The 54,309-nt window shown below is 66.4% G+C and carries 54 protein-coding genes, 1 tRNA gene and 2 pseudogenes; 30 read left to right on the forward strand and 27 right to left on the reverse strand.

The genetic code is table 11. The features are described from left to right. Window positions 1-53: 53 nt before the first annotated feature. Entirely contained in the window at window positions 54-1,262 is a 1,209-nt protein-coding gene (locus OXR60_RS16805; RefSeq protein WP_267397107.1) for an LL-diaminopimelate aminotransferase, read from the reverse strand. 286 nt (window positions 1,263-1,548) lie between these two features. On the opposite strand from OXR60_RS16805, the gene OXR60_RS16810 reads away from it, so the two are divergent. The 3 genes from OXR60_RS16810 to clpS all read left to right on the forward strand — a co-directional run bounded on the left by OXR60_RS16810 (window position 1,549) and on the right by clpS (window position 6,290). Next, window positions 1,549-4,029 (forward strand): TonB-dependent receptor, encoded by a 2,481-nt coding sequence (locus OXR60_RS16810; protein ID WP_267397108.1) that lies wholly within the window; start codon window positions 1,549-1,551, stop codon window positions 4,027-4,029. 69 nt (window positions 4,030-4,098) lie between these two features. Then, window positions 4,099-5,829 carry an alpha/beta fold hydrolase gene (locus tag OXR60_RS16815; RefSeq protein ID WP_267397109.1) on the forward strand — a complete coding sequence of 577 codons (1,731 nt, stop codon included), beginning with the start codon at window positions 4,099-4,101 and terminating at the stop codon, window positions 5,827-5,829. A gap of 116 nt (window positions 5,830-5,945) precedes the next feature. Next, window positions 5,946-6,290: an ATP-dependent Clp protease adapter ClpS gene (gene clpS, locus OXR60_RS16820; RefSeq protein WP_267397160.1), complete on the forward strand. Its 345-nt coding sequence runs from the start codon at window positions 5,946-5,948 to the stop codon at window positions 6,288-6,290. A 37-nt stretch (window positions 6,291-6,327) separates the two neighbouring features. On the opposite strand, the gene OXR60_RS16825 is transcribed toward clpS, so the two are convergent. Beyond that, window positions 6,328-7,059, reverse strand: a complete 732-nt coding sequence (locus OXR60_RS16825; RefSeq protein ID WP_267397110.1) for a Crp/Fnr family transcriptional regulator — start codon at window positions 7,057-7,059, stop codon at window positions 6,328-6,330. 149 nt (window positions 7,060-7,208) lie between these two features. Here OXR60_RS16825 and murA point away from each other — a divergent pair, with 149 nt between their 5' ends. Continuing rightward, a complete protein-coding gene (gene murA / locus OXR60_RS16830) occupies window positions 7,209-8,492 on the forward strand; it encodes a UDP-N-acetylglucosamine 1-carboxyvinyltransferase (RefSeq protein WP_267397111.1) in 1,284 nt (427 codons plus the stop codon). A gap of 56 nt (window positions 8,493-8,548) precedes the next feature. On the opposite strand, the gene OXR60_RS16835 is transcribed toward murA, so the two are convergent. The 6 genes from OXR60_RS16835 to lgt form a co-directional block, all read right to left on the reverse strand. Continuing rightward, complete coding sequence (locus tag OXR60_RS16835; RefSeq protein WP_267397112.1) at window positions 8,549-9,064, reverse strand: phosphoribosyltransferase family protein; 516 nt, start codon at window positions 9,062-9,064, stop codon at window positions 8,549-8,551. Between the two features lie 57 nt (window positions 9,065-9,121). After that, window positions 9,122-10,447, reverse strand: a complete 1,326-nt coding sequence (locus OXR60_RS16840) for a cystathionine gamma-synthase family protein (RefSeq protein ID WP_267397113.1) — start codon at window positions 10,445-10,447, stop codon at window positions 9,122-9,124. 105 nt (window positions 10,448-10,552) lie between these two features. Then, window positions 10,553-11,314, reverse strand: a complete 762-nt coding sequence (gene pgeF / locus OXR60_RS16845) for a peptidoglycan editing factor PgeF (RefSeq protein WP_267397114.1) — start codon at window positions 11,312-11,314, stop codon at window positions 10,553-10,555. Further along, window positions 11,311-11,820, reverse strand: a complete 510-nt coding sequence (locus OXR60_RS16850; RefSeq protein ID WP_267397115.1) for a GNAT family N-acetyltransferase — start codon at window positions 11,818-11,820, stop codon at window positions 11,311-11,313. Before OXR60_RS16850 ends, pgeF begins: the two co-directional genes overlap by 4 nt. Further along, the gene (locus OXR60_RS16855; RefSeq protein WP_267397116.1) at window positions 11,817-12,890 is read right to left on the reverse strand and encodes an SAM-dependent methyltransferase; all 1,074 of its coding nucleotides are present in this window, start codon (window positions 12,888-12,890) and stop codon (window positions 11,817-11,819) included. Before OXR60_RS16855 ends, OXR60_RS16850 begins: the two co-directional genes overlap by 4 nt. Window positions 12,891-12,958: 68 nt before the next feature. Then, window positions 12,959-13,855, reverse strand: coding sequence for a prolipoprotein diacylglyceryl transferase (lgt, locus tag OXR60_RS16860; protein WP_267397117.1), 897 nt, complete (start codon window positions 13,853-13,855; stop codon window positions 12,959-12,961). Between the two features lie 65 nt (window positions 13,856-13,920). On the opposite strand from lgt, the gene OXR60_RS16865 reads away from it, so the two are divergent. Next, a complete protein-coding gene (locus OXR60_RS16865) occupies window positions 13,921-15,630 on the forward strand; it encodes a class I adenylate-forming enzyme family protein (protein WP_267397118.1) in 1,710 nt (569 codons plus the stop codon). A gap of 47 nt (window positions 15,631-15,677) precedes the next feature. Here OXR60_RS16865 and OXR60_RS16870 read toward each other — a convergent pair whose 3' ends face one another. Further along, a complete protein-coding gene (locus OXR60_RS16870) occupies window positions 15,678-17,330 on the reverse strand; it encodes an inorganic phosphate transporter (protein WP_267397119.1) in 1,653 nt (550 codons plus the stop codon). A gap of 220 nt (window positions 17,331-17,550) precedes the next feature. Between OXR60_RS16870 and OXR60_RS16875 the strand changes: the two genes are divergently transcribed. The 4 genes from OXR60_RS16875 to OXR60_RS16890 all read left to right on the forward strand — a co-directional run bounded on the left by OXR60_RS16875 (window position 17,551) and on the right by OXR60_RS16890 (window position 22,105). Further along, window positions 17,551-19,758, forward strand: a complete 2,208-nt coding sequence (locus OXR60_RS16875) for a molybdopterin cofactor-binding domain-containing protein (RefSeq protein ID WP_267397120.1) — start codon at window positions 17,551-17,553, stop codon at window positions 19,756-19,758. Window positions 19,759-19,760: 2 nt separating this feature from the next. Beyond that, window positions 19,761-20,768 carry a ferrochelatase gene (hemH, locus tag OXR60_RS16880; protein ID WP_267397121.1) on the forward strand — a complete coding sequence of 336 codons (1,008 nt, stop codon included), beginning with the start codon at window positions 19,761-19,763 and terminating at the stop codon, window positions 20,766-20,768. 48 nt (window positions 20,769-20,816) lie between these two features. Continuing rightward, window positions 20,817-21,539, forward strand: coding sequence for an acetoacetyl-CoA reductase (gene phbB / locus OXR60_RS16885; RefSeq protein WP_267397122.1), 723 nt, complete (start codon window positions 20,817-20,819; stop codon window positions 21,537-21,539). A gap of 143 nt (window positions 21,540-21,682) precedes the next feature. Then, on the forward strand, window positions 21,683-22,105 hold the full coding sequence (locus OXR60_RS16890; RefSeq protein WP_267397123.1) for a hypothetical protein: 423 nt from the start codon (window positions 21,683-21,685) through the stop codon (window positions 22,103-22,105). 88 nt (window positions 22,106-22,193) lie between these two features. Here OXR60_RS16890 and OXR60_RS16895 read toward each other — a convergent pair whose 3' ends face one another. Continuing rightward, window positions 22,194-22,544 carry an antibiotic biosynthesis monooxygenase gene (locus OXR60_RS16895; RefSeq protein ID WP_267397124.1) on the reverse strand — a complete coding sequence of 117 codons (351 nt, stop codon included), beginning with the start codon at window positions 22,542-22,544 and terminating at the stop codon, window positions 22,194-22,196. Window positions 22,545-22,682: 138 nt separating this feature from the next. Here OXR60_RS16895 and OXR60_RS16900 point away from each other — a divergent pair, with 138 nt between their 5' ends. The 5 genes from OXR60_RS16900 to OXR60_RS16920 all read left to right on the forward strand — a co-directional run bounded on the left by OXR60_RS16900 (window position 22,683) and on the right by OXR60_RS16920 (window position 28,999). Continuing rightward, window positions 22,683-23,294 (forward strand): methyltransferase domain-containing protein, encoded by a 612-nt coding sequence (locus tag OXR60_RS16900; RefSeq protein ID WP_267397125.1) that lies wholly within the window; start codon window positions 22,683-22,685, stop codon window positions 23,292-23,294. A gap of 140 nt (window positions 23,295-23,434) precedes the next feature. Further along, a complete protein-coding gene (locus OXR60_RS16905) occupies window positions 23,435-25,009 on the forward strand; it encodes an aldehyde dehydrogenase (NADP(+)) (RefSeq protein WP_267397127.1) in 1,575 nt (524 codons plus the stop codon). Window positions 25,010-25,058: 49 nt separating this feature from the next. Continuing rightward, window positions 25,059-26,045 carry an AraD1 family protein gene (araD1, locus tag OXR60_RS16910; protein ID WP_346015444.1) on the forward strand — a complete coding sequence of 329 codons (987 nt, stop codon included), beginning with the start codon at window positions 25,059-25,061 and terminating at the stop codon, window positions 26,043-26,045. Window positions 26,046-26,048: 3 nt separating this feature from the next. Continuing rightward, window positions 26,049-26,969 (forward strand): Gfo/Idh/MocA family oxidoreductase, encoded by a 921-nt coding sequence (locus OXR60_RS16915; protein WP_267397128.1) that lies wholly within the window; start codon window positions 26,049-26,051, stop codon window positions 26,967-26,969. Next, on the forward strand, window positions 26,966-28,999 hold the full coding sequence (locus OXR60_RS16920; RefSeq protein ID WP_267397129.1) for an amylo-alpha-1,6-glucosidase: 2,034 nt from the start codon (window positions 26,966-26,968) through the stop codon (window positions 28,997-28,999). The genes OXR60_RS16915 and OXR60_RS16920 overlap by 4 nt, the downstream gene beginning before the upstream one ends. A gap of 48 nt (window positions 29,000-29,047) precedes the next feature. Here OXR60_RS16920 and OXR60_RS16925 read toward each other — a convergent pair whose 3' ends face one another. Both OXR60_RS16925 and OXR60_RS16930 read right to left on the reverse strand, forming a co-directional pair. Further along, window positions 29,048-32,017, reverse strand: coding sequence for a TonB-dependent receptor (locus tag OXR60_RS16925; protein ID WP_267397130.1), 2,970 nt, complete (start codon window positions 32,015-32,017; stop codon window positions 29,048-29,050). A 475-nt stretch (window positions 32,018-32,492) separates the two neighbouring features. Continuing rightward, window positions 32,493-33,659: a phosphatidylserine/phosphatidylglycerophosphate/cardiolipin synthase family protein gene (locus OXR60_RS16930; protein WP_267397131.1), complete on the reverse strand. Its 1,167-nt coding sequence runs from the start codon at window positions 33,657-33,659 to the stop codon at window positions 32,493-32,495. 132 nt (window positions 33,660-33,791) lie between these two features. On the opposite strand from OXR60_RS16930, the gene rpoZ reads away from it, so the two are divergent. Further along, window positions 33,792-34,136: a DNA-directed RNA polymerase subunit omega gene (rpoZ, locus tag OXR60_RS16935; RefSeq protein WP_267397132.1), complete on the forward strand. Its 345-nt coding sequence runs from the start codon at window positions 33,792-33,794 to the stop codon at window positions 34,134-34,136. An 86-nt stretch (window positions 34,137-34,222) separates the two neighbouring features. Here rpoZ and OXR60_RS16940 read toward each other — a convergent pair whose 3' ends face one another. Beyond that, the gene (locus OXR60_RS16940; RefSeq protein WP_267397133.1) at window positions 34,223-34,900 is read right to left on the reverse strand and encodes an RlmE family RNA methyltransferase; all 678 of its coding nucleotides are present in this window, start codon (window positions 34,898-34,900) and stop codon (window positions 34,223-34,225) included. Between the two features lie 13 nt (window positions 34,901-34,913). Continuing rightward, window positions 34,914-35,957, reverse strand: coding sequence for a Ppx/GppA phosphatase family protein (locus tag OXR60_RS16945; protein ID WP_267397134.1), 1,044 nt, complete (start codon window positions 35,955-35,957; stop codon window positions 34,914-34,916). A gap of 150 nt (window positions 35,958-36,107) precedes the next feature. Here OXR60_RS16945 and OXR60_RS16950 point away from each other — a divergent pair. Continuing rightward, window positions 36,108-36,181, forward strand: a tRNA-Gln gene (locus OXR60_RS16950). A gap of 10 nt (window positions 36,182-36,191) precedes the next feature. Here the strand turns inward: OXR60_RS16950 and OXR60_RS16955 are convergent. From OXR60_RS16955 to OXR60_RS16970, 4 genes are read right to left on the reverse strand one after another with little or no spacing between them, the layout of a single operon-like run. Then, complete coding sequence (locus OXR60_RS16955; RefSeq protein WP_267397135.1) at window positions 36,192-37,268, reverse strand: tyrosine-type recombinase/integrase; 1,077 nt, start codon at window positions 37,266-37,268, stop codon at window positions 36,192-36,194. Beyond that, window positions 37,265-37,459 carry a hypothetical protein gene (locus tag OXR60_RS16960; protein ID WP_267397136.1) on the reverse strand — a complete coding sequence of 65 codons (195 nt, stop codon included), beginning with the start codon at window positions 37,457-37,459 and terminating at the stop codon, window positions 37,265-37,267. Before OXR60_RS16960 ends, OXR60_RS16955 begins: the two co-directional genes overlap by 4 nt. 4 nt (window positions 37,460-37,463) lie before the next feature. Next, window positions 37,464-38,243, reverse strand: coding sequence for a hypothetical protein (locus OXR60_RS16965; protein WP_267397137.1), 780 nt, complete (start codon window positions 38,241-38,243; stop codon window positions 37,464-37,466). After that, on the reverse strand, window positions 38,240-39,007 hold the full coding sequence (locus tag OXR60_RS16970) for a hypothetical protein (protein WP_267397138.1): 768 nt from the start codon (window positions 39,005-39,007) through the stop codon (window positions 38,240-38,242). The genes OXR60_RS16965 and OXR60_RS16970 overlap by 4 nt, the downstream gene beginning before the upstream one ends. A gap of 713 nt (window positions 39,008-39,720) precedes the next feature. On the opposite strand from OXR60_RS16970, the gene OXR60_RS16975 reads away from it, so the two are divergent. The 5 genes from OXR60_RS16975 to OXR60_RS16995 all read left to right on the forward strand — a co-directional run bounded on the left by OXR60_RS16975 (window position 39,721) and on the right by OXR60_RS16995 (window position 43,175). After that, on the forward strand, window positions 39,721-39,981 hold the full coding sequence (locus OXR60_RS16975) for a hypothetical protein (protein ID WP_267397139.1): 261 nt from the start codon (window positions 39,721-39,723) through the stop codon (window positions 39,979-39,981). A gap of 181 nt (window positions 39,982-40,162) precedes the next feature. Continuing rightward, window positions 40,163-41,131: a hypothetical protein gene (locus OXR60_RS16980; protein WP_267397140.1), complete on the forward strand. Its 969-nt coding sequence runs from the start codon at window positions 40,163-40,165 to the stop codon at window positions 41,129-41,131. 30 nt (window positions 41,132-41,161) lie between these two features. Continuing rightward, window positions 41,162-41,782 (forward strand): hypothetical protein, encoded by a 621-nt coding sequence (locus OXR60_RS16985; protein ID WP_267397141.1) that lies wholly within the window; start codon window positions 41,162-41,164, stop codon window positions 41,780-41,782. A 314-nt stretch (window positions 41,783-42,096) separates the two neighbouring features. Further along, complete coding sequence (locus OXR60_RS16990) at window positions 42,097-42,783, forward strand: DUF433 domain-containing protein (protein ID WP_267397142.1); 687 nt, start codon at window positions 42,097-42,099, stop codon at window positions 42,781-42,783. Further along, window positions 42,780-43,175, forward strand: coding sequence for a hypothetical protein (locus OXR60_RS16995; protein ID WP_267397143.1), 396 nt, complete (start codon window positions 42,780-42,782; stop codon window positions 43,173-43,175). Before OXR60_RS16990 ends, OXR60_RS16995 begins: the two co-directional genes overlap by 4 nt. A gap of 297 nt (window positions 43,176-43,472) precedes the next feature. Here OXR60_RS16995 and OXR60_RS17000 read toward each other — a convergent pair. Beyond that, a pseudogene (locus OXR60_RS17000) lies at window positions 43,473-43,943 on the reverse strand (IS630 family transposase); the annotation flags it as partial. Between the two features lie 906 nt (window positions 43,944-44,849). Between OXR60_RS17000 and OXR60_RS17005 the strand changes: the two are divergent. Then, entirely contained in the window at window positions 44,850-45,227 is a 378-nt protein-coding gene (locus OXR60_RS17005) for a hypothetical protein (protein ID WP_267397144.1), read from the forward strand. Window positions 45,228-45,246: 19 nt separating this feature from the next. Here OXR60_RS17005 and OXR60_RS17010 read toward each other — a convergent pair whose 3' ends face one another. Together OXR60_RS17010 and OXR60_RS17015 are read right to left on the reverse strand one after the other, a co-directional pair. Continuing rightward, window positions 45,247-45,657, reverse strand: a complete 411-nt coding sequence (locus OXR60_RS17010) for a hypothetical protein (protein WP_267397146.1) — start codon at window positions 45,655-45,657, stop codon at window positions 45,247-45,249. An 81-nt stretch (window positions 45,658-45,738) separates the two neighbouring features. Then, window positions 45,739-46,104 (reverse strand): DUF4440 domain-containing protein, encoded by a 366-nt coding sequence (locus OXR60_RS17015; RefSeq protein ID WP_267397147.1) that lies wholly within the window; start codon window positions 46,102-46,104, stop codon window positions 45,739-45,741. A gap of 46 nt (window positions 46,105-46,150) precedes the next feature. Here OXR60_RS17015 and OXR60_RS17020 point away from each other — a divergent pair, with 46 nt between their 5' ends. Continuing rightward, on the forward strand, window positions 46,151-46,732 hold the full coding sequence (locus tag OXR60_RS17020; RefSeq protein WP_267397162.1) for a hypothetical protein: 582 nt from the start codon (window positions 46,151-46,153) through the stop codon (window positions 46,730-46,732). 650 nt (window positions 46,733-47,382) lie between these two features. On the opposite strand, the gene OXR60_RS17025 is transcribed toward OXR60_RS17020, so the two are convergent. Beyond that, window positions 47,383-47,643, reverse strand: a complete 261-nt coding sequence (locus OXR60_RS17025; RefSeq protein WP_267397148.1) for a hypothetical protein — start codon at window positions 47,641-47,643, stop codon at window positions 47,383-47,385. Window positions 47,644-47,703: 60 nt separating this feature from the next. Here OXR60_RS17025 and OXR60_RS17030 point away from each other — a divergent pair. From OXR60_RS17030 to OXR60_RS17050, 5 genes and pseudogenes are all read left to right on the forward strand, one after another. Beyond that, window positions 47,704-48,605 (forward strand): annotated as a pseudogene (locus OXR60_RS17030) (IS3 family transposase). 232 nt (window positions 48,606-48,837) lie between these two features. Beyond that, entirely contained in the window at window positions 48,838-49,035 is a 198-nt protein-coding gene (locus tag OXR60_RS17035) for a hypothetical protein (protein WP_267397149.1), read from the forward strand. Window positions 49,036-49,060: 25 nt separating this feature from the next. Next, the gene (locus OXR60_RS17040; protein WP_267397150.1) at window positions 49,061-49,267 is read left to right on the forward strand and encodes a hypothetical protein; all 207 of its coding nucleotides are present in this window, start codon (window positions 49,061-49,063) and stop codon (window positions 49,265-49,267) included. A gap of 499 nt (window positions 49,268-49,766) precedes the next feature. Next, window positions 49,767-50,036 carry a hypothetical protein gene (locus OXR60_RS17045; RefSeq protein WP_267397151.1) on the forward strand — a complete coding sequence of 90 codons (270 nt, stop codon included), beginning with the start codon at window positions 49,767-49,769 and terminating at the stop codon, window positions 50,034-50,036. Between the two features lie 109 nt (window positions 50,037-50,145). Beyond that, a complete protein-coding gene (locus OXR60_RS17050) occupies window positions 50,146-50,340 on the forward strand; it encodes a hypothetical protein (RefSeq protein WP_267397152.1) in 195 nt (64 codons plus the stop codon). A 750-nt stretch (window positions 50,341-51,090) separates the two neighbouring features. Here the strand turns inward: OXR60_RS17050 and OXR60_RS17055 are convergent. From OXR60_RS17055 to OXR60_RS17065, 3 genes are all read right to left on the reverse strand, one after another. Then, window positions 51,091-51,345: a hypothetical protein gene (locus tag OXR60_RS17055; RefSeq protein WP_267397153.1), complete on the reverse strand. Its 255-nt coding sequence runs from the start codon at window positions 51,343-51,345 to the stop codon at window positions 51,091-51,093. Window positions 51,346-51,721: 376 nt separating this feature from the next. Then, window positions 51,722-51,997: a hypothetical protein gene (locus tag OXR60_RS17060; RefSeq protein WP_267397154.1), complete on the reverse strand. Its 276-nt coding sequence runs from the start codon at window positions 51,995-51,997 to the stop codon at window positions 51,722-51,724. A gap of 96 nt (window positions 51,998-52,093) precedes the next feature. After that, window positions 52,094-52,255 (reverse strand): hypothetical protein, encoded by a 162-nt coding sequence (locus OXR60_RS17065; RefSeq protein ID WP_267397155.1) that lies wholly within the window; start codon window positions 52,253-52,255, stop codon window positions 52,094-52,096. Between OXR60_RS17065 and OXR60_RS17070 the strand changes: the two genes are divergently transcribed. Beyond that, the gene (locus OXR60_RS17070; protein WP_267397156.1) at window positions 52,254-52,424 is read left to right on the forward strand and encodes a hypothetical protein; all 171 of its coding nucleotides are present in this window, start codon (window positions 52,254-52,256) and stop codon (window positions 52,422-52,424) included. The two genes, OXR60_RS17065 and OXR60_RS17070, sit on opposite strands and share 2 nt — an antisense overlap. A gap of 120 nt (window positions 52,425-52,544) precedes the next feature. Next, window positions 52,545-52,925 (forward strand): STAS/SEC14 domain-containing protein, encoded by a 381-nt coding sequence (locus OXR60_RS17075; RefSeq protein WP_267397157.1) that lies wholly within the window; start codon window positions 52,545-52,547, stop codon window positions 52,923-52,925. 310 nt (window positions 52,926-53,235) lie between these two features. Here the strand turns inward: OXR60_RS17075 and OXR60_RS17080 are convergent, their stop codons facing one another. Further along, window positions 53,236-53,928, reverse strand: coding sequence for an AI-2E family transporter (locus tag OXR60_RS17080; protein ID WP_267397158.1), 693 nt, complete (start codon window positions 53,926-53,928; stop codon window positions 53,236-53,238). 184 nt (window positions 53,929-54,112) lie between these two features. Beyond that, window positions 54,113-54,309 (reverse strand): hypothetical protein (locus tag OXR60_RS17085; protein ID WP_267397159.1); only part of this gene is annotated, 197 nt, incomplete at its 5' end.

The raw sequence follows: 54,309 nt of genomic DNA on the forward strand, positions 1-54,309 counted from the left end.
CGTCACCCGCCATCGGCAGAGACCCCAGCTTTCGCTGGGGTGACGAGGATATCTTACCCCGCGTTGCGCGACGGGGTGTTGACCCCCATCGATTGCAGATACTTCTTCACGTTGCGCGCCGCCTGGCGCAGCCGCTGCTCGTTCTCGACCATCGCGATGCGCACGAAGCCCTCGCCGTTCTCGCCATAGCCGACGCCCGGTGCCACGGCGACCTTGGCGTGGGTGAGCAGCTGCTTGGAGAATTCAAGGCTGCCGAGATGCGCCACCGCCGGCGGCAGCGGCGCCCAGGCGAACATCGACGCGCGCGGGGAGGGGATGTCCCAGCCGGCGCGGCCGAAGCTCTCGACCAGCACGTCGCGGCGGTGCTGGTAGAGCTGGCGGTTCTTCTCGACGATGTCTTGCGGGCCGTTGAGTGCGGCGCAGGCGGCGGCCTGGATCGGCGTGAACGCGCCATAGTCGAGGTAGCTCTTCACCCGGGTGAGCGCCGCGATCAGCTGCTTGTTGCCGACCGCAAAGCCGATCCGCCAGCCTGCCATCGAATAGGTCTTGCTGAGCGAGGTGAACTCGATCGCGACGTCCTTGGCGCCCTTGACCTGGAGGATCGAGGGCGTCGGGTTGCCGTCATAATAGAGCTCGGAATAAGCGAGGTCGGAAATGATCCAGACCTTGTTCTCCTTCGCCCAGGCGACCAGCCGCTCGTAGAAGGCGAGGTCCACCGCTTCGGCGGTGGGGTTGGACGGATAGTTGACCACCAGGATGCTCGGCCTCGGCACGGTGAAGTTCATCGCCCGCTCGAGGCTCTCGAAATAATGCTCGTCGGGCGTGGTCGGCACCGCGCGGATGGTCGCGCCGGCGATGATGAAGCCGAAGGTGTGGATCGGGTAGGAGGGATTGGGCGCGAGCACCACGTCGCCCGGCGCGGTGATCGCGGTGGCGAGGCTGGCGAGCCCCTCCTTGGAGCCCATCGTCACCACAACCTCGGTCTCGGGATCGAGATCGACCCCGAAGCGGCGGCCATAATAGTTCGCCTGGGCGCGGCGCAGCCCGGGAATGCCCTTCGACTGCGAATAGCCATGCGCGTCGGGCTTCATCGCCACCTCGCACAATTTGTCGAGCACGTGGCTCGGCGGCGGCAGATCGGGGTTACCCATGCCGAGATCGATGATGTCCTCGCCGGCCGCGCGCGCCGCCGCTCGCATGCCGTTGACCTCGGCGATGACATAGGGGGGGAGACGGCGGATGCGGTAGAAATCGTCGGACATGGGGCACCTTTCTGCGTCCACCCTATCCTTTAGCGCCCGGCGAAACCATCCTTTCGCGCCCGTTTAGTCTGCGGCGCTTCGCATCTGCCACCAGGGCGTCACCCCTGCGCAAGCTGGGGTCTTTCACGAGGGCAGGCGGCAGGAGCCGCTTGGGGCCGCAGCCTTCGCTGGGGCGACGGAGCGGATATCGAGGCTTCCCCACCGCCGCGGTGCCTGTATATGGCCAAATATATCAGGGAATGGCGCGGCAACGTCCGCGTGTAACAGGTCAGTACGGGGGCAACGAATGACCAAGCGGCTCGGCGGCATGATTTCGGCGGCGGCACTGGGTTGCGCGCTCGCGACACCGGCATGGGCGCAGGGTGCCGGCGCCGCGATCCCCGAGCAGAACGCCGTCGCCGCGACCGGCGAGAATTCCACCGCTGCGACCCGCCCGACGCGAGTCGCCGCCGACGATGGCTCCGCCGCCCTGCCCGAGATCCTCGTCACCGCACGGCGTCGCTCGGAGGATGCTCAAGCCGTGCCGAGCGGGCTATCGGTGGTCGGCGGCGACCTGCTCGATCGCTCCTATACGGTGAACACCCAGCAGCTGTCGCAACTGGTGCCGGCGCTCAACTACAGCTCGGCCAACCCGCGCAACACCGCCTTCACCATCCGCGGTCTCGGCAGCAGCGTGGTCGCGGTCAGCCAGGCCAATGACGGGCTCGAGCCCGGCGTCGGCTATTACGTCGACCAGGTCTATCATGCCCGTCCGGCGACCGCGGCATTCGATTTCAGCGACATCGAGCAGATCGAGGTGCTGCGCGGGCCGCAGGGCACGCTGTTCGGCAAGAACACCACCGCCGGCGCGATCAACATTACTACCCGCGCGCCGACCTTCACCCCCGAAGGCCAGGCCGAGATCAGCTATGGCAGCTTCAACTTCGTTCAGGCCAAGGCGGCGGTGTCGGGCCCGATCAGCGACAATCTTGCGGGCCGCGTGTCGGTGGTCAGCACCCGGCGTGACGGAGTGATCGACAACGTCCGCACCGGCCGCGCCAACAACGGCGTCGGCAACCAGGCGATCCGCGGCCAGTTGCTGTTCAAGCCGTCGGACGATCTGTCGGTGCGGCTCACCGGCGATTTTACCAATTTCCAGAGCAATTGCTGCACCCAGGTCTATTACGATGTCGCGGTGCGGCCGACGACGGGCACCGACCCGACGATGTTCCGCACCGCCTCGCGCCAATATGGCGGCCCCGCTGGGCTCGCCGCGCAGTTCGGCTATGCGCCGCCGAGCACCAACCCTTATGACCGCAAGACCGACATCGACGCGGCGCTGGGGGTGGATACCAACGAGGGCGGCGTCTCGGCGATCGTCGACTGGAACCTCGGCGCCGTGACGCTGACCTCGGTCAGCGCCTGGCGGTTCTGGAACTGGGATGCCGCCAACGATCGCGATTATACTGGCATCCAGATCCAGACCGAGCAGCACATCCCCTCGCGCCAGGACCAGTACAGCCAGGAATTGCGCTTCGCCTCCAACGGCGATCATGCCCTGAGCTATGTCGGCGGGCTGTACTTCTTCCGCCAGCGGGTGATCGGGCGGCCGATCTCGATCTACGGGTCGCAGGCCGCGCGCTGGCTGATCGGCACCACCACCGGCACCGGCGCCGCCGCGATCGCGGTCCCCGCCAATCTGCTCGACGGCTTCGGCACCGACGGCCGCACCGATTTCCAGTCGAACAGCTACGCCGCGTTCGGCGAGGTCAACTGGCGCCCGGTCGACCGGCTGACGCTGACCGGCGGGCTGCGCTACACCTATGAGGATAAGAAGGGCACCTACGACACCTTCACCTTCGGCGGGCTGCAGACCACCAACGCCGCGCTAAACGCCGCCAAGCTCTCGATCCTGCGCGGCCAGAGCTATGACGCCAAGGTCAACGACGGTGCGCTGACCGGCCGCGCCAACATCTCCTATGAGGTGGTGGACGACATCTTCACCTACGCCAGCTTCGCGCGCGGCGCGAAATCGGGCGGGATCAACATGTCTGGCCTGCCGCTCAACAACCAGAACCTGCCCGCGCTCAACACCGCGGTGGTGCGCCCCGAAGAGAATACCGCCTATGAGGTCGGGGTGAAGACCCGGCTGTTTGACCGCCGCCTGATCCTCAACATCGATGGCTTCTACACCCGCGTCACCGATTTCCAGGCCAATGTCACCGATACCAACGCCGCCGCGGCGCTGCGTACCTATCTCGCCAACATCCCGCAGGTGACGGTGAAGGGCTTCGAGGCGGACGCCACTGCCGCGGTGACCCGCCACCTGACGCTGCGCGCCAGCGTCGCTTATGCCGATGGCAAATACGCCTCCTACCCGGCGGCGCCATGCCCGATCGAGCGGATCGGCAACACCACCGCGGTGTGCGACCTCTCCGGCCAGCAGCTGCCGAGCCTGCCGAAATGGGCCTACACCTTGGGCGCCGATTATGCCCAGCCGATCGGCGACGCCGGCAGTGGCTTCCTCCACGTCGATTCGAACACCCGCACCCGCCAGTTCGGCGATCCGACCGGCTCGGCCTATACGGTGATCAACGGCTATACGGTGGTCAACGGCAGCATCGGCTATCGCTCCACCGAGGGCTGGGAGCTGGCGGTGTTCGCCCGCAACCTGCTCGACAAGGATTATATCCAGAACGTTACCGTCCAGGCCGGCAATTCCGGGCTGATCCTGGCGACGCCGAGCGACCCGCGCACCATCGGCGTCACCTTCCGCATCCGCCGCTGAGGGAGGAGGCGCGAAGTTCTTTCCCTTGCCCCGGTCGAGCGGCTAAGGCGCTGGCCCAAGAGAAAAGCCATGGCCGACCCTGCCGACCAACCATCCACTGCGATCCCGAGCCTGGCCGAGCTCCAGCAGTGGACCTGGGTGCTCGGCCGCGCCCAGCAGATGATGATGGAACAGGGGTTCGATCTCGCCGAGGCCATGATGCCGGCAGATACACCCGCCGCCGCCGCGCTGGGGGGCGCCCATGATTATTGGAGTGACAGCATCGCGCTGTGGCAACGCTGGCTCGACCCGGCAGCAGCGGCGCCGCCACCCGCCGCGTCAGACGGCGACCCGCGCGATCGCCGCTTCACCGCGCCGGCCTGGCGCGACGATCCGCTGTTCGACTGGATCCGCCGAAGTTATCATCTGCTCGCCGGCCGCATGCTCGGCGAGGTCGATGCGCTCGCCGATCTGCCCGATCGCCAGCGCGAGCAGCTGCGCTTCGCCACCAGGGCGCTGGTCGACGCGATCAGCCCGGCCAATTTCCCGCTCACCAACCCCGAGGTGATCGAGCGGACGATCGCCACCAACGGCCAGAACCTGCTCGACGGGCTGCAGCACATGCTCGCCGATCTCGCCCGCGGCCAGCTCACCCACAGCGACGGCAACGCCTTCGAGCTCGGCCGCAACCTCGCGACCACGCCGGGCAAGGTGATCAAGCGCACGCCTTTGTACGAGCTGATCCATTATGCGCCCACCACCGACACGGTGCTCGCGACCCCGCTGGTGATCTTCCCGCCGTGGATCAACCGCTTCTACATCCTCGATCTCACGCCCGAGAAGAGCTTCATCCGCTGGGCGGTGGCGCAGGGGATCAGCGTGTTCGCGGTGTCGTGGAAGTCGGCCGACGCGACGATGAAGGACGTGAGCTGGGACGATTACGTCGTCGCCCAGGCCGAGGTGGTGGAGACCATCCGCGCGCTGCTGGCGGTGCCCGCGGTGCACGCGATCGGCTATTGTGTCGCCGGCACCACGCTCGCCGCGACTCTGGCCTGGCTTGCCGCGCGCGGTGAGGCGGAGCAGATCGCCAGCGCCACCTTCTTCACCGCGCAGGTCGATTTCGCCGAGGCGGGCGATCTTGCCTATTTCGTCGACGACGACGCGCTGGCGCTGATCCGCGCGGTCTCGCCCGAGGGCTTCCTCGATGGCCGCTACATGGCGGCGACCTTCAACCTGCTGCGTGGCCGCGACCTGATCTGGAGCTATGTCACCAACCATTATCTGCTCGGGCGCGATTACCCGCCGTTCGACCTGCTTCACTGGAACGCCGACACCACCAACCTCCCGCTCGACTGGCATCTCGGTTATCTGACCGATCTGTACCGCGACAATCTGCTGGTGCAGCCCGGCGCGCTGGCGATCCGCGGTGTGCCGCTCGATCTCTCCCGCGTCGCCACTCCAAGCTACGTCCAGGCCGGGCGCGACGATCATATCGCGCCGGCGGCGAGCGTCTGGTCGATCACCCGGCTGTTCCGCGGCCCGATGCGCTTCGTGCTCGCCGGCTCGGGGCATATCGCGGGCGTGGTCAACCCGCCGGCCGCGGGCAAATACCAATATTGGACCAACGATGCCCCCGCCGACACGCTCGACGCCTTCGTTGCCGGTGCCACCGAGACCAAGGGCAGCTGGTGGCCCGACTGGAGCGCCTGGCTGCGCCGCCACGGCGATGCCATGGTGCCGGCGACCGGCGCCCGGTTACCGGGGGAGGGCACGCTGCCCGCGCTCGGCGACGCGCCCGGCGACTATGTCCGCACGCGCTGAGCGGGGCCGATCAGGGCTGCTGCCGATCCCGGCGCGCTTTAAGTCGGCCGCGCCTCTTGCCCCCACCCCCCGGCATGCCATATTTCTCTAACATCATGCAGCTTTCACCTTTCACCATGGCCGGTCGCCCCGACGACGGTTCCGACGACGGCGCTGGCGGCAACGGCAGCGGCACCGGGGTCGCCACCAAGACGCGCACCCGCACCAAGCAGCCGACGCCTTACCGGGTGCTGATGCTCAACGACGATTACACGCCGATGGAATTCGTCGTGCTGTGCCTGCAGCGCTTCTTCCGGATGGACATGGAGGCGGCGACGCGGGTGATGCTCCACGTCCACCAGAAGGGCGTCGGCGTGTGCGGCACGTTCAGCTACGAGGTCGCGGAAACCAAGGTCGGCCAGGTGATGGACTTCGCCCGCCAAAACCAGCACCCGCTGCAATGCACGCTGGAGAAGGCCTGAGCCGAGCGGCTAGACTAGCGGCGCCGCTGCAGGCAGGTCATTTGGCGGCAGGCAGCCAGCCAAGATCGATCCGGCTGCTGCGGTCGATGTAATTGGCGGCGCGGATCAGCGCCGGCTCGTTGGTGATGGTGAACCGACCGCCGGCGCGGCTGATCATTCCTTCCTCCTCGAGCTGGCGGAGCATGCGGTTGACGTGCACCGAGGTTAGCCCGGTGGCGTCGCCGATCTCCTCCTGGGTCAGCCCCAGCGCAAAGGACGCACCGATGTTGCGGTCGTCGATCCGCTGGCGGTTGCGGATCTCGATCAGCAGCGACGCCACCCGCACCTTGGCAGAGGTGCGGCCGAGTGCCGCGAGCCGATCGGTGAGGATCACCCGCTCCATCTCGTGCAGCGCCATCAGCACGCCGGTGAGGCGCGGGTGCTCGGCGATCAGCGTGCCGATCAGCGCGCGATCGAACGGCGCCACCACCGCCTCGCTCAGCGCCGCGATCGATTCGGTCGAGGTGCGGTAGACCAGCGACGAGACGCCGATCAGGTCGCCGGGAAACAGGAAGCGCAGGATCTGGCGACTGCCGTCCGGCAGCAGCACGAAGCTCATCAGCACGCCGCGGCGGACGATAAACATGTCGGCAAGCTTGTCGTGCTCGCGCAGCAGCACCGCGCCACGCCGCAGCGAGCGCTCGCGTTGTTCCAATCCGCTTAGGGCCACCATCTCGGCCGCCGTCAGTTCAATGAGTTCGCCGATGCGATCGACGAAACAGCTGCCCACGCGAATTTTTCCCCTTTTATCCGTGGCATGTAACAAGGCTCGGAAATCTTTGCCTTAAAGTTGATCAACCTAACAAGGCCCCAATGATCATGGCGGGCCGATGGTTGCCGGCCTTGCACGCGCCGGGCAGCGCGCTAGAGCCTTTGGTCATGGACCGTATCCTAATCCGCGGTGGCAACCGCCTCGAGGGCCGCTTGCCCATTTCCGGCGCCAAGAACGCGGCGCTTACCCTGATGCCCTGCGCCTTGCTCACCGACGAGCCGCTGACGCTACGGAATCTGCCGCGGCTCGCCGATGTCGATGGCTTCGGCCATGTGCTCAACCAGCTCGGCGCGTCGACTAAGATCGAAGGATCGCGGCCCGAGGATTTCGGCCGGGTGATGACGATCCGTGCCGGCCAGCTGACCTCAACCGAGGCGCCCTACGATATCGTGCGCAAGATGCGCGCCTCGATCTTGGTGCTCGGCCCCGTGCTCGCGCGCGCCGGCGAGGCGACGGTGTCGCTGCCCGGCGGCTGCGCGATCGGCAATCGCCCGATCGATCTCCACCTGAAAGCGCTGGAGGCGATCGGCGCGGAGCTCGAGATGGCGGCAGGCTATGTCCGCGCCACCGCGCCGCAAGGCCGCCTCAGCGGCGGGCGCTACCGCTTCCCGGTGGTCTCGGTCGGCGCCACCGAGAATGTGATCATGGCCGCGGTGCTCGCCAAGGGCGGTAGCTGCATCGAGAATGCCGCGCGCGAGCCCGAGATCGTCGATCTGTGCAACTGCCTGGTGGCGATGGGCGCGAAGATCAGCGGCATCGGTACCGAGACGCTGGAAATCGAGGGCGTCGACCGACTCCATGGCGCCACCTATGCGGTGATGCCCGACCGGATCGAGGCGGGCAGCTATGCCTGCGCCGCGGCGATCACCGGCGGCTCGCTCGAGCTGGTCGGCGTGTCGGTGGCCGATATGCAGGCGACGATCGATGCGCTGCGCGAAGCCGGTGTCTCGGTCGACGAGACCAAGGACGGCATCCGGGTGTCGGCGAGCGGCCCGCTCCAGCCCGTTACCCTGTCGACCGCGCCGTTCCCGGGCTTCGCTACCGACATGCAGGCGCAGTTCATGGCGATGCTGTGCCTGGCGCAGGGCACCAGCGTGCTCACCGAGACGATCTTCGAGAACCGCTACATGCACGTGCCCGAGCTCGCGCGGATGGGCGCCGATATCCAGGTCCACGGCCGCACCGCGGTGGTCAAGGGCGTCGCCAAGCTGACCGGCGCGCCGGTGATGGCGACCGACCTTCGCGCCTCGATGAGCCTGATCCTCGCCGGGCTCGCCGCCGAGGGCGAGACCTCGGTGGCACGAGTTTATCACCTCGACCGAGGTTACGAGCGGCTGGAGGAGAAGCTCTCCGCCGTCGGCGCCGATATCGAACGCGCCAGCGACGGGTGAGCCTCACCATCACCTCGGCAGGTTGACCGCACGCCGGATCGCCTCGTCGGCCTTCCTCAGCCGATCCGCTCGGGCACCTCGGCAGCATCGGCGGCGATCGACTCCGCAGGGGCGACGGCCTCCCAGGGAAACACGAACCAGTCCTTGGTCACGCGGCGATCGATCGACCGCGCGCGATAGTCCACCCGCTCCGCCGAGGCGACATTGTCGATCAGCGTTGCAAAGCGCACGCCGTTGCCCCGCGCGCCCGCCGCCGCCAACGCGCCGCGAAGCTGGGCGATGGTGCGGCCCGAATCGTTGATGTCGTCCACCACCAGCAATCGCCCGCCGGCCCGGGTCCGCCCGGCGAGCCGCGCCAGCGCCAAGTCGGTCACCGCCGGCTCGCCGCCGGACCAATCCACCGACTGCATCGGCGCGCCGATCGCGTGGCTGAGGAACACCGCCGGCACCAGCCCGCCGCGGCCGATGCCGACGATCACATCGGGCCGCCAGCCGTCGCCGGCGATCGCATCGGCCAATTGACGAACAGCGGCGACGACCTCGTCGTGCGCGACAGGGGTGAAGATCGGCATCGCCCGGCTATCGCGACATTGCCCGGTAGGGGCAAGTCGCGGCACCGGGCGCACCGCTCAGATCGCCGCCAGCGCTTGATCGAAATCGGCAATCAGATCGTCGGCATCCTCCACCCCGATCGAGATCCGCACCAGATTGTCGGTGATTCCCAGCGCCTGCTTGCGCGCGTCGGGCACCGAGAGGTGGGTCATCGCCGCGGGGTGGCTCGCCAGCGTCTCGGTGCCGCCGAGGCTGACCGCGAGCTTGGCGATCTTTAGCGCATCGAGAAAGGCGAACGCCTCCTTCTCGCCGCCGTTGACCAGCAGCGAGAAGGTCGATCCCGCACCGGTGCAATGCCGCCGGTAGATGTCGGCCTGGCGCTCCATGCCGGGGCTGTCCTCGAGGAAGCCGAGATAGCCGACCCGCTCCACCTTGGGATGATGACGCAGGAAGGCGCAGACCTTGGCGGCATTCTCGCCGGCACGGCTCATCCTCAGCTCCAGCGTCTCCAGGCTGCGCAGCAGCATCCAGGCGGTGTTGGGGTCGCAGATCGTGCCGATGGTGTTGCGCATCGAGCGGATGGTGTTGATGTGCGCCTTGGTGCCGAGCACCCCGCCCGCGACCAGGTCCGAATGGCCGCCGGCATATTTGGTGAGGCTGTAGACGACGATATCGGCGCCGTGGCGCAGCGGCTGCTGCCACAACGGCCCCAGGAAGGTGTTGTCGATCGCGATCGGCGGCTTGTCGGCGGCATCGGCGAAGATCGCGTCGCGGCTCGCGGCAACCGCCTCGACATCGACCAGCGCGTTGGTCGGGTTGGCGGGGCTTTCGAGATAGATCAGCGCGACATGGCCGGTGGCGGCCTCGGTCAGCACCGCATCGATCTCCTCGCGGGTCGCGCCCGCCGGGAAGTCGAGCCACTTCACCCCGAACTTGCCGAGGATGCGGCCGATCAGCGTCTCGGTGGCGGCATAGAGCGGTCCGGAATGGACGATGGTGTCGCCCGGCTTGGTCATTGCCAGGAACAAGGTCGCGATCGCCGACATGCCGCTCGAGAAGGCGAGCGCATCCTCGGCCTCTTCCCAGATCGCCAGGCGATCCTCGAGGATCTCCTGGTTGGGCCCGTTGAAGCGCGAATAGACCAGCCCCTCGGCGCCGCCCGGGCGCTTGCCGGTGACGCCTTCGAAATGGCGCTTGCCGGCCGCGGCATTGGGGAAGACGAAGGTGGAGGTGAGGAAGATCGGCGGTTTTAGCGATCCTTCCGACAGCTGCGGATCAAAGCCATGGCCCATCATCCGGGTGGAGGCCTTCAGCTTGCGGTCGCCGATCGAATCGATCGACGCCTTGGGACGGCGGCTCGCCTGTACCCCGGTCAGATCGGCTTCGGTGTCGTTGGTCGCCATGGTGATCTCCTTGCGTTGCGGCTCAGCCTAAGTGAGGACGGTATCGAATGATACCACCTTCGTGCGCCGCACCGTGCCCCGACGGAGGCAGGAGCCCAGGCAAGGTCAGCCTGCGGCGATCAGGCTGATCTGGCGGCCGTAGCTCGGCTCGCCGCGATGGGTGGCGCGGCGGAAGCTGTAGAAGCGGTCCTCGGCCGCATAGGTGTCGAGCCCCAGCGCCTCGACCCGGCCGATGCCCGCAGCGGCGAGCCGGGCGACCACATTGGCTTCAAGATCGAACTGGTGATGCCCGGGCGCGCCGTCGACGAAAAAGCGTTCGTTGGCAGGATCGGCGGCGGCGAAGCGGGCGAGGAAGGCATCATCCACTTCATAGGAGGTGCGCGCGATGCACGGGCCGACCGCGGCGACGATCCTTGCCCGCTGCGCCCCGAGCCGCTCCATCGCGGCCAGCGTCGCATCGGTGACGCCGCCGAGCGCCCCCTTCCAGCCGGCGTGCGCGGCGCCGACCACGCCCGCTTGCGCGTCGGCGAACAGCACCGGCGCGCAATCGGCGGTGAGGATGCCGAGCACCAGCCCGGGCCGGTCGGTCACCAGCGCATCGGCCTGCGCGCGGGCATCGTCGGCGACCGGCGCGATGACGGTGACCGCCGTGGCGGAATGGACCTGGTAGACGGTGACGAGGCTGGCGCCGGGGGCCACCGCGTCGGCGGCGCGGCGGCGGTTGTCGGCGACCGCGGTAGGATCGTCGTCCGAGCCGAGCCCGACGTTGAGCCCCGCCATCGCCCCAGTCGACACCCCGCCGCGGCGGCCGAGAAAGCCATGGGCGACGCCGGCAAGCGCCGCGGCGCGGTTGACCTCGACGCTCACAGCGCCAGCCTCATGATCCGGTCGTCGTCTTCCTTGTCGCCGACCATGAAGGTGTAGCGGCCGATCTCGGCAAAGCCGCGCCGCTCGTAGAAGCGCCGCGCGCGGTGGTTGTCGACATAGACGCTGAGGATGATCTCGGCCTTGCCCATCGTGCGCGCGGCGTCGATCGTCCAGTCCATCAGCGCCGGGCCGACGCCGGCGCCATGCCAGCCGTCGAGCACATAGAGCTGGTGGAGCTCGATGGCCTGCGGGTGCCACTCGCCGGGGAACACCACCGGGCCGAGCTTGGCGAAGCCGATGATCGCCGCGCCGTCGGTGGCGACGCGGATGGTGTAGCGTGGGTCGGCGGCGTGCGCCGGCAGCCCGGCGGGGCCGAACGCCTCGCCGAGGAAGGTGGCCAGGTCGTGCGGCTGGTACAGCGTGCCGAAGGTGGCGGTGAACGACGCCGCGGCCATGGTGGCGAGTGCGGCGCCATCGGCGGCGGTGGCGTCGCGATAGGCGATCATGCGAACGCCGCCGGGGTCGGCCAGTCGCGGTTGGTGAGCGCGAGCGAGCGGAACAGCGTCCCCATGTCGCTCATCAGCCGCGATCGATCGGCGAGGATCGCCTCGGTGCGCTCGGGGGAGCCGGCGGCGAGCGCTGCGGCGCGGGCGTCGATGCCGAGCTGGCCGAGCAGGTCGCGCTGCGTCACCGGTCCCCAGGCGACCGCGCCTTCGGCCTGGCCGGCGGCGGCGAGGGTGGCGAAATCGACATGCGCGGACAGGTCGTTGTCGCCCGGCCCCTCGAACGGATTGGCAAAGCCATGGCCGCGCACCGCCTGCAGCGTCTCGCCGAGCACCGGGCCCTCATAGCCGTAATCCACCGCCAGCAGCCCGCCGCCCTGCGCGGTGAGCCGCCGCGCCAGCGTGCGGACGATGCCGACCGCGGCGGGCGAGGTTTCGAGGATCGCGCCCGCCGGGGCGTCGCGTAGCGATTCGGGCATCAGCTCGGCCGGCACCGGCTTGCCCGCGATCGGCAGGAACAGCGTGTCCTGGCAGGCGACCAGCCGCTCGTGCCAGCCATCGGCGCGATGAACCAACTGGCGGATCGGCAGCGCGTCGAAGAATTCGTTGGCGACGACCAGCAGCGGCCGATCGGTGGGCAGGGTGTCGACGCCGTCATGCCAGGTCGCGTGCGGCACCCGTTCGGCCTGGGCGGCGCGGAGCAGCGGGCTGGTCTCGACGAAATGGACCGGCGGCGTCAGCCCGGTCTTGGCCATCGCCCGCAGCGCATCGGCGGCGAGCGTGCCGCGACCGGGGCCGAGCTCCACCCAGGCGACCTCGGGGCTGCCGGCGCGCTGCCACAGATCGGCGCACCACAGGCCGATCAGTTCGCCGAACATCTGGCTGATCTCGGGCGCGGTGACGAAATCGCCACCGGCGCCGAGCGGATCGCGGGTCGCATAATAATGCGCATTGGCCGCGGCCATGAACTGCGACACCGGCATCGGCCCGGCCAGCGTGATCGCCCGGGCGAGCCGATCGGCGAGAGGGGCGGCGGGGCCGGGGCCGGAGCCGGGGTCGGGCGTATCGTTCATCTATCTTCCGGTCGTGTCGGCATGGCCATGGGGCCCTTCACCGTTGGCGAAGGGCGGGCGAGCCCGATCTACGAAACGCTCACCGTTCCCGCGATCGGCTCCACCCGCGTCCGCCGCCGCGCCGAGGTCAGCATCAGATAGGCGCCGCCGGCGATCATCGGCACGCACAGCCACTGGCCCATATGGATGTGGGTCGCCTCGATGAAGCTGCCGCGGAATTGGGCGTCGGGCTCGCGGAAGAATTCGACCACGAAGCGCGCGATGCCATAGCCGAGCACGAACAGGCCGACGAGCTTGCCCGGATCGTAGCGCGCCTTGGTGCGCCAGAAGGCGAACCACAGGATCGCGAACAGCACGATGCCCTCGAGCCCCGCCTCGTACAGCTGGCTCGGGTGGCGCGCCGGCTCGGGGATGCCGTAGGGCACGGTACGCTCGAACACGATCGCCCAGGCGACATTGGCGGGCTTGCCCCACAATTCGCCGTTCACGAAATTGGCGAGCCGGCCGAAGAACAGCCCGAACGGCACGCAGCAGGCGATATAGTCGTGGACGCGCAGCCAGTTGAGCTGATGCTTGCGCGAGAACAGGATCAGCCCGATCGAGGTGCCGATCACCCCGCCGTGGAAGCTCATCCCGCCATCCCACAGCCGGAAGATGTGCAGCGGGTGGAGGAACATCTCGGGCGCGTAGAAGATCACATAGCCGAGCCTGCCGCCGAGGATGATCCCCAGCGTCGCGTAGAAGACGAGATCGTCGGCATGGCGCCGCGCCATCGGCGCGCCGGGCTGGGCAAGCAGCTTGAGCAGGTACCACCAGCCGATCAGGATGCCGGCGATATAGGCCAGGCTGTACCAGCGCAGCGTGAAGAAGCCGAGCGAGAACACGTCCGGGTGGAGGCCGAGGTCGGCGAAATGGATGTGCTCCGCGGGCACGGTGGCAGCGGCGGCGAGAACGGGCAGGATCAAGGCTTCCCCCTGGGCTATGGCGCCTGCATAGTGGGGCAACGGCGTAAGACCAAGCGGAGAGAGATATGCGGACGGTGCTCGACGAGCGCATGGATGCGACGGTCAATGCACTGACCGCGCCGGGCGGCATGCTCGCCGCCGGTACGGTCGAGCAGGACGGCCGCACCCTGCCGGTGATCGCGGTCGCGCCGCCCACCCTGCCGCTCTATTTTGCCCATTACTGCCAGGAACATGCCGACAAGACCTTCCTGGTCGCCGGTGACGAGCGGCTGACCTTCGCCGCCGTTTATGCCGCCGCCACCGAGGTCGCGGGCGCGCTGATCGCGGATCACGGCATCGTGCCGGGCGACCGGGTGGGCATCGCGATGCGCAACTCGCCGTCGTGGATCGTGCTCTACATGGGCATCCTGATGGCGGGCGGCATCGCCACGCTGCTCAACGGCTGGTGGCAGGCGGACGAGCTGGAGGCGGCGATTCGCGAGGTCGATTGCCGGCTGATCCTCGCCGATCCGCCGCGCGCCGCGCGGCTTGCCGCGATTCCCGGCCTTGCCCGGCCGGTGATCGCGCTCGACGATACCCCGCCGCTGCTCGCGGCGCTGGCGCCGGTGCTGGGAACGAGCGGGAGCGGGGCGCTGCCGACGCTTCCCGCGCTCGCCCCCACCGATCCGGCGACGATCCTGTTCACCTCGGGCTCCACCGGCCTCTCCAAGGGCGCGCTCAGCGATCATCGCGGCGTGGTGCAAGGCGTGTTCAGCTTCCTCACCCAGGCGGTGACCATGCTCTCGATCGCCACCGCCGACGGCAATCCGCCGACCAGCCAGCCGGCGACGCTGCTGACGCTGCCGCTGTTCCACGTCACCGCGCAGGTGCCGGTGATGCTGCAGAGCTTCGCGATGGGCCGCAAGCTGGTGCTGATCCCCAAGTGGAACGTGCTGGAGGCGATGCGGCTGATCGAAGCCGAGCAGGTCACCTATTTCATCGGCGTGCCGCTGATGAGCTTCGAGATCCTCACCCACCCGGATCGCGCGCGCTACGACCTGTCCACCGTCACCGATTTCGGTTGCGGCGGCGCGCCGCGGCCGGTGGAGCATGTCCGCCGGATCGATGCGGAGATGGGCGGCGCGGCGCCGCTGATCGGCTATGGCCTCACCGAGACCAACGCGGTCGGCGCGGGCAATTGGCGCACCAACTATCTCGCCAAGCCCGACAGCACCGGCCGCGCCTCGCGGCCGCTGGTCGAGATCGCGATCCTCGACGATGACGGCGCCGAACTGCCGCAGGGCGCGCGCGGCGAGATCGGCATCCGCTCGATCTGCAACTTCCGCGAATATTGGCAGCGCCCCGAGGCGACCCGCGCCGCCTTCACCCCGCACGGCTTCTTCCGCACCGGCGACATCGGCTATCTCGACGAGGACGGCTATCTGTTCATCGTCGATCGCAGCAAGGACATCATCATCCGCGGCGGCGAGAACATCGCCTGCCTCGAGGTGGAGGCGGCGCTCTATGCGCATCCCGCGGTGGCCGAAGCCGCGGTGTTCGGCCTTGCCGATCCGCGGCTCGGCGAGGTGCCGGGCGCGGTGGTCCACCTACGTGCCGGATTGGCGCTGACCGAGGCCGATCTCCAGGCCTTCCTCGCTGTGCACATCGCCGCGTTCAAGGTGCCGGTGCGGATCTGGCTCGCGCCGGTGGCGCTGCCCCGGCTCGGCACCGAGAAGATCGACAAGGTCACGATCCGCGCCACCTATCGCGCGCTCGCGGCGCCGGAGCCGGCCTGAGCGAGGCTGCTGCAGGCGCAGCAGCCTCCGTCATCGCCGCGGCTGGCTCAAAGCCCCATGCTCTTCACCACCGTCAGCATTAGCCAGTAGAGCAGCCCCGACAGCAGCATCGCTACCGGCAGCGTCAGCACCCAGGCGAGCGCCATGTTGCGCACCGTGCGCTTCTGCAGCCCCGCGCCGTTGGCGACCGAGGCGCCGGCGACGCCCGACGACAGCACATGGGTGGTCGACACCGGCAGGCCGAACTGATCGGCGAGAAGGATGGTGGAGGCGGCGACCAGCTCGGCCGAGGCGCCCATGCCGTAGGTGAGGTGGCTCTGGCCGATCTTCTCGCCGACCGTGACCACGATCCGCTTCCAGCCGACCATCGTGCCGAGCCCCAGCGCCAGCGCGACGGCGACCTTCACCCAGATCGGGATGTAGCGCGTGCCCTCCTGGAGCTTGGTGTCATAGGCCTTGACCGCGTCGAGCTCGGCCGCGGTCATCTTGGTGCGCACGTCCTTGTCCTTGGCGACCAGCGTCGAGGCGTCGAGCACCAGATACATGTCGTTGCGCAGGTTCGGGGTCTCGGCGGCGGGCACCTTGCCGAGCGAACCATATTCCTCGATCCGGCCGGTGACGTCCTTCGACAGCGAGGCGAGCGCGGCAAAGCTCTGCGGCGAGCCGACCTTGCGCTCGCGCAGGCCCTGAGCGAGCGTCGCGCGGGCTTGGTCCGGGGTCGCCGACACACCAGGCGCCTGGCGCGCGAACGCCTGTTCGGCGGCGGTGGCGGCGCGGACGAAGGCCGGCGTCGCGCTCTCGGGCACGGTGCGGTTGAGCGCGTAGGCGGTGGGCGCGCAGCCGATCAGGATCAGCATGATCAGCCCCATGCCCTTCTGGCCGTCGTTGCTGCCATGGGCGTAGCTCACCGCGGTGCAGGTGAAGATCAGCAGCGCGCGGATGCCGCGCGGCGGCGGCTGGTTGGCGCCCGGCTCGCGATAGAGTTCGGGCTGCGGCGCGACCCGCTTCATCACCAGCAGCATCACGAACGCGCCGGCAAAGCCGATCAGCGGGCTCAGCAGCAGCGCCGCCAGCACCTTCTCGGCCTGGCCCCAGTCGACGCCGGCGGTGCCGCCCGGATTGGTCGAGAGCAACTGGTTGGCGAGGCCGACGCCGAGGATCGAGCCGATCAGCGCATGGCTCGACGAATTGGGCAGGCCGGCCAGCCAGGTGGCGAGATTCCAGCCGACGGCGGCGAGCAGCAGCGCGAAGATCATCGCATAGCCGCCGGCGCTGCCGACATGGAGGATGAGGTCGACGGGAAGCAGGGTAACGATCGAATAGGCCACCGCCCCGCTCGACATCATCACGCCGAGGAAATTGAAGCAGCCCGACCATACCACCGCGAGCGGCGCGGGCAGGGCATGGGTGTAGATCACCGTTGCCACCGCATTGGCGGTGTCGTGGAAGCCGTTGACGAATTCGAAGCCGAGCGCGATCACCAGCGCCAGGCCGAGGAACAGGAACACCCCGAACGCGAGCTTCTCGCCCACTTCGCTGGTGTCGAGCAGGATACTTACCCCCGCATAGGCAAGCCCGCCGAGCAGCACGGCAAGGAAGATCCACCGCCCCGCCGGATGGATATGTCCGTCGAGATGAGGCCCGCGGTGCGCTGCGGGCGCGTGCGGCGAGTCGGCGCCGGCGAATGCGGTAGTGGCCATGACGGAGCTATCGGCCTCCAGTGCGACAGTTTCGTGACGGCTGCGGGGGCATGATGGTGCAGGGCATCGGCCCATAACGCGGCGGCGGGAAACCCTATCCATCGCATCGTCACCCCCGTGTACACTGGACGACGGCTGGCGACGGGCGGCCGGGCGCGAGGAGCGACGACCTGCGACCTCCCACTGGCCTCGCCGTACCACCCTCGATACAGCCCGATCCATGACAGCGATCAGCAGACGCGGCGTGGTGATCGGTGGCGGCGCCGGAATCGGCCTGGTGGTCGCCTGGGCCTTGTGGCCGCGTACCTACCGGCCGACGCTGGTCGCCGATCCCGGCGAGCATCTGTTCGGCGCCTGGCTCAAGATCGGCAGCGACGGCCATGTCACCGTCGCGGTGCCGCAGCTCGAGCATGGCCAGGGCGTCTATACCGCGCTGCCGCAGATCGTCGCCGACGAGCTCGGCGCCGATTGGCGGACCGTCGGCGTCGAGCCCGCGCCGCTCAACCCGCTCTACGCCAACCCGCTGGCGCTCGACGAGCTGTTCGGCGGCGGGCTCGCCGGGCTGCCGCCCGGCTGGCGCGCCACGCTGGCCGAGCGCGCCGGGCTGATGCTCACTGGCGGCTCGAGCTCGGTGCGGATGTTCGAGGAGCCGTGCCGCGCCGCTGGTGCGACCGCGCGGGCGCTGCTCTGCCAGGCCGCGGCGGCGCGCTGGGGCGTTGCCTGGGCGGATTGCACGGTGGATGCGGGCTTCGTCGTCCACGGGAGCCGCAAGCTGCGCTTCGCCGAGCTTGCCGAGGCCGCCGCGGGGCTCACCCCGCCCGATCCGCCGCCGATCGGCGCGCAGGGCGCCGGCGCGCTCGCCGGCCATTCGCTGCCGCGGCTCGATGTGCCCGCCAAGGTGGACGGCTCGGCCAATTTCGCCGGTGACATCCGCCTGCCCGACATGGTCCATGCCGCGATCCGCATGGCCCCGCTCGGCGACAGCCGGCTGGTACGGGTTGATCGCGCTGCGGCGGACCGGGTTCGCGGCGTGGTCGCGGTGGTCGAGAACCCGCGCTGGCTCGCTGCGGTCGCCACCGACTGGTGGGCGGCGAACCGCGCGCTCGACGCGCTGGCGCCGCGGTTCGAGACCGCCGACGGCATCGTCGACGCCGCCGGCGTCGATGCCGCGCTCGCCACCGCCTTGGCGGCAAACGGCGTGGCGATGGCCACGGCGGGCGATGTCGCGCCGCTGCTGCGCGGCGGCGGGCTGATCACAGCCGATTATCGCGTCGGCCTCGGCGTCCATGCCGCCGCCGAGACGATGAGCGCCGCGGCCGCCTGGCGCGACGGCAGGCTTGAACTGTGGCTGCCGACCGCGGCGCCCGGGCTCACCCGCGCTGCCGCGGCGGCGGCGGCGGGGCTCGGCGAGGAGGCCGTGGTCGTCCACCCGATGATGGCCGGCGGGTCGTTCGGCGCCGCGCTCGAGCCGCTCGTCGCCGAGCAGGCGGCGGTGCTGGCGATGCGGCTCAAGCGCCCGGTCAACCTGGTCTGGTCGCGGGTCGAGGACCTGCTGCACGATCGCTATCGCCCGCCAGCGCGCGCGCGGATGACGGCGCGGCTCGCCGCCAATGGCGCGTTGGCCGGCTGGCGTGCCCAGATCGCCGCCCCCGCCACCGGGCACCAGCTCGCGCACCGGCTGATGCCGGGGGCACTCGCCACCGCCGCGACGCTCGGGCGCTCGGGTGATCCTTATGCGATCGCCGGCGCGGTGCCGCCCTATCGCGTCCCGGCTTATGCGGTCGATCATCATCTGGCGGCGATCGGGGTCCCCACCGGGCATCTGCGCGGCGGCGCCCACGGCTACACCGCCTTCTTCACCGAATCCTTCCTCGACGAATGCGCCCGCGCCGCCAACGCCGAGCCGCTGTCGTACCGGATCGGCATGCTCGGCGGCGAGCCGCGGCTGGCGCGCTGCCTATCGACCGTCGCCGCGCTCGGCGGCTGGAACGGCGGCGTGCCGGGCAGCGGCCAGGGCATCGCCTGCCATGCCCTGCGCGGCAGTTATATTGCGGTGCTCGCCGAGGCGCATGTGGGGGAGGGCGGCCGGCCGGTGGTCGACCGGTTGGTCGCGGCGGTGGATTGCGGCCGGCGGATCAACCCCGATCTGGTGCTCCAGCAGATCGAGGGCGGGCTGATCTTCGGCCTCGCCACCGCGCTCGGCGCGAGCACCGGCGTCACCCGCAACCTCGCCAATGCCCGCCACCTCGGCGCGCTCGGCCTGCCGCGGCTCGCCGACACGCCCGACATCATCGTCGAATTCGTGCCGTCTGCCGAGGATCCGGGCGGGGTCAGCGAGATCGGCGTCCCCGCGGTCGCCCCCGCGATCGCCAACGCGCTGTTTTCCGCAACCGGTACCCGGCGCCGCGCTTTGCCGCTAAGAGCCTGATCATGACCCCTCCCGCCGATCACCCGCCGATCCCCCCGCGCAAGGTTGGCGTGTTGCTGACCAACCTCGGCACCCCCGATGCGCCCGATGCGAAGGCGGTGAAGCGCTACCTCGGGGAATTCCTGTCCGATCGGCGCGTGGTCGAGCTGCCGGCGATCGCCTGGCAGCCGATCCTGCGCGGCATCATCCTCCAGACCCGGCCGAAGAAGTCGGCGCATGCCTATGGCCTGGTGTGGCGCGACGACGGCTCGCCGCTCGCCGCGATCACCCGCGCGCAGGCCGCGGCGCTGCGGGGCGCGTTCGGCGAGGGCGTGCTGGTCGATTATGCGATGCGCTACGGCAATCCGTCGATCCCAGAGCGGCTCGCCGCGCTGAAGGCGCAGGGCTGCGAGCGCATCCTGCTCGCGCCGCTCTATCCGCAATATTGCGCCGCCACCACCGCGACCGCCAACGATCGCGCCTTCGCGGCGCTCGCCGGCATGCGCTGGCAGCCGGCGATCCGCACCCTGCCGCCCTATCATGACGATCCCGCCTATATCGACGCGCTCAAGCGCACCGTCGAGGCGCAGATCGCCGCGCTCGATTTCGTCCCCGAGGCGGTGGTCGCGAGCTTCCACGGCATGCCCAAGCGCACGCTCGAGCTCGGCGATCCCTATCACTGCCACTGCCAGAAGACCGCGCGGCTGCTCGGCGAGGCGCTGGGCCGCGAGCTGATCGTCGCCTTCCAGTCGCGGTTCGGCCCGGCCAAATGGCTCGGCCCCGCGACCGACGAGACGCTGGCGGCGCTGCCCGCGCAAGGCATCCGCAAGGTCGCGATCCTCGCGCCCGGCTTTTCCGCCGACTGCCTCGAAACGCTGGAGGAACTCAGCATCCGCGGCCGCGAGAGCTTTGTCGCCGCCGGCGGTACCGATTTCGCCTATCTGCCCTGCCTCAACGACACGCCGGTCGGCATCGACATGCTGCGCGCGCTGATCGGCCGCGAGCTGCAGGGCTGGGTGGCGGCTGGCTAGGGCGGCGTCGGTAGGCCAGGGTGCGAGAACGGCAACGAGGGAGCAGGCATGGCACGGGTAGCGATCGTCACCGGCGGCACGCGCGGGATCGGCGAGGCGATCAGCTTGGCGTTGCGCGAAGCCGGGATGATTGTCGCCGCCACCTATGCGCGTGACGAGGCCCGCGCCGCCGCCTTCACCGCCGCGACCGGCATCGCCACCTACCGCTGGGACGTCGCCGACCCCGAGGCCTGCACCGCCGGGTGCGCCCGTGTCGCCGCCGAACTCGGCCCGGTCGATGTACTCGTCAACAACGCTGGCATCACTCGCGACGGTACGCTGATGACGCTCGACTATGCCGCCTGGCAGGCGGTGATCGACACCAACCTTGGCGGCTGCTTCAACATGGCCAAGGCGGTCTTCCCCGGCATGCGGGAACGGCGCTGGGGGCGGATCGTCAACATCGGCTCGATCAACGGCCAGGCCGGCCAATATGGCCAGGTCAATTATGCCGCCGCCAAGTCCGGCATCCATGGCCTCACCAAGGCGCTGGCGCAGGAGGGCGCGCGCGCCGGGATCACCGTCAACGCGATCGCACCGGGCTATATCGATACCGAGATGGTCGCCGCCGTGCCACCCGAGGTGCTCGACAAGATCGTCGCCCGCATCCCCGTCGGCCGCCTCGGCCAGGCGCGCGAGATCGCGCGCGGCGTCGCCTTCCTCTGCGCGGAGGAAGCCGGTTTCGTCACTGGCTCGACGCTGAGCATCAACGGCGGCCAGCACATGTACTGAGGCGGCAGCGGCGCATGGTTAAACCCTGGATTAACAACACATTCCGCCTCGGTTCAGCCCGACTCGGGCAAAGCCTGCAACACGCTCTCACTTGGTGCGTTTATCCAGGCGAACCGAGCGATTACGAGTTGAGGAGGTTCGGCATGAACGGTTTGATCAAGAAGGCAGGGCTGGGTATCGCGCTCGCCGCGACCGCGGTGGTGGCGGCAGCACCGGCAGACGCGCAGCGCTACGGCTATCGCGGTGGCTATCATGGCGGTTATCGCCATGGCGGTGGTGACGTCGCGGCGGGCGCGCTGCTCGGCGGCATCGTCGGCCTGGGTCTCGGCGCGGCGATCGCGAACGACGGCCGCGGCCGCTATTACGATCGCGGCTATTATGACGCGCCGCCCCCGCCGCCGCGCGCTTACTACGACGGCTACGGCTATAACGACGGCTACGGCTATAACGGCGGCTATGGCTACAACCGCGGCGGCTATGGCTATGGCTACGCCCGCCGCTGCTGGACCGAGCGTCGCTACGATCCTTATTACGGCCGCAGCGCCCGGGTCCGGGTCTGCAACTAAGTCGTAGGCGAGCGATCGCCTGTTACATCGGCCACCAACGGGCGGCGGGCGCAAGCCTGCCGCCCCTTTTGCGTCGACACCGCGTCGGTCAGGCGGGATCGCGCCGCCACGCATAATCGCGCGCGACATCGGCGACGACCATCTCATACCAGGCGTACCACCGCGCCCGCCCGGCGTTGCGGATGGCGTGATGCTCGGGGTGATCGCGCCAGGCGATCGCGCTCGCCTCGTCGGCCCAATAGCTCACGGTGATCCCCAGGCCCGCCGCGTCGCGGCTACTGCGTTCACCGCGATAGCCGGGCTGGATGGCCGCCAGGGCCCCCATCGCCGCGGCGGCGGCGCCATAGCCTGCGGCATCCTCATCGGTCCGCTGCGAGACGAAGATCACCGCGATCTGTCCCGCACGATCCTCACCCGATTGGTTTGCCCCCGTCGTCATCGCCACCTCCATCGTAATCCCGGTGCAACAGTTCGGCGCAGCAACGCAACCGTCACACTTGAAACGCGTTCGGCAATCGTGCGACGGGGGGATCAAAGCCCTCGCCGTGCGCGGGGAATACGAACGACAAGGAAGCCGATGCCCAGTTCGACCACCGCCGCCGCCCGACGCGCTCGTCCCGCCGGCGTCCCCAGCCCGGTCGCGATGTTCTTCCAAGGTTTCCTGAAGCATCCGGTGATGGTCGGCTCGATCATCCCGTCGTCGGACAAGTTGATCCGCAAGATGCTCGGCCCGGTGGATTGGGAATCGTGCAAGCTGTTCGTCGAATATGGCCCCGGCGTCGGCACCTTCTGCCGCCCGATCCTCGAGCGGATGGCGCCCGATGCGACGCTGATCGCGATCGACACCAACGCCGATTTCATCCGCTATCTCGATCACACCATCACCGATTCCCGCTTCGTCGCGGTCAACGGCTCGGCGGCGGACGTTGAGCAGATCGTCCGCGATCACGGCCATGATCATGCCGATTACGTGCTCTCGGGCCTGCCCTTCTCGACGCTGCCCGCCGGTGTCGGCCCCGCGATCGCCAGCGCCACCCAGCGCGTGATCCGCCCCGGCGGTGCCTTCCTGGTCTATCAGTTCTCGCCCAAGGTGAAGGATTTCCTCACCCCTCATTTCTCCAACATCGATCACGACATGGAATGGTGGAACGTGCCCCCCGCCCAGCTCTACTGGGCCTGGAAGGACTGACGCGCCCGGCGGCGCCGTGTCGCCGCCTAACCGTGCTGCCCTGCCTCTCCGTGCCAAACAGCGACAGCCCCGGCCTGCCGCGGGTTGCGCCGCCGCCAACCCCCGCCTAGGTACTTGTCGGAGTTATTGCGGAGAGCATCATGATTACCGGCGCCAGCCTCATCGGCAGCAGCGAGCGCGACAGCGCCGCCACATTCAGCGCGATCAACCCGGCGACGGGCGAGACGCTGCAGCCATCCTTTTCCTCCGCCGGCCCCGACGAGGTCGCTGCCGCCTGCGCGCTTGCCGAGGCGGCTTATCCCAGCTTCTCCGAGCTCGCGCTCGAAGACCGCGCCGCCTTCCTCGAGGCGGTTGCCGACGCAATCGTCGCGATCGGTGACGAGCTGATCGACCGCGCCGTCGCCGAATCCGGCCTGCCGCGCGGCCGCATCGAGGGTGAGCGCGGCCGCACCGTCGGCCAGCTGCGGCTGTTCGCGAGCGTGGTCCGCGAGGGCGCCTGGGTCCAGGCGACCGTGGATCCCGCGCTGCCCGATCGCGCGCCGCTGCCGCGCCCGGACCTGCGCCGCCGCCACGTCTCGGTCGGCCCGGTCGCGGTGTTCGGCGCCTCCAACTTCCCGCTCGCCTTCTCGGTCGCCGGCGGCGACACCGCCTCGGCGCTCGCCGCGGGCAGCCCGGTGGTGGTCAAGGGCCATCCCGCGCACCCCGGCACCGGCGAGTTCGTCGCCCGCGCCATCCAGTCCGCGGTCAAGGCCTGCGGCCTCCACGAGGGCGTGTTCTCCTTCCTTCCCGGCGACACCAACGAGCTCGGCGGCGCCTTGGTCGCCGATCCGCGCATCAAGGCGGTGGGCTTCACCGGTTCGCGTGGCGGTGGCCTTGCCCTCGTCCGCATCGCCGCCGGGCGTGACGAGCCGATCCCGGTCTATGCCGAGATGAGCAGCATCAACCCCGTGCTGCTGTTCCCGGCCGCGCTCAAGGCCCGCGGCGCCGCGCTCGCCCCCGCCTATGTCCAGTCGCTGACGATGGGCGCCGGCCAGTTCTGCACCAACCCCGGCGTGCTGATCGCCCCCAAGGGACCCGAGCTCGACGCCTTCGTCGCCGCCGCCGCCGCGGCGATGACCGACAGCCAGCCGCAGGCGATGCTCAGCCCGGGCATCCACGCGAGCTTCGAGCAGGGCGTCGATGCGCTCAGCAGCCACAGCGCCGTTACCAGCGTCGCGCGCGGCTGCGTCGGCGAGGGCGTCAACCAGGCCCGTGGTGCGCTGTTCCGCACCGATGCCAAGAGCTTCCTCGCCGATCCCGCGCTTGCGCACGAGGTATTCGGCTCCTCGTCGATCGTCATCGAGGTCGACGACATGAGCGAGGCCGCCGAGCTGATCGGCGCGCTCGAGGGCCAGCTCACCGCGACGCTGCTGATCGACGCCGAGGACGAGCCCGCCGCCGCCGCACTGGTGCCGCTGCTCGCGCGCAAGGTCGGCCGCATCCTCGCCAATGGCTGGCCGACCGGTGTCGAGGTCAGCCATGCGATGGTCCATGGCGGTCCTTACCCCGCCACCTCGGACGGCCGCACCACCTCGGTCGGCACGCTCGCGATCGACCGTTTCCTGCGCCCGGTCTGCTACCAGAACCTGCCGGATGCGCTGCTGCCGGCCCCCTTGCGCAGCGATAATCCCTGGCAGCTCGTCCGCCGCGTCGACGGCAAGATCGAGCAGGCCTGACAAGAATCGACGGCGGCCATCGAGCCAGCCGAAGGAGAGGAGTTACCCCGTGTTGCTGTCACTCGTTCAGTTCCGTGACGCCGCCGGCGCGCGCGGTGTCGCCGCCTTTACCGATGGCGACGGCGCCCCGCGCCGCGTCACCGGGGCGACCACCACGCTTGCGCTGGCCGAGGCGGCGATCGCTGCCGGCCATGGCCTCGCCGCCGCGGTCGAGCAGGCCGGCCTCGGCGAGCCGGTCGATCTTGCCGCCGTCACCCTGCTCGCGCCGATCGACCATGCCGACGAGGCGCATCTGCTGCTCACCGGCACCGGCCTCACCCACCTCGGCTCGGCCGAGGGGCGCGACAAGATGCATCGCAGCGCTGCCGAGAATCCGGCGCCGACCGACTCGATGAAGATGTTCCTGCTGGGCGTCGAGGGCGGCAAGCCGTCGCAAGCCGGGCAGGGCGTCCAGCCCGAATGGTTCTACAAGGGCGATGGCTCGCAGCTCGTCGACCCCGGCGAGGCCCTGCGCTCGCCCGCCTTTGCGCTCGACGCCGGCGAGGAGCCGGAGATCGCCGGCATCTATCTGATCGGCGAGGACGGCAACCCGGTGCGCCTCGGCTTCGCGCTCGCCAACGAATTCTCCGATCACGTCACCGAGCGTGGCAATTATCTGTGGCTCGCCCACAGCAAGCTGCGCAACGCGTCGCTCGGCGCCGAGCTGCTGGTCGGCGAACTGCCCGCCGACGTGCGCGGTACCAGCCGCATCGTCCGCGATGGCGCCACGGTGTGGGAAAAGCCGTTCCTGTCGGGCGAGGCGAACATGTCGCACAGCGTCGACAATCTCGAGCATCACCATTTCAAATACGACCTGTTCCGCCGCCCCGGCGACGTCCATGTCCATTTCTTCGGCACCGCGACGCTGTCGTTCGCCGAGGGCTTTGCCACCCAGGAAGGCGATGTGTTCGAGATCGAGGCCGCGCCGTTCCGCCTCCCCGTCCGCAACCCCATCGCGGTCGATGCGCCCGCGCCCGTCTCCGTAAAGGTGCTCTGAGCCATGGCGATCAAAATTGGCATCGTCGGCATCGGCAAGATCGCGCGCGACCAGCACATCCCGGTGCTCGACGCCTCGCCCGATTTCGAGCTGTTCACCGCCGCCAGCCACAACAGCAAGCTGGATCGCGGCACCACTTATGGCTCGATCGAGGAGATGATCGCGGCCGAGCCCAGCCTTGAGGCGATCGCGCTCTGCCAGCCGCCACAGGTCCGCTTCGATGCCGCGCGCCTCGCGCTGCAATCGGGCAAGCACGTCTTTCTCGAAAAGCCGCCCGGCGCGACGCTGAGCGAGATCCGCCTGCTTCGCGACATCGCCGATGCGCATGGCGTGACCCTCTTCGCCAGCTGGCATTCGCGCTACGCCTCGGGCGTCGAGCCCGCTCGCCAGTGGCTCGCCGGCAAGACGCTGAAGTCGGTCGCGATCGAGTGGAAGGAAGATGTCCGCCACTGGCATCCGGGCCAGGCCTGGATCTGGCAGCCGGGCGGGATGGGCGTGTTCGATCCCGGCATCAACGCGCTGTCGATCGCGACCCACATCCTGCCGCCGTTCTTCCTCACCGAAGGCTCAATCGAGGTGCCCGCCAACCGCGCCGCGCCGATCGCCGCCGACCTTCGCTTCACCGATGCTGCCGGCACGCCGATCGTCGCGGCGTTCGACTGGCGCCAGACCGGCCCGCAGACCTGGGACATCCGCGTCGACACCGATGCCGGCCAGCTCACCCTCTCCAAAGGCGGCAGCGAGATGTACCTGGACGGCGTGCAGCAGTCGCTTCCGCCCGAGGCCGAATATCGCGGCCTCTATGATCGTTTTGCCGATCTGGTGAAGCGCGGCGTCAGCGATGTTGACGTCGCGCCGATGCGCCACGTCGCCGACGCCTACCTCCGCGCCGAGCGCCTCCAGGTCGAGGCGTTCGAGGATTGATCCGCCGGGGTGCCCGCCTGCTGTTGCTGGCGGGCACCCTCGCCGGCGTCACGGCCGCCGCGCCGCCCGCGGCGCCGCGCCCTGTGCTCGACGAACCCCGTCTCGCCCGCGCCGCCTTCGGCAACGATGCGCCCTGGTACCAGGGCAACATCCCCTTCTTCGATTCGTCGGACGCCGAGCTGACGGCGATCTATTACTATCGCTGGAAGCTGCTGCGCGCGCACCAGCGTGACCTCGGCAGCCGCGGCTATATCACCACCGAGTTCATGGACGACGTCGGCTGGCAGCGCGAGCCCTATGCCAGCCTCAACGACGCCACCGGCTTCCACCTCGCCGAGGCCCGCTGGCTGCGTGATCGGCGCTATGCCGGCGATTACGTCGACTTCCTCTACGAGGGCGGCGGCAACGATCGCCATTTCAGCGAGGCGATCGCCGATGCCGTCTGGGGTCGCTACCTCGCCGATGGCGATCGCGCCGCCGCGATCCGCCACCTCGGCGCGATGCGCCACATCTACAATCTGTGGGACGATCGCTACGATTTCGCCAAGCAGCTCTACTGGATCGAGCCGCTGCTCGACGCCACCGAATATACCATCTCGTCGATCGACGCCTCGGGCGGCAAGGACGGCTTCCGCGGCGGCGACGCCTTCCGCCCGTCGATCAACAGCTACATGTACGCCAACGCCCGCGCGATCGGCCAGATCGCGGCGCTCGCCGGCGACGCGGCCACCGCGCAGGATTATGCCACCCGCGCCGATCGCCTGCGCACCCGCCTCGACGAGGCGCTGTGGAGCGAGCCGCTCGGACATTATGTCGACCGCTACAAGGTCGACAACGAGCATGTACATTATTGGGCGCCGATCCGCGGCCGCGAGCTGGTCGGCTATCTGCCCTGGACCTACGGCCTCGCGCCCGACACGCCCCAGCGCGCCGCCGCCTGGCGTCATATCCTCGACGCGAACGAGCTCGCCGGCCCCGCCGGCCTGCGTACCGTCGAGCCGAGCTACCCTTATTACATGCGGCAATATCGCTACGACACGCCAACGGGCCTGCGCGAATGCCAGTGGAACGGCCCGGTCTGGCCGTTCCAGACCACCCAGCTGCTCACCGGCCTCGCCAACCTCCTCCACGATTACCACCAGCGCGTGATCACCCGTGCCGATTACGTCCGCCTGCTGCGCCAATATGCGCACCTCCATTATGGCGCGGACGGCGTCCCCGATCTGCAGGAGGATTACGATCCACAGACCGGCCGGCCGATCGTCGGCTTGCCGCGAAGCCATCATTACGATCATTCGGGCTATGTCGACCTGATCGTCACCGGCCTCGTCGGCCTGCGCCCGCGCGCCGACGACGTGCTCGAGGTCGATCCGCTGGTCCCCGCCACCGGCCCCCAGGCGCTGCGCTGGTTCGCGCTCCAGGACGTGCCCTACCACGGCCACCGGGTGAGCGTGGTCTATGACGCCGATGGCCGCCACTATCGCCAGGGCAGGGGCCTCAGCCTGTGGGTGGACGGCGCGCGCGTCGCCCAAGCCCCCGGCCTCGCCCGACTGTCGGTGCCGCTGCCGCGTGCGCCCGCGGCTCAAATCGCGCGCCGCATCGATCTCGCGGTCGAGCTGGTCCGCGGCGACTTCCCCAAACCCAGCGCTTCGATCAACGCCGATCCGGTTTCGGTCCATCAGGCGGTCGACGGCCGCACCTGGTTCTTCCCGGAGATGGTCAACGGCTGGTCGAGCGCCGGGGCCACCGGCGAGGCCTGGTTCGCGGTCGATCTCGGCGCGCCGCGCCCGGTCCACGCCGCCGAACTCGCCTTCTTCGCCGATGCCAAGGCGGTGGCCGCGCCGGCGCGCTATCGCCTCCAGGCCTGGCAGGACGGGCAATGGACCGATCTGCCGATCGGCGTCGCACCCGCGGTTCCCAATGGCATCACCGAGCTCGGCTGGCCGGCGATCACCACCAGCAAGGTCCGCCTGCTCCTCACCAACCGCCCCGGCCGTGCCGCGCGGCTGGTGGAATTCAAGCTGTTCTGAGCAGCACGAATGGCCGTGGGCGCTTGTACCGCCCACGGCCCCGTTAGCTCAATATTTGAAGTTCGCGCCGATCCGGAACGCCCGGCCGACCGCGCCCGCCTGGGTGTAGGTCGGGTTGTAGTTCACCGCGGCGTAGTTGCCCGCATTGAGCGGCGCCTTGGCGTCGAACAGGTTCGCGACGTTGAAGTAGATCGAGAACTTGTCGTTGACGTCGACGTTGCCGTGCAGGTCGACGTCGATGAAGTGCTTGACGTGGCAGTTGAAGTCGCCGTCGCCATAGGTGCTGCCGTCGGCGCAGGTGGTGGCATTATAGGCGTCGTAGGCGACCGCCTTGTAGCCCGAGGTGTAATAGGCCGTTGCGGTAAGCTGGGTCTTGCCGATCGCGACGCTGTTCTGCCAGTTGCCGCGCCACGCCGGCGTCCCGGCGCCCGACGAGGTGACGTACGGCGCCTGGGTGCCGACGAAGTCGACATAGGGATCGCCCACGGCATCCTGGAAATAGTAATGCAGGATCTTGGTCGCTTCGGCACGGCTCAGGAAGTGGACGTTGTCGGCGAGCTTGGTCTGGACCTGCGCGGCGAAATCGAGGCCCGAGGTCTTGAGGCCCCCGGCGTTGGCGAACGGCCCGTTGACGTAGAGCACGCGCCGCGCCGCGGTGGGGTTGTCGGGATCGACCGAATCCAGCGTGACACTGTAGCCGGTCGGAAGCGTGGTGCCGGCATAATAATCCGCCAGCGCGACGCCGGAGAGCGGCGCGGCGGTGATCACCCGGGTCTTCTTGATGTTGTAGTAATCGACGGTGAAGCTCAGCCACCGGGTCGGCTGCACCACCGTGCCCGCGGTGAAGCTGGTCGACAGCTCGGGCTTGAGGTTCGGGTTGCCGGTGGTGTTGGTGCCCAGCGAATAAGCCTGGTTGTAGGCCGAGCCGCCCGAGCAGCTGCCGTCCCCGGCCACCGTCGCGCCGTGCAGCGCCTGGAACGAGCAGGGCGTCGTGGTCGAGGTATAGCCGATCACCGCCCCGGAGGTTTCGGCGAAGCTCGGCGCACGGAAGCCCTTGGAGAAGGTGCCCCGGAACGCGATCTGCTGGATAGGGGTGAACTTGGCGCCGATCTTGGGCGAGAAGTGGCTGTAGCCCTCGCTGTAATGATCGTAGCGGCCCGAGGCATCGATCTCGAGCTGCTTGAAGATCGGCGCGCTGACTTCGAAGTAGCTCGATTCCACCCAATGATGGCCCTTGGCGGTGAAGGCGTTGAGCCCCAGCGTTGCCTCGTCCGCGTTCTGGTTGGGATCGTCGACCGCTTCGTAGCGGACCGAGCCGCCGACGCCGAGCTGCAGCGCGCCACCCGGCAGGTTGAACAGCGACTTGGTGATCACGCCCTGGATCATGTCCTGATCACTGGTCGCGGTGCTGCGGATGGTCGGCGACAAGGCCGAGCGCACCGCTGCCGAATTCTGCGTGGGATCGACGAAATTGTAGGTGCCGGTGTTGATCGCATCTTCGAGCGCGGCGAGGTTGATGTAGCCGTTCTCGGTCATGTCGAGCCACGAATGCGCGGCGGTGGCGTCGACCGAATAGCCCCAGCCGTTGCCGAACTTGCCGTCGATTCCGGTCGCGGCGCGCACCACGTGGTTCTTATATTCGCTGCTCGCGGGGATGTCGCCGAACAGATAATAGATCGCCGCGGGCTCGCCGTTGGCGGCATAGGGATCGTTCGGGTTGAGCGCGCCGCTGGTCAGCGTCGCCGGCAGCACGATGTTCCGGGTGTAGATCGGGTTGCTCGAGCGGATCGTGTTCGGCGTACCGGTCGTCTTGACGTCGTTCTGATAATAGGACGCCATCAGATACGCTTGCGCATCCGGGTTGATCTGCCAGGTGCCATGCGCGGTGACGCCCAAGCGAGTCTGCTCGGGCTGGATCTGCCCGTAATCGGCGGCAGTATTCTGTTCGCAGCCGGTGCCCGAGGCCCCGGTCACGGTGGTGGTCGTGCCGGCGCAGCCAGCCGGATTGAGCACCTGCCACGGTCCGCTGGTGATGCCGGTGCCCGAGAGCACGTCGCCCGCGGTCAGCTGCGTCGTCGGTGCGACGATCGCGCTGGTCGTCGCGCCGGGGACGGCCGAACCGGCATTGTTGTTGAGCCCGCCGATCGAGGTCAGGTCGTTGGTATTGTACGGGAAGCCGCGGCCCTTGTTGTAGATCGCGCTGTCGTGCTGATACTCGCCCGAGATGTAGACATTGTAGCCGTCCTCGTTGAGATGGCCGTGGCCGATGGTCAGCGTGCCGCGCTGCTCGCCGCCGTCGCCGCGCTGGGTCACGCCGCCCTCCACCGAACCCTGGATGCCGGTGATTTCCTTCTTCATGATGATGTTGACCACACCACCGATCGCGTCCGCACCATAGCTCGACGAGGCGCCATCCTTGAGCACCTCGACCCGGTCGACGATCGCATCGGGAATGGTGTTGAGGTCGACGAACGCGCGCTGGCCGTCGTCGGCGAGCGGATAGTTGGCGGTGCGCAGCCCGTCGATCAGGGTCAGCGTCGAGTTCACCGTCAGGCCACGCAGCGACACCGCCGACGAGCCGGCACCAAAGCCGTTGGTGAAGGAGGTCGGGATCGAGCCCGAGCTGTCCGCCGAGATCGAGCGCACCGCGTCGGAGACGTTGTTGAGGCCGGCGCGGGCTAGCGTGTCGGCGCTGAGCACGGTGATCGGCGACGGGGTCTCGGTGTCGGTGCGGCGGAACAGCGTGCCGGTGACGACGATGTCGCTGCCGCCGGTCGCAGGTGTCGCTGCCGAGCTCGGCGCGGCCGAGGCGGCAGTCGCGCCCTGGGTGTCGTTGACGGCTTCGCTGGTGTCGGGCTGCACGCCGGCGGTGCCGGTCACGGCCGGCTGGGCCTGGCCGGCGACGTCCTGGGCGGCGGCGGGCGAGGCGATCACGATGCCGGCGCCGACCAGCGCAAGCGCGCAGCGAGCGGAGCCGAGGAGCAGGGCTTTACGCGTGAACGGGAAACTGGTGGTCAAAGCAAGCGTCCTTACTGGGGATCGTCGATCCCGGATAATCATGCAGGGCTTCGCGCAACTTTCCGGGCTTCCGGCTTTGGAGCAGCGCGTGGCGGCGGCGATTAACCTTGAGGATCACGCTGTAAAGTTGCGCTTTTCTGGCCTGACATGATTGCGCAGGGGTGTCGCAAATGCGGCACTGTTCATGTCCTAAATGTAACAAGCCCGTACTACCGCCGGTGCTTGAGAGACGCGCTTTGCCGAGGCCCCGCCCCACCCCGTTATCCCTGCTGAAGCTGGATCTTCCGCAGGTGAAGGACAGGAGCCGCCAACGACCCCAGCTCTCGCTGGGGTGATGCGCAGGGGAGCGGCGTACCGAACGAACGCGACGAGACAATGCCGAAATCATCTTACGCGGCCCGGGTGGACGGGGCGGCCAATGCGAACCCGAGCCACGTTAAGCCGCGTAATAACCCGTCACGATGCTCCCCGGCGGCTAGTCGTCGATGCCGAAGTTCAACCCGCGCGACACACTGGGGTCGACCACCGCGATCAGCAGATAGGCGAAGAACTGGCGCACCCGCTGCCATGGGCCGATATGCGCCTTGTACCAGGCGCGGGTGATCGGCTCCGAGCGGGCGATCTCGCCATCGACATAGCTGCGGACGTGGGTGGCGAAGGCCGCGTCCTCGATCCGCAGCATCAGCTCTAGGTTGATGAACAGGCTGCGCATGTCGAGGTTTGCCGAGCCGATGTGCACCGCATCGTCGATCACGTAGAGCTTGGTGTGGAGCTTGGTCGGCTGATATTCGAACAGCGCCACGCCCTTGCGCAGCAGGCCGGCGTAGGTGAAGCGCGCCGCGGCGATGGTGGCGTTGTTGTCGGATTTGGCGGCGGTGACGATCCGCACCGCGGCCTGGCGCCGCCCGGCCCGGTCGAGCCGCCGCAGCATTGTCGGCGATGGCGTGAAATAGGCCGCGATTACGTCGATCTTGGCCGCGTGGCGCATGTCGGCGCGCACCGCGCGCGCCCAGGGCGACAATCGCCGGGTCGGCCCGCCGATCAGCCAGCGCATCGGCCCCTCGCGCTCGCTCCACCGCGACAGCGCCTTGTTGAGGTGGCGCAGCTTGCCGCCGGGCTGGCGCACCCATTCGTGCAGCGCGTCGAAATAGCCGGCGAGCTTGGCCGCTTGGGATCCTTCCACCAGCAGCCCAAGGTCGCGCCACGCCTGCTCGGCGACCGTGCCGAAATAATCGTCCTCGACGTTGAACCCGCCGACGATGATCCGTGGGTTCTCGTCCGCGTCGGCGAGCGCGAGCTTCTGGTGGTTGCGCAGCAGGTAGCGTCGCCCCACCCGTGGCGAGAAGCGGCATACCGAGCCGCCGGCCGCCTGCAGTGGCGAGAAAAAGTGTTCGTCGACGTCGCTGCCGAAGCCGTCGACGATCACCGCCACCGTCACCCCGCGCTGCGCCGCCGCGGTCAGCGCATCGTTGACCTTCCGCCCGGTCTCGTCGTCGGCATAGATGTAATAGAGGATGCGCAGCGAATGGCGGGCGTCCGCAATCAGGTCGAGCAGCGCCTGCAACCGCCGCGGCCCGGTGTCGAGCAGGGTCAGCCGGTTGTCGGCGACGGTGAAGCTGGGCTGGGAGGCGGGCTCGGGCACGCGGGGGTGATGGCCGCAACCGGCGCGCGCAACAAGGCCGTATCGACCTGCCTGCCGCTTCCTTGACTTGGCCGCGCCGAGCGCCTAACCGTCGCGACTTCATTTCATCGGTATTTGCGAAGGAAAGCGTCCATGGCGCGCGTCACCGTCGAGGATTGCGTCGACAAGGTCTCCAACCGCTTCGATCTGGTGCTGTTCGCGGCGCAGCGCGCCCGCCAGATTTCCGGCGGTGCCGAACTCCTGCTCGATCGCGATCGTGACAAGAACCCGGTCGTTGCGCTGCGCGAGATCGCCGACGAGCTGGTCCGTCCCGATCAGCTCGAGGAATCGGTCATCAACAGTCTGCAAAAGGTCCAGCAGGACGACGAGGACGAGGCCGATGCCGTCGGCTCGCTGTCCGCCTCGGCCGAGGCGCTCCGCCTCACCGCCGCGGCGCCGCCGCGCAACCAGAACCTGGGCGCCGATTACGACGGCTAAGCCATTGTAATCTGGTACTTAAAAGGGCCGTGGCAGCAATGCCGCGGCCCTTTTTGCGTGTGGCGATATGCGTGACGTTAGTGAAGTTAGGCGGGCTCGTCGCGCCGCCCCTTGAACCCTTGCGCGACCACGAACCACTCCACCGATCCCTTGCGGCTCGATGGCGGCTTGGCGTGCTTCACCGTCGTGAAGTTGCGCTTCATCTCGGCAACCAGCTGCGAATCGGCCCCCCCGGCGAACACCTTGGAGACGAAGGTCCCGCCTGGTTCGAGCACGTCGCAGGCAAAGGCGAGCGCGGTCTCGACCAGCGCCATGGTGCGCAGCGCGTCGGTCTGCGGATGGCCAACGGTGTTGGCGGCCATGTCGGAGAGGACGAGGTCGGGCGCGCCGCCTAGTGCCTCGATCAGCTTGGCCGGCGCGGCATCGTCCATGAAGTCCATCTGGAAGATGGTGACGCCGTCGATCGGGTCGACGGGCAGCAGGTCGATGCCGACCACGGCGGCCTTGGGCAGCCGGCGCTTGATCACCTGGCTCCACCCCCCCGGCGCGATGCCGAGGTCGACCACGCGCTTGGCGCCGCGGATCAGCGCAAAGCGCTCGTCGAGCTCGATCAATTTGTAGGCGGCGCGGCTGCGATAGCCCTCCGCCCGCGCGCGGCGGACATAGGGGTCGTTGAGCTGGCGCTCCAGCCAGCGGGTCGATTGTGCGGTGCGCCCCCGCGCCGTCTTCACCCGCGTCCGCAGGCCGCCACCGTCCCGGCTCATATCATCGTCCCGTTCATGGCCGCGCACTTCCCATCAATCGTCGCAAGATGCCCTCGCGGATGCCGCGATCGGCGATGCCCAGCCGCTCGGCGGGCCACAGGTCGAGAATCGTCTCGAGGATCGCACAGCCGGCGACCACCAGGTCGGCGCGCTCGGTGCCGATACAGGCGAGCTGCGCGCGCTCGCGGATCGACATGGAGGAGAGGTCGGTGCTGATCTGACGCATCGCCCTGGCCGGCACGATCAGCCCGTCGACCTGAGCACGGTCGTAATGGCTGAGCCCCAGGTGGACGCTGCCGAGCGTCGTCACCGTGCCGCTGGTGCCGAGCAGCCGCGGCCGCCGCACCTTCTTGGGCAGGCGGCTGGCGAAGTCGGCGAAGCTGTCCGCCACCATCGAGCGCATCCGTGCATAGGAGGCGAGCCGCTCCTCCGGGCTTTCGCCACCGCCGGCGCTCTCGGTCAGCGACACCACACCCCATGGCGCCGAATGCCAGTCGAGCACCCGCGGCATCGCGTCGCGCGGCGTGTCGATCAGCACCAATTCGGTCGAGCCGCCGCCGATGTCGAACACCAGCGCCGGATCGTCGCCCGGCTCGATCAGCGCGTGGCAGCCGAGCACCGCTAGCCGTGCCTCTTCCTCGGCCGAGATGATGTCGAGGTGGATGCCGGTCTCCTCATAGGCGCGGGCGATGAACGCGGCGCCATTGCCGGCACGGCGGCACGCCTCGGTGGCGACCGAGCGGGCGAGGGTGACGTTGCGGCGCTTGAGCTTGTCCGCGCAGACCCGGAGTGCCGCGATGGTGCGCTCGATTGCGGCATCGCTGAGCTGGCCGGTCGCAGCGAGGCCTTCGCCGAGTCGCACGATCCGCGAAAAGGCATCGATCACCGCAAAGCCATCGCCCCGCGGCCGCGCGATCAGCAGCCGGCAATTGTTGGTGCCAAGATCCAGCGCGGCAAAGGCCTGCGCATCGGACCAGCGGCCACGCTGGGGCCGCAAGGGCGCCGGACGGGCAGGGCTCCCCTGCCGGTACGGCGTGCGGGCAGAACGATCCCCCATAGCCGTGTTCTTTCTATTCTGTTCTGCCGCCGCGAGAAATTCCCGCTCGGTGCTTGTCCCCTAGGTAGCGCGCCACCAGCCCAACGGCAAGGGAAGCGGCAAAGCCCGGTTGACAGCCCCCGACGCCCCGCCTAGATGCGCGCCTCCTGTTGCCCCGTCGTCTAAAGGTAAGACTACGGACTCTGACTCCGTTAATTGAGGTTCGAATCCTCACGGGGCATCCAGGATGGGCGGTCATTCCGCAGTCTTTCCAGTAAGTTGGTTCGTTCCGCCGGCTAACCGATCAGAGCGGTTAGCCATGACCTTCTTCATTGCGGCGTCGGCGACCTCCGGTCTTGCGTCTGATCCGGCATAATGTCGGTACTCCTTCACCGTCTTGTGACCCGTGATTGCCATACCCTCTTCGTCGGTGCAGCCGGCCTCGCGGCATCGCCTGGCGGCAGCCTTGCGAAGCCCATGCGGCGAGCAGTGCGGAACGCCCGCAGCACGGCAGGCTTTTTTCATCATTCCGTAGAAGCCTTTTTCCGTGAACGGATCCCCGTCTTTCGTTTCGAGGAGGGTAGTCTTGCCAAGCGGTCCGGCATCGAGCGAAGCCTGCAGTAACTCGACCACGGGAATGTCCACCGCGTTGCTCGTCTTCCTTTGATCGAGACGGATGCGGCCGTCTGCGATCATCTCATGGGTCATAAGCCTCACGTCACCACTGCGCTGCGCACCATAGAGCAGTAGGTCGAAGGCAAGGCGTGGCTTGGTCCCTAGGGGGTAGTGGTTCTCGAAGGCGGTCAGTTCTTCCTCGGTCCAGCGATGGTACCCGCCCCCCGACGTCTTCGGCGGGCGCGTGTCACTGATCGGGTCGAACCCAGCCGGAACAAGCTTTCCACGCCGTGCCACCCGCAGCAGCTGGGCGAGTAGCTTGCGGAGGCGAGCTGCTGCATGGGGCTTGTGCCGCATAGCCGTCATCAACCGCTGGATCCGGTCGGCATCAAATGCCTTGATCGAGACGTGCGCAAAGTCAGTCCGGAACCGTTCCAGGACCCCCCTGTAGACCGTCTGGGTCGCGGGCTTCAGATCGAGGAACGCATTGTCGCTGTAGTAGCGCGCGATGACGTCCCCGACACTGCCAGGGATAGCCGCGCGAAGAACCACTGGCTCCGGATCGGCGTTGAGGCAGGCAGCATATTCCCGCTCGAAGGCCTTCGTTCCGTGCGGCGACTTGAACGAGTGATGAGGATAGCCCTTGCGGCGGAAGCGCCATCGGCGCTTGCCGTGGCGATCAACAAAGGGCGTGACGTAGAGGATCTTGCCCGTCATTTCCGAGCAAACGCGTCTAGCTTGTCGTCAATGTCGTCATCGAGGATCGCTGGGCGCGACGAACTCGGATGAAGCACGATGCTGCCGTCACGTAGCACGCGCACCTCTCCGACCTCTAGGCCAGAGGCGAGGGCGCCGCTGATGAGGCGTTTCACATCATCTTTGGTGAAGAGAGCTGCGCGCTTGGCCATCATACTACTCCGGCGTAAGCATCTTTGTGGCCACTGCCTCCCAATCGGGCTCAGGTGGTGCACCGTCGCCAAGGATCGCTTCGTGGCAGACCTGCCGCACTCTGCGATCGATGAGGTTCAGCAGGACGATTTTAGCGCTCGCGCGACCTCGGAAGAAAAGAGCGCCAAACAGGGTTGAGTGGGCATCGGACGCTTGCGGATCGATCCCCGCGATCCGGCAGACCGGCTCTCGCGAACTCTCCGGCTCGACCTCCGCTCCCATGACGAGATAGGTCATGTACGGAGCGGGGAAGAGGCCGCCGCTCCGCCGTAGAGCGGGCGCTCCCTGTTGGCCCTCCGCAACGCCATCCCTCATCCAGTGGTCGGCTGCCCGCGAAGCGATTGCAGGCGATGCCCCCTGGCGGACGAGTTCCGCCGTGAGCGCCAGCATGAGCACGCTTCGCGCGGTGAACTTGTTGGGAGCGCCGTTGATGTGTCGCTCGGTGTCGCCGTCGTTGAGGCGGACATGCCCTCGCTGGAACCACGCTCGCATGGTGGCTGGTGCGACTTCGGCCGCCTTGGCGACCGTCGCCATCGTGAACAACGGAATGTCGTCTGGTATTTGCCACATAGGTTTGTGGTCCTTATGCAAATCAGTATGGACCATATGCGCTTGTTTAGGATTGCCGTCAATGTGTCGTCGATCCGCATTCCGCACCGCCTCTTTCTCGGCCAAGCGTTCGCACTCGCCGCCTGTGCCGAACCGAGGGAGCGCGGTGAGGTCGTCTTCGGACAGCATGGTCACGAGTTTGCCCCCTCACGGCGAATCAGTGCAGATGTCTCGGGTGACGCGTTGCCGTTCAGAAGGCGTCGAGCATCCCTCAGCATCGGTTCCACGTAGTCGATCGCCCAGGTGGCAGTGCAGTCATCGCCGTCGTCATTAATCAGTCGCTCGATCTTCCACGGCAAAGCCTCGCGATGAGGCGCCGGCATTGCGATCAGGCGATTTTCGCATTGATCGAGTCGGTCGACGGCTGCTTCATCGGCTTCAACAGCGGGCTCATAGATAGCCGCGTGGCGTCGCTTGTTTTCGGCGTCTGCGTCTCGGTAGGCTTCCACCTGGTCCAGCGCCGCAAGCCGACGCTGGGGGTGCTCGGGATCATACCTCCAACAACCCGCTTCGATATGGCGCAGGGTGGCGTGACGGACCTGCGCGGTGTCGATGTGCCGAAGGTTGGCGGAACTGTCGATTACCCCTTCCAGCCCTTGCCAATCCACTTGCCCTTCGTCCGGTGCAGTTGCGCGCATCGCCGCTCTCGCTGCCCGGTAGCGAGCAGCGGTCACGGCTACATCGTGCTCGGCTTGAAGCAGATCGCGCATCGCGGCATCCCAAGCTCCTGTGCTCGTAGCCGCGCTTGCGATCGCAGTTGGCGCGATCGCCACGCCTGCCGCAGCAACGGCTCCGGTGAGAACGCTGCGCCGCGAGGCGAGGAAGGTGGAAAGATTGGTCGATTTGCCCGGTGACGTGCCGGTATCGGCGCCGCTATGGGCGCACGTAGCCTGTTGCATGGAATAAGCCTCCTGCGATGGGTCAGAGCCGGTGCAGGGGTCCTACGCCTTGCACCGGTTCGCAATTGTGGTATCAATAACCTATGCCACGGTCAACCGCTGATACCAAAAACCTCGGGGGACGGCCGAAGACGGGCGTTGGCACACCCGTGATGGTTCGCCTCCAGCCTGATCAGATCGATGCACTGGATGCGTGGATAAAGCAGCAGGATCCGCAGCCGACGAGGCCAGAGGCGATGCGCAGGATCCTCGGCACCTTCATGCAGGAGTGGCGGTAACATGCGCCCGTGCGATCAGGTCCAGTCCCGCCGTTCAAGGTCGGCGATCATGTCCGCAGTCGTCACTATGGAGACGCGACTGTAGTCGGCCCCATCGTCGCTTTTGCTGGAGCTGATCCGCACTCCCCGGACGGAACAAGCGACGCGGGCTGGCTGGTCGCGGTGCAATGGGATGCGGCAGAGTGGGGCATCATCGGCATCGCTGATTTCGCCCTGTCTGCCATCGCTTCCGATTTACCGCCAAGGCGCTGTTTCGGGAGGCTGATCTGACACGGGCAGTCCGCGGCGCATTGAAGGCAGGGATGAAGGTCGAGCGCTTCGAAATCGACCCGAACGGCGCGCTCGTCGTCTATGTCGCTGGACGTGAGGTCGAGCCGGGGGTCAACGAGTGGGATGCCGAATTTGAGTGATGATGCTGCCAACATCCCTGTGAGCATGGATGAGCTGCGCGACCGCATCGACGTCCTGGTTCATGATGCCATCGTCCGGTATCTGGCTCTCTCATTGGTTGTACCTTCGCAGCCAACAGCCAAGAGAGTGCCTTTCACGCAAGCCGATGTTGCCCGGGCGGTGAAGGGCGCGAGGGCTAGAAGACTGAAGATCGGGTGGGCGGAGATCGAGACAGGCGGTCGGATCGTCGTCTATAAAGCTGGCACGGCGGCCAAGCGAGATACCAGCTGGGATGATCTTAGCTGAAAGACGCGGGCCCGACGCTGGCAATCGCCGGCCTCACGTAAGCACAACCTGCTCGGGTTTTATCATTTCCGTTACAGCTTCGGTTGTATAGGCTCGCCCCGCCGCGCTGGGCGAAGGCCAGCACTCTTGCTGGACTTGCCGGCGAAAAAGCGGAATCCTTCCGTCATCTATCGGGGGTGGCATGCAGAACCAGAAAACGCGACAGGTTGTCTTCTTCGATCTAAACCTCGCCACGTCTCCGCCCGGCAAGCTACCTGCAATGGGGGACTTGGCTCGTTTTCTGAAAGAGCGCGTGGACGCGGATCTCTGCGTCCGGCTTATCGAGGCGGAACGCTACCTGATCGGTATAACGCGAGCCCGCATCGTGAAAAAGGCCAATGGTGCCGAGGCGCTGGCCTTGCTGTTTGTCTTCGTAGATCCCGACGCAGCGGATCCCGCGAATATGCACCTTCACACTCGCGAGGTTCGCCGCTTTGCCAAGCAGGCCGGCGAAGGTCGCGCTATCTCCGCGCACGTCCTAGTTGACCTCGAGCCACGTGTTTACGGCGGGGCCATCTTCCGGGTGTTGCTGGAGAACGCGGACCGCCTCGGTAAAACTCGCGTGCGCGCCGAACTGCAGCGAGAGATGCGCGAGGTTTTCAGGGACAAGGAGATCACCGTCGAGAACATCGATGGCGACGATGTGGCGGCAGCGCCGAAGATCGACATGAGCGCCGTCGCCGGCGACCGCCTGCGTCAGGGCATCACACAGGGAACGCTGAAGGAACTGAAGCTCATCGACGCAAAGGCGATTGAGCGAGGCTTCGATGCGCCGGAGCCGGTCAAGGTCCAGAGACGAGAGATGTCCTTGAAGGTGCAGATCCCACCCGGGCAACGGCTGGAGGATGTGCTGGAAGCGATCAAGCCTTGGGCGCGGGCCAACGACTTTGAGGAGATGTACGTGCGCTGGGTGCCGGCGATTGAGGAGGGACCTATGGGACCGCGGCCCCCGCAGGAAGCCGAGCGAGCCAAGATCAACTTGGCGCAGGAGGACATTGGCGAGACGCTCTACGCTAGGAAGGAGTTCGTCCAGCTCGCCGAACCGCTGAGCGATCTGTGCGACGATCTCAGCAATGAACTAGTGGATGCGATGAAGGGTTTGTTGAGCTAGGATGCGCGACCTGGCGCAGATCGGACCCGCGTGATGATGCTGCTTAAGCCCTTTCGCTATCTGGCGATCCGACACCGCTCGAAGTTGACCATTGATGTGGTGGCTCCGATCGCCTTGGGCGGTGGTCTGACGGCGCTCATCTGGTGGTCGCACCCCGCCGGCACCTTCACCAAGGACGGATATGTCGGGAGCCTTCAGAACCTGCTCACGGTCTTGGGTGGCTTCTTCGTTGCCGCGCTAACCCTCATCACCACAGCAACCCTTCCTATGCTGAAGGAGCCAGTGGGCGGGCGCGAGCCGCCACATCTGAAAGGCGAAGGCGCCCCGCTTAGCCGCAAGCGCTTCCTGGCGTACATGTTTGGCTATCTCTCGACCTCGTCCTTTTGTCTGGTCGCGATCTCGGTGGTGGCGATCGTAGTTGCCCCGGGCCTTTCAAAGCACCTCGCTACCGACGTCAGGCCCGTCGTGAAGTGGCTGTTCGTCGGGACATACAACCTGTGGGTAAGTCATGTCTTCATCACCACCTTGCTGGGCATGTTCTACTTTACCGAACGGCTCCAGATGTCCGATGGCCGTGCCAAGATCGGCAAGCCGGATGCGGCGCCGTCTTCTACGGATGGGGTACGAGTAGAGTTGCGCTCAGCCACTTGATGCAGCCAGCCGCCGATGGAACGATCTTCGCTCCATTTTTGGGAGATGATGCGACAGAGCACGATCGGACGCGATGCAAGCCGGTGTCATTCGGTTTGGCCATGAGCCGCAAGGGATCATGCTGTTACAATCCCTCATGCCGAATAGGTTGAATGAGCGGCCAAATCGCCAGCCGAGGACGTCTTGATCGTGAGCGCTCGCCCCTTCCTCCAGTGCGAGCGGCACCAAATGTCCGGAATGCGCTCGGCTAGTCGGCGTCCGCAGCTTAGAATGTAGCTGTAATCCGGTAAGACAATGCGGTTATAGCATCCGCCATGAACGAGGCAGCCTTCGGCGTCGGCATCTACACCGCCCCTGAGGCGGCACGGATGGTCGGCATGCGCGCCGCCACGCTCCGGCGCTGGCTGCTCGGCTATGACCATCACGCTAAGCACGAGGATCCGCTGTGGCGCCCGCAGTACGCCTCGATCGAGGACGACGGCGTGCTGCTGGGCTTCCGCGACTTGGTGGAGGCGCGCATCGTAAATGCGCTACGTGCGAAGAAGATCGGGCTGCCGACCATCCGCGTTTGCATGGAACGGGCCCGCGACATCGTGGGCCAGGATCGGCCGTTTTCGACGTCGCAGTTCAAGACTGACGGTAAAACGATCTTCCTGAAAATCACGCGTGGCTTGGACGAACCGCAGCTGATTGATCTGCGCCGCAGCCAAGGCGTCTTCAACCGGGTTGTAGCACCCAGCTTGGCCGACCTCGACTTCGGCCCTGACGGCGCCGAGCGCTGGTGGCTGTTGCACGGCAAAAAGACGATCGTAGCGGACCCTGATCGCGCGTTCGGTCAACCGATCGTTGCCGAACACGGCATGACGACGGCGCGCGTTGCCGAAGCCGTCCAGGCCGAAGGATCGATCGCCAAGGTCGCTACGCTCTACGAGCTGAAGCCCCGCCTGATACGCGATGCTCTCGCCTATGAGCAGATGCTGGAAATGCGCAAAGCCGCGTGAAGCTGCTGATCGACAACAATCTGCCACCGCGTCTCGGTCGAGGCCTTGGGGCATTGTTCGACGGTATGCACGAGGTGCTGCACATCAGGGACAAGTTCGGCACCGGCGGCCTACCAGACGAGGCTTGGATCGAGGCATTGGGCCGTGAAGGTGGCTGGTGCGTCCTGTCTGGGGATCGCCGAATCGCATCGAAGAAGCCGTCTCGCGACCTGTTCTTGCGTTCCAATCTCGTCGGCTTCTTCCCACTGCCAGCAGTGATGGGCCTGCCCCTAACAAGCCAAGCCGCGCGTATACTGGCGCTCTGGCCGGTATTAGAAACGACGTCACAGACGATGGACCGTGGGTGCTTTGAGGTTGGAGTTAAAGGCACTCGACTACGGCCGATCAGCTAAGGAATGATCAGCCCGCTGCCACATGTATTGTCGTATAAATCCAGGATCCGCCGAACGCGCCAGCTGGTGATCGGCGCCGCCATGTAGCTCCGGTGCACCGATCACCCCCTGCAAACTCACTCCAGCCGTTTGACGCCGATGCGAAAACAATCGGGCGGGATCGTGCGTTCTGTTCGTACACCATCCTGATCCATTGAGCTTGGGTCTGTCGGAGCCTAATCCTCGACCCGGAAGGTCCGTTCTCGTGATCTCAGCGCCAGAAGACGCCTGTCGTTTAACCACTAGAGCGGTTTCCCATCAGTCTGCATCGTAGCCCGCGTTGACGAAGTAGTTGGCGCATTCCTGTGGCGAGTAGAGATCGAGGATGCGCCCGATGGCGTCCCACAGGCCGTGGATGGTTCGCTCGGCCGCTTTGCGCAGGTGCGCCTTCAGCTTCGAGAATGCCTGTTCGATCGGGTTGAAGTCGGGGCTGTAGGGCGGGAGGAAGAGCAGCTTGGCACCTGCCGCTTCGATGGCCTCGCGAGCGGCGGGAGCCTTGTGGCTCGACAGATTGTCCATGATGACGATGTCGCCGGGTGACAGGTCGGGCACGAGCACCTGGCGGACATAGGCGACGAAGGCATCGCGGTTGATTGGGCCGTCGAGCACCATCGGCGCGACCATACCGGTGCGGCGCAGGCCGGCGACGAAGGTGGTGGTCTTCCAGTGTCCATGCGGCACGTCGGAGCGCAGGCGCTCGCCGCGTCGGCAACGACCATCCATATTGCTTCTGTCCTGACAGGCCGCGTAGTCAGTGCTCGGCCGCGAAGCTAAGCGTATGATCTTGTCTTTCGCTGGGTGCGGCCGCGTTCCCATCCAGGAAGCAGCGCCCGTGCGGCGGCTGGGAGGCTCGCTAATCCATTTCCGATGGGCCAGCAGATGGCCCCAGGACATGCGCCGCGAGGGCAGATGCTGATCTCATTCACAACCGCGGATGATATGGCTTCAACGCCAGCTGCGCCGTCTGCTTCGATCAAGCTCGACTTTAACGTCACCCGACCGAACATTGTGCATACCGGCCGTCCGCAATGCCGCACACGACGCTGAAGGCGGATTCCGGTGGTCGAAAGGTGAAAGCGAGACGCTGATCGTCCTCCCACATTTCCAGCGCAAGGCGGTCCCCGATGCCGACTGCCTGAGCCTGCCGATGCATGAACCGGATCGCGACCCGCGCAGGATTGTACACGAAGCATCCGCGCTCAAAACGGGCAGGTCGGGACAGGTGGGGGGCATGTGGACGGCTTAGCGGGATGGTCACTACGTCCCAACGTGCAGCGTAACCTTGAATGCCTGCGCGCCAGTTCACCGGGTATACTCACGTGCGCGGCGCTCGACATCGTCGAGGCGTCCATTGTTGCTGAACATGCCCGGACAAGCGAAGCTAGGAAGGCGGCCATCGTTTCCCGCCTGGGTGACATAGGCGCGGGCGGCCTCCTAGCGGTCCAGTGCCTCCCGCAGCGTCGCGATCGCGTCGGCGATCGGCAACTGCCGTGCGATGCGCGGGCGCCATATCCCCGGCGGCATCGATCGAACGTTCGGAGCGGATAGTCGCTACGACTTCGTCCTGAATCCTGAGCGCCTGCGCATAAGAGTGCTGATCGAGCTTGTGCGGCGCAGCAAACTCGAGGAATCATCGTGAAGCATTTGGTTGAGATCCGGTTCGAGCGGCGAGCTTCTGAGCGTCAGGAAATCGATGTTTCGACGGCGGCCAAGGTCGAAGGTCAGCCGGTAGTGGCAGTGCTGATCGATGAGGTTTCCACAACCGGCTTCAGCATGGTCGCGGCAGTACCAGTTGAGATCGGCGAAGCGGCGAGAGTGTCATTGCCAAGCATTGGCGAGCGGACAGTCAGCATTGTTCGCGGTCGAGGTATGAGGTTGGCCTGCGCCTTCGACGAGCCGATCGCGCCTGAAGAACTAAAGGCGGTTATTGCCTCAGGTGACGAGCGTCGTGCTCTGCAGGAGCACCGCGCCGCCATTGGATGGCGACCTGAGGGGTGGGGACTGGCAGCCTAGGCAGCCTGCCTACGCGCGTTTAGCGGCAGTCACCCATCCCATACTGCCGCCAGTACCGGTCCCACCGCACGGCTGCGCCCCCCGCGACGGCGGCGCAAGACAATGAACGTCCATCCGGCAAAGTGCATCGCGCAACCACCCGCTTGTAGCTCTTGCCCATGGCTTGGCAGCTCAACGTCCGGTTGAGCACCAACTGCTCAACGATCTGCTGACTGCGCGCTGCCGCCTGGTCGTCGCAGGTATAGTTCACCCGCCGCACATCAGGTCGCCGGCATGGCTCGGCGCTGGTGAAGTCCGGCGCCTGGATGCCAGCCACGCGCACCTTGATGCCGTTGGAGCACCATAGCGGGCCGTCACCGTCGTAGACGAGGGTGACAGTGCAGGAGAAGACGGTGGTCGGGGTGGCTGCGACCACATCGGCAATTATCATCGGGCGACCGTGGACCGGCCAGCATCGGTAGGAAAGGTGGGATGCGGCAGGCGATTGATCTGCCCGTCGCAGTCGCCAACGTTAAGCTTCTACCGTCTTCGGGAGCGTGGGCGTTTGCTGATGCTGAACAACTCGCCACACCTCGTGCTCGAGCCGACGGATCACCGAGGTGCAGTGCGCCTCATAAGCTTCGTCGCCGCGCTGGGCATGCACCTTGTAGGCGATTGCGATCAGTCCCTCCTGGGTACGGGATACCTGGCGCTCGCTTAACTCGGCGCTGCCCCACACCGGGGTATCAGCCACTGCGTCAATCGCCGCTTCCCCCGTGAACACGAACGGCGGCTTGGGCAGCACCATCACCACCTCTTGATCCACCTTCTCGCTGTAGTTCTCCGCACCCTCGGTCCACAGGCTCTGCTCAAAGCTCCACAGGCGGGTATCGTCCATCGCATCTCTCCTCGTGCCTGCCTGTCCAAGCGGCTGCCGGCGATGGATGTTCCAGGAAGAGCAGCCAGTCACCCAAGGCCACCAGTGGCTCAACGGCCTCGCGAATGGTTCACCCTTCGTTCTACTTGGCGATGCGCCGCTGATGGTGCCTCGACATGGATGGAGTTTGAGCATGGAGCATGATCTCCGGCTGCGTGCGGCTGCGCGCGCGATCTACGACGCCTGCTATCCGGCCGAAGAGTGGGCGCCGTGCACATTCGACGAGGCTGAGCGGTTCGGGACGGTGCACTACCGCCAAGCCATCGGCGCCGCCCACCAGGCAGCGCGGGTGCTCACCACTAAGGAGCGGCTGCTTCTCGTCGCGGCGCTTTTACATACCGTAAGGGCGAGCGAGCGGTCGCAGTGCGGCTGGACACGTGGTCTGCCGATCACCCTGTGTCTGACGTCATCGCTTCGAGCACGCCCTGGTTCGACGCTTGGCTGCGGCAGAAGGCGACATCAATCGCGCTGTTGTCGAAACGCACGGGGATCACTGGAGCGGCTGATGACCATTGCGGCTGGCGACCGTCTGTTGCGGGCGGAGCTAGATGCGCTTGCTCGGCATGGAGCATCAGCGCTGGAGATCTGATCGCGTCGATCGGCGGCAGCACCATCGTGGTCGACTGAAGGTGGCACCCGGGGACGAGCTGACCCACGTCGGCCAGAAGCTGCGTACTCTGCAGCACTGCGCCTTGCATCGGCGTACCATCAAGCTGACATGCACGGCCTGCGAGCGTGAGCGCCGGTTCGATGCGGTGGCGCTGGTGGATGTACGAGTGCAAGGGCTGGGATGATCGTCTGCCGGGTGCGTTTCGGCGGCTGTACTGCGAGGGCTGCCAGGCCGCCGGCCGCGTCGTGCGCCCGCGGGCTGAGATCACCCGCGAGCAGCGTGACTAGAAGCAGCCGCCGGACCCAGACCAGCGGACTTGGCGTAAGATGGTGTCGAGGTATCGGTCGTAGCTGGCGAGTTAAGCAGCGCGCAGAGTGCAGCGCTCGTCAAGAAACATACGGGCCGTGTCGTACAGGTTTGCTGCCTCAATCAGCCGAGCGGCACGCCCCCTGAGCCCACGCGCCTCGTTGCTAGGCGAACAGTGGTTGGCGCGGTGCAGGCAGATGAGCGCCTCGTTCCGCAGTTCATCAACATCCATGTTGCTGTAATGCTTGCAGAAACGCGCCGGTTCCCCGCAATCGGGGTTAACCACCCGCTAGGTATAAATGCACAAGCCTTACTGCGCGGTTCTACCTCGGCAGGTTGCGACGGAGCCATGGATCCAAGTTCTGCGCTTCGAAATCAAGCTGACGCAGCATCGCGGCTCGGAGCCCGGCCGAGTCACGCCGGTAGCCCTCCCAGTCGGCCTCGATGGCTCGCAGGGTCCACTTGCCGATGTGCGCGCCCGACTTGAGGCGAGCTTCCCGCGTCGATGCCACCACCATGTCTAAAGCCTTGAGGTCGACCGAGCCAGCGGCCTTAGCCTCTGCCAGCCTCTCCTCCAGCAGCATAGCTCGACTGGACTTGCTTCAGAAAAGTGGAGAGTTTTCCTGAGGTGAAAGGCGAACTCGATGACGAAGCAACGACGGTTTACGAAGGAATTCGAGGACGAGGCGGTTCGGCTGGCGGCGACCAGCGGGCGCACGCAGCGTGAGGTTGCGGAAGATCTGGGGGTCGGCCTGTCGACGCTGGTGCGGTGGATCGGGCGCCGGCGTGATCGGCTGATGGAGATGCCTGGCGAAGCGCCGCAGGCAGATATGGCTGCCGAGCTGAAGCGCCTTCGGCGGGAGAACGAGATCCTTCGGCAGGAACGCGACATACTGAAACGGGCGACCGCTTTTTTCGCCCGGGAGGGAAGTCGATGAGGTTCGAGCTCGTCGATCAGGCGAAGAAGAGATTTCCCCGTACATCGTCTCTGCCAAGTGCTCGGTGTCAGCCAGAGCGGCTATTTTGCCTGGAAGGACCGGCCAGCCAGTCGGCGACAACGCGATGACATGGTGATGCTGGCGCACGTCCGTTCGGCGTTCGCATTATCGAACGGCACATACGGCAGTCCCCGCATGACGCGGGAGTTGCAGGATGATGGCTTCGCCATCGGGCGACGTCGCACGGCGCGACTGATGCGCGAGAACGGCCTGCGCGGTCGGCAGAAGCGTCGATTCAAACGGACAACCGACAGCGAGCATAGCTGGCCGATCGCGCCGAACATCATCGACCAGGATTTTACAGCGACGACGCCCAACCAGAAATGGGGCGTGGACATCTCGTATGTCTGGACGCGGGAGGGATGGCTCTATCTGGCCGTGGTCATCGACCTGTTCTCCCGCCGCGTAATCGGCTGGGCCGTTATACCCGGAACCAGGCCGCGCAGGCCATTGCCCGCTATATCGACGGCTTCTACAACCCCGTCCGGCGCCACTCCGCGCTCGACTACATCAGCCCCGCGCAGTTCGAACGAACCGCGTCACGCTGAGCAAACGCCTCTCCACTTACGCGGGGCAAGTCCATAGAGCGCCGGCCTTTCACGTCACGTGTTCGGTAGCGCCTCGCCAGGAAATTTGACCACCGCGGCGGGGCGCTTTCCACCACCAACATTTCGCCATATGCCTTTGGAGCGAAACGCGTTAGGGCTGTCCTCACAAACTGAGGTGAACGATAGCGGGCCGAAACAACAAGCGTTCCAGGTCGTAGACAGGTGCCTGTTCATGCTAATCCTGCTGGTCGGCGCATTATCTGCTTGGCTCGCGATACGAGGCTTGCACGAGGAGCCACATGGCGCGGCGGCGGATAGCGATGCGCTGCAAGGTCAAGCTGCGCGCGCCACCCACGCCAACCTTATCGGACAACCCACTAGCCAGATGATGAACAGCTCGGGAAGCGGTGCATTGAACATCCATGGATGACCGTCACATTACAGGAAGGGCTCTCGTGGCCATCGTTCGCGCCACCGCCGAGAGGCACAACATCGCCTGGAGCGCCTTGGTGCCCAGCCGCGATGTTGTGGACTGGTCAGCGGAAGCGCACGAGGAAGCTGCTTTTGTTGAAATGGCCGAGGCCAAGCACGCTCTCCGCCAACATCTGTGCGAAACCTATGGTATCAGCGCCGAGGAATTCGCTTACCTCGCTCTCGGTTGATAGAGGCAGCGCCAAGCTGGTTTGTCTTCGCTACGCCGGAGCGCTCTCAGCCCTCATCAGCGCCTTATGCCCAAGTGGGGCGCAGTCAGGGAACTGAACAGCAACTGAGCGCTTCTCATCGGTCAGCAAGCGTGAGTACCAGCATTGAAGCCTAACCCCCAACATGCCGCTGCACGTGAGCCTCCATTCAAAATGTTCTACTTGTGCGTGCTGGGAGCAGGAGGCGCTAGCCGCCGGGTCCATGTGCTGAACATCTCTAAGTCAGGCGCGCTGATCCACGGAGGTGGGGTGAACGCATCCGGGGTCCGGGTTACCCTGACATGTGGCCCATTGCGCCGCGCAGGACGAAGCGTTTGGGCCAGTGGCGATCGCATCGGCGTGCTCTTCAATCTGCCCCTCGAAAAGGCACAGCTTGATGCAGCGCTCGAGCCGAGTCTCTCTCGGCGGGAGGCGCGTTCCGCTTGTTTCGAACCTAATCGTCCTGCCGGGTTACGCCGCAATGGGTGAGATCGAGAGGCTGGTTCCGTCCAGCGTTGTTGAACAATGGGTGTACCATCTTCGGCGTCAGCGAGCGCGAGCGCGTGATGCACTGTGGCTGCTAGATCAGGGGTTCACAGTTCATGATGGTCGCAAGGGAGTGCCGACGGCGGACGCCAGTGCGCGTTGGCGGACGGAACAGAAAGCCGTCATTAACGAGGTCAACGCTCTCCTCGAGCTTTACGACAGCATCAACTTTCACCGCCCTGCCGATGAACCGGTCGATGCGTAACCCTCGGCCGCTGCGGCTTCGCCTGCGATTGATGACACTCTCGTCAGTTGACCGGGATTACGCCTGCGGGCAGCTTTGCTTGCCCGATTAACGGGGGCGAGGAGAGATCATGCATAAGGTGCTCTTCGCGGTGGCTTCCCTGGCTCTGTTTGCCGGCGCAACGCCAACGCTGGCAGCCCCCTGCAAGGATGCAAAGGGTCGGTTCACCAAGTGCGCGCCAAAGGCACCTGCCAAGCCTGTGCGGTGCAAGGCGGCCAACGGCAAGTTCGCCAAGTGCGGCACACCAGGCGCCAAACCGATCTGATGGAGGCCCCCGTCCGTATGTTGATCGGGCGGGATAGCCCCGGACGTCCAGAATGACTTCGGCCGTACGAGCAATTTCGCCCGGATAACGGTTAAGGTCAATGCTGTAGTTCTACGAGGTTTTTGGCTGAAGAGACGCCCCGCCGTCCGTAGTGACTCAGAAGCGGCGGAGCGCCGGGCCTACATGAGGGATGTAAGACCCACCTTCCTCAACCATCGCCGGCGGCTGAATGTCCTTTCTGGCTGGAGGGGCTGCAAGATAGCCGCCGCCGGCCCACGGCGGATCGTATGCTCGGTTAGTGCGCCGTCTCTGCAGGAGTGGTACCGGAGCCAAACGGAGAACGGCAGGACTCATCTGGATCAATCGCTCGCGCTCCTTCGCAAAGCCCTGAGCATACAGGACGCACATGGTAGCCCGATCGTCGCTGCGCACATCTCCTACGCGATCGATCTGCTGGAGGGGCATGGGTCCGACGAGGTGGTTAAGCTGAGAGAATCGCCTCTGTCGCATTGAGGCGATCACCCAGTCCACGTGTTCAAGTGCCTTGTCGATCTCGCCTGCGGCAGGCAGTTCGCAGCCAGTCAGCAATAGCTGCAGCGCCTCGGCCAGAACAGTCCGTAGCTCGCAAAGGCGATCAAGACCTCGTCCATAGCCGCAAGTACGCTTTTGCCAGAGCGAGAGATGCAACCTGTCAGAAGTATACTTTATAGTCGCATAGCCGCCTAACGCCCGCGGCTGACACGTGTAAGATTAGCCGTGTTCCAGAATGCTTGCTGCCAGGCTACTTTCTTCCGAGACTGGAACCCTAACCTTCGCGCTTGGGTAACCCAGCAGCTTGCGAATGCCGGAGCGCTCCTGGGTCAAGTGGTCCCGGATTGACTCGGCCATTGCTGACGCTGCCACGCGATAGGTGCTCCATTGAGCGAGAGGACGAGCCGGTCCAGCCGCCCTGGTATAGTCGCGGTACGCTTCGCCTGCCTCGATGCATGCGAGCTTGAGGCGCATTGCCTCCGCTCCTTTCAGCCCCCCCACCTGCAATCACAGGCCCAAAAACATCTCTGTGTTTGAACAGCGCATATTCCATCAGCAGGCGGGAAAGCTCCATCCGTCGCGTCATCATTTCCGCAGCGACTTCCGGAGTGACAGCTGCCTTCTCGAGGAGCGGAGTGGCCCAACGTAGAATGCTGCTGATCCGCTGCTGATGGTAGTCTAATTGCCTGACGAGCGAGGACTTTTCCATGGCTCTTCGAGTAAGCGAGCTTAGTTACCGCTTTGTGCAGCGAGACTACCGTAGTCGCGGCAGCCAGGCTGTCAGCGGCACTTGATCCAACTGATGGCTCCTAGCTCAGCGGGTCCAAAAGCGGGCTTGATCGGCAGAGCTCTACTCAGGAGAGGACGTGCCGAACCCGACGGTGGAGACGTAGAGCTGTTCAACACACTGCTCAGCGGCCCATGCTAAGCCCACAGCTTCCGCTTCTTCGTAGGTGTCGTAGGTCGTCATCTGCACCAGCGACACGGACTCCACCTCATCCCCATCTCCGCAGTTGATCAAAGCAGATCCCTGCAACTCGTACCGGCCGTCATCCTGGCGCTCGATGCTGATGCAATCGACTTCGTCGGGGGCTCGCTCGCCTTCAGGCAGCTTCAGAATTTCCATGGTCTCTCTCCTTATGTTGGCCGCCAAACGAGGCCGGGCGAGGTAACGCTTGCGGCTACAGCTTCGCTCGTCAGCAAATCATCTTGGGGCTACGGTTTACGTTAGTGACGACTTCCTAACTGGCGCATCTTGCCCCTGAGTGCTTTCCTGCCCCTTGTCGAGCGTGTCACTTCGGCGGCGCGCGTCACCATCATCCTGATCCTCGGTGGACAGGTTCGGCTTGTCGGTCTGGGTGGTCGGGTTCTTGGGATCGGTCATGGCGATTCTCCTCCAGCCGCAACAGTCGCGATGCGAAGCTGTTCCGCCGTGGATCAACTTGGATATGCCTGCGACTTGCCGCTTGGCGGCGCTGCGCTCGGCAAGAGACTGGTTCCATGATTATCAGGCTTTCGTCGGCATCTTCCTCATGCCGAACCGAAGCGCCTGAAAGCCTTCTGTTAGGGCTTGAGCTGTAGTCGCTGAGCCGTCGAGGATGGCAGCGCTTGATCGTTCAGGGCCGATCAAGGCCCAAAGCTGCTTCGGGAGCACAGACGATCAGGAGCACGTAATGTACCGTATTGCCGTAGATAGACGCCGTGGGCTGGTCGAGGTCACGCTTGGAGGCCTGCTGAGCGTGGAAGAGACGACCACGTACATCAACGATCTGCGTCGCGCCTTTGTCGTGAACAAGCTCCGCGCGCCCTATAGCATGGTGGTCGACGTCAGCGCTTGTAACATCCAGGCTCAGGACATGATCAAGGCCATGGGCGAGCACATGGTGAGCATGCCCAAGGCCACAGCTATAGCGATCGTGACAGGCAGTTCACTGGCACGCATGCAGATCCGCAGGCTCTTCACACAACCATACGCGCGGATTGTCTCAACACAGGAAGAGGCTCATGCCTGGATCCATAGCGGGGTGGAGCCCCTGGAACAGGCGGTCTGCTGACGTCGAGAGCGGCATCGGCCTGTTGCTGACGCAAGCTCAAGCGGGCGGGCAACCATCATGTAAGATTTTGCGACGGCGGCTGTGATGCGTGATAGCGTCGGCACATGGACCCCGAGACGCTAAGGGTAGCCGCCCGCCTCGCGAGGATGAGAGCGCGTTTGCCGGGACCTATTGGCCAAGCTGACGGCCCGGAGCAAATCGCCGTCAGGCGCGCGTTGGACGCCCTAGCCGCGGATCTGGAGGTCACGGCGTGGCACATCGAGACTCGCAGCGATGGCGATGGCCACGGCTGAGTCCTCGTTAGTTCGGCTCATCGTTTAAGCGCCATCGCGCCTCCCAGCAGGGCATCGTCCGCAACCCATTCACGCCAGATAAGCACTAGCGCCGCCATCGCAGCTGGGCCGACGAACAGGCCGAGCAAGCCGATGGTTTCTACGCCACCGATGATCCCGATAAGGACCCAGACGAATGGAAGCTTGGTGGCGCCGCCGATCAGCGCAGGCTTGGCCGTGTGATCCACCATGAACGACATGGTGCCGCCAATGACACCCACGATGATCGCCGCAAAGATCGAGCCCTTGATCACCAAAAAGCCGAGCGCGATCACCATGATCGCCATCAATCCGAACGGTACCATGGCGCCGACGCCGGACAAAAGCCCGAGCAGGATCGGGTGCGGTACGCCGGCGAAGGCATAGAGTGTGGCCATGAACACGCCTTGGGCGAGGCCGAGGAGAACGACTCCGTCAACGGTGCCACGCACCGACAGCGTGATCTGGCGGCCGATCCGCTGCCCGGCCTCTCCGAACGCGCGATCAATGGCTCGAGTGAGTTGCGCTCCAATCGCATCGTGGTCGCGGATCATGAAGAAGAGCATGAGAACCGTGAAGGCGAACACCACGGCGCGTTCGACGATGTTGTGCCCGATAGACTTCGACTTTTCGATGATGGTGCCCATGTCGAAGTGAGCAATCTGCTCAGCGGCTCCCTGAGGCGTCGCCAAGTGGTTCGTCCGCCAAGCGGTAAGCTGGGTTGACCCCACAGGGAGGTTGGCCACCCATGCGGCGACCGGCACGCCGTGCGCACGGGCACCGTTGATCCAGGCGGTAATGCATCGACTTCGGCGATCGCCCGAGTCACCGCGATCACTAGCGGCACGACCACAATCAGGATCACCGCTAACGTGATCAGCCCAGCGACAGGCGTGTCACTGCCGGGCCAGCGGCGCAGTAGACGCAGCCGCAGCGGCTCGACGGCAATGCCGACGACAGCAGCCCACAGGATGGCAGGAACGAACGCTGCGCCGATCCATAGGGCGGAGAGAGCCACGGCTGCAGCGAGAGCAACTCGAGCGCGTACCTGGGCGGGCGTGGTTGTGGCTGGC

This window comes from Sphingomonas sp. GC_Shp_5 (genome assembly GCF_026540855.1).
GTDB lineage: Bacteria > Pseudomonadota > Alphaproteobacteria > Sphingomonadales > Sphingomonadaceae > Sphingomonas.

What these genes read in the sequence shown, in the direction of transcription:
- OXR60_RS16805 (WP_267397107.1), bottom strand. Translation starts at nt 1,262, where the DNA reads ATGTCCGACGATTTCTACCGCATCCGCCGTCTCCCCCCCTATGTCATC.
- OXR60_RS16810 (WP_267397108.1), top strand. Translation starts at nt 1,549, where the DNA reads ATGACCAAGCGGCTCGGCGGCATGATTTCGGCGGCGGCACTGGGTTGC.
- OXR60_RS16815 (WP_267397109.1), top strand. Translation starts at nt 4,099, where the DNA reads ATGGCCGACCCTGCCGACCAACCATCCACTGCGATCCCGAGCCTGGCC.
- clpS (WP_267397160.1), top strand. Translation starts at nt 5,946, where the DNA reads ATGGCCGGTCGCCCCGACGACGGTTCCGACGACGGCGCTGGCGGCAAC.
- murA (WP_267397111.1), top strand. Translation starts at nt 7,209, where the DNA reads ATGGACCGTATCCTAATCCGCGGTGGCAACCGCCTCGAGGGCCGCTTG.
- OXR60_RS16835 (WP_267397112.1), bottom strand. Translation starts at nt 9,064, where the DNA reads ATGCCGATCTTCACCCCTGTCGCGCACGACGAGGTCGTCGCCGCTGTT.
- OXR60_RS16840 (WP_267397113.1), bottom strand. Translation starts at nt 10,447, where the DNA reads ATGGCGACCAACGACACCGAAGCCGATCTGACCGGGGTACAGGCGAGC.
- OXR60_RS16850 (WP_267397115.1), bottom strand. Translation starts at nt 11,820, where the DNA reads ATGATCGCCTATCGCGACGCCACCGCCGCCGATGGCGCCGCACTCGCC.
- OXR60_RS16855 (WP_267397116.1), bottom strand. Translation starts at nt 12,890, where the DNA reads ATGAACGATACGCCCGACCCCGGCTCCGGCCCCGGCCCCGCCGCCCCT.
- OXR60_RS16865 (WP_267397118.1), top strand. Translation starts at nt 13,921, where the DNA reads ATGCGGACGGTGCTCGACGAGCGCATGGATGCGACGGTCAATGCACTG.
- OXR60_RS16870 (WP_267397119.1), bottom strand. Translation starts at nt 17,330, where the DNA reads ATGGCCACTACCGCATTCGCCGGCGCCGACTCGCCGCACGCGCCCGCA.
- OXR60_RS16875 (WP_267397120.1), top strand. Translation starts at nt 17,551, where the DNA reads ATGACAGCGATCAGCAGACGCGGCGTGGTGATCGGTGGCGGCGCCGGA.
- hemH (WP_267397121.1), top strand. Translation starts at nt 19,761, where the DNA reads ATGACCCCTCCCGCCGATCACCCGCCGATCCCCCCGCGCAAGGTTGGC.
- phbB (WP_267397122.1), top strand. Translation starts at nt 20,817, where the DNA reads ATGGCACGGGTAGCGATCGTCACCGGCGGCACGCGCGGGATCGGCGAG.
- OXR60_RS16890 (WP_267397123.1), top strand. Translation starts at nt 21,683, where the DNA reads ATGAACGGTTTGATCAAGAAGGCAGGGCTGGGTATCGCGCTCGCCGCG.
- OXR60_RS16895 (WP_267397124.1), bottom strand. Translation starts at nt 22,544, where the DNA reads ATGACGACGGGGGCAAACCAATCGGGTGAGGATCGTGCGGGACAGATC.
- OXR60_RS16900 (WP_267397125.1), top strand. Translation starts at nt 22,683, where the DNA reads ATGCCCAGTTCGACCACCGCCGCCGCCCGACGCGCTCGTCCCGCCGGC.
- OXR60_RS16905 (WP_267397127.1), top strand. Translation starts at nt 23,435, where the DNA reads ATGATTACCGGCGCCAGCCTCATCGGCAGCAGCGAGCGCGACAGCGCC.
- OXR60_RS16915 (WP_267397128.1), top strand. Translation starts at nt 26,049, where the DNA reads ATGGCGATCAAAATTGGCATCGTCGGCATCGGCAAGATCGCGCGCGAC.
- rpoZ (WP_267397132.1), top strand. Translation starts at nt 33,792, where the DNA reads ATGGCGCGCGTCACCGTCGAGGATTGCGTCGACAAGGTCTCCAACCGC.
- OXR60_RS16940 (WP_267397133.1), bottom strand. Translation starts at nt 34,900, where the DNA reads ATGAGCCGGGACGGTGGCGGCCTGCGGACGCGGGTGAAGACGGCGCGG.
- OXR60_RS16945 (WP_267397134.1), bottom strand. Translation starts at nt 35,957, where the DNA reads ATGGGGGATCGTTCTGCCCGCACGCCGTACCGGCAGGGGAGCCCTGCC.
- OXR60_RS16955 (WP_267397135.1), bottom strand. Translation starts at nt 37,268, where the DNA reads ATGACGGGCAAGATCCTCTACGTCACGCCCTTTGTTGATCGCCACGGC.
- OXR60_RS16960 (WP_267397136.1), bottom strand. Translation starts at nt 37,459, where the DNA reads ATGGCCAAGCGCGCAGCTCTCTTCACCAAAGATGATGTGAAACGCCTC.
- OXR60_RS16970 (WP_267397138.1), bottom strand. Translation starts at nt 39,007, where the DNA reads ATGCAACAGGCTACGTGCGCCCATAGCGGCGCCGATACCGGCACGTCA.
- OXR60_RS16975 (WP_267397139.1), top strand. Translation starts at nt 39,721, where the DNA reads ATGGATGAGCTGCGCGACCGCATCGACGTCCTGGTTCATGATGCCATC.
- OXR60_RS16980 (WP_267397140.1), top strand. Translation starts at nt 40,163, where the DNA reads ATGCAGAACCAGAAAACGCGACAGGTTGTCTTCTTCGATCTAAACCTC.
- OXR60_RS16990 (WP_267397142.1), top strand. Translation starts at nt 42,097, where the DNA reads ATGAACGAGGCAGCCTTCGGCGTCGGCATCTACACCGCCCCTGAGGCG.
- OXR60_RS17010 (WP_267397146.1), bottom strand. Translation starts at nt 45,657, where the DNA reads ATGATAATTGCCGATGTGGTCGCAGCCACCCCGACCACCGTCTTCTCC.
- OXR60_RS17015 (WP_267397147.1), bottom strand. Translation starts at nt 46,104, where the DNA reads ATGGACGATACCCGCCTGTGGAGCTTTGAGCAGAGCCTGTGGACCGAG.
- OXR60_RS17020 (WP_267397162.1), top strand. Translation starts at nt 46,151, where the DNA reads ATGTTCCAGGAAGAGCAGCCAGTCACCCAAGGCCACCAGTGGCTCAAC.
- OXR60_RS17025 (WP_267397148.1), bottom strand. Translation starts at nt 47,643, where the DNA reads ATGCTGCTGGAGGAGAGGCTGGCAGAGGCTAAGGCCGCTGGCTCGGTC.
- OXR60_RS17035 (WP_267397149.1), top strand. Translation starts at nt 48,838, where the DNA reads ATGCTAATCCTGCTGGTCGGCGCATTATCTGCTTGGCTCGCGATACGA.
- OXR60_RS17045 (WP_267397151.1), top strand. Translation starts at nt 49,767, where the DNA reads ATGGGTGAGATCGAGAGGCTGGTTCCGTCCAGCGTTGTTGAACAATGG.
- OXR60_RS17050 (WP_267397152.1), top strand. Translation starts at nt 50,146, where the DNA reads ATGCATAAGGTGCTCTTCGCGGTGGCTTCCCTGGCTCTGTTTGCCGGC.
- OXR60_RS17055 (WP_267397153.1), bottom strand. Translation starts at nt 51,345, where the DNA reads ATGCGCCTCAAGCTCGCATGCATCGAGGCAGGCGAAGCGTACCGCGAC.
- OXR60_RS17060 (WP_267397154.1), bottom strand. Translation starts at nt 51,997, where the DNA reads ATGGAAATTCTGAAGCTGCCTGAAGGCGAGCGAGCCCCCGACGAAGTC.
- OXR60_RS17070 (WP_267397156.1), top strand. Translation starts at nt 52,254, where the DNA reads ATGGCGATTCTCCTCCAGCCGCAACAGTCGCGATGCGAAGCTGTTCCG.
- OXR60_RS17065 (WP_267397155.1), bottom strand. Translation starts at nt 52,255, where the DNA reads ATGACCGATCCCAAGAACCCGACCACCCAGACCGACAAGCCGAACCTG.
- OXR60_RS17075 (WP_267397157.1), top strand. Translation starts at nt 52,545, where the DNA reads ATGTACCGTATTGCCGTAGATAGACGCCGTGGGCTGGTCGAGGTCACG.